This window comes from Roseovarius azorensis (assembly GCF_900109455.1).
Classification (GTDB): Bacteria; Pseudomonadota; Alphaproteobacteria; order Rhodobacterales; family Rhodobacteraceae; genus Roseovarius; species Roseovarius azorensis.
In genome coordinates this window covers 385,739-442,024 of sequence record NZ_FOAG01000002.1, presented here as the reverse complement: position 1 = coordinate 442,024, position 56,286 = coordinate 385,739, and the positions used below count along the sequence as shown (strand labels likewise).

The window sequence follows — 56,286 nt, the reverse complement described above, 5'->3', positions numbered from 1 at the left end:
CGATAAAGTTTTCAGCGCCTCGTCGAGCGTCGCGGTTCCGTCGAGAATGCGCATCAGATCGGCACCATGGTTGCACTGAAGCATCTGACTCAGCGAGGATCGGTGGAGATCGAGATCGACCAGCAGTGTTCGGGCACCCGATCGGGCGACGAGGTTTGCATAGTTGGCGGCGAGGGTTGTCTTGCCCTCACCTGCGAGCGTCGAGGACACGCCGATCACCTGTGCGCTGCCGCCGGTTGCCGCCAGCGTGACAGTGCTCTGCACATTCCGCAGGGTATCGGCCAGAAGAGAATCGGAGTCGAGCAACGACATGAAGAGGCTGAGAGCCGACGACTGCACCACACTGTCGGTATCGGTGTCGCCGCTGCTTGTCCCGCCTTTGCTTGCACCACGTGCTGAATGTCTGGACAGCGCGGCGGTGTCGAAAATCGGCATGTAACCGAGGAACGGCTTGCCGGTATCGACCCATACGTCCTCGCCCACACGAAAGCCACGCTCGCGGATCTCGCGCAGGATGGCGAACACGAACCCCGCCATGAAACCGAGGATCGTCGCGATCGCGGCAGATTGCCATAGCTTCGGAAAGGCCGGCGTTTTCGGCACCGCCGCTTCGCTCAGGATGCGTCCGTTGGTGACAGGATACGACCCCTCGATGGTTACCCTCTCATAGCGCGACGCCAGAGTCTGCTGCAGCGTTTCAAGATTGGCCGCCCGCTGGGCAAGCGCCTTCAACGCTTCCGTGTCAGGGGGAGTTTGGGCGCGCAGAACCTCTGATCGCGCCTTTATGGCTTCGCTTTCACGCTGAAGTTCGTCGATACGGGCCTGCATCCATTCGGCCATGCGCGCCGTCACTTCCATGTTGGCTGTCAGATGATCGGCGAGGTAGGCTTCGGCATAGGTGTTGACGATAGCGGTGGCAAGTTCGGGAACCGGTCCGACATAGCTGATGTCGATCGTGAAGCTCTGTCCGATACGTTCGATGCCCACGTCCCGCTGCAGAATGATGGCCGCACTCTTGATCGCCACCTCCTCCGGATTTCCGGATATGGGCGGCGGTTCCAGGATGTCGGCTCCGATCAACCCGCGCACTACGTCCATTGCCGCAGAGAGAGTGCTGCGCGCCAGCGACTCGGGCGGGTGCAGAAAAACCGGAGTCTCATGCAGGCTGAGACGCCGAGTCACTTCTTCTGCAAGCCGCAGCGAACGAAGCACCTGGATCTCGTTCAGAAGCGAGGTGTCGTTGCGAAAGAAGGGCGTGCTCGGTGTGATCTCACCACCAGACTCGCCCATCCGCACATCCACGAGGACGGTCGCAGAGCTGTAATAGAGCGGCGGCGTGGTAATGTGCTTGACAAGGCCAAGGCCGAGGCCGAGAGCCGTGCAGAGTATCAGCGGCCAGCGCTGCCGTCGGGCAGCCGCCAGAAGGTCACCAAGCGTCGTCCTGTCCTGCCCCGGGGACCGTTTCAAGGCATCCGGCCCGAAATGCGCGTCACGGATATTCATCCCAATGTCATTGAGCATCACGTCATGCCTCTTACGATCGCCTTCAACTTTTCGCCCGATGAGGCTGGCCCGCACCATAGAGTTCCAGTTCACGCATACCGGTCAGCCCCATGAGCACGCCGATATGCAGGGCTCCACGCAGCAAAGCCGCGTTGCGCCGCGTGGTATCGTACCCGCCAAGCACGGCTGCGCCGAAGCAATAGGTGGCTTTGGCCAATGCCGCCGCAAGGTTGCCCAGAAAGCGTCCGGTGCCAATCTTCCGGCGTAGCAGCCGGCCGTGGGTCTGCCCCATCCGTAACCGCCGCCGCAGCAACCAACTGTATGCGAGCCGTTCGGGTGTCACATCCTCAAGCACCAGGGCACGCTCTGAATAGCCGATCCGACCGCCCGCTTCTTGGATCTCGGTGAAGAACAGGCTATCCTCGCCGCCGGTCTTGCCGAGCGCCGGATCAAAGCGACGGCCACGCACCGCTGGCGCCTGCCGGTCGATGATGACATTGCAGGTGTATCCCGCCCGTATTATCCCCCTGACCCAGACCGGGCGCGTGGAGTGGATCGCCAGATTGCGCATCCATGACGGTGCGGTCTCGTCGTAAACGGCATCGACCGGACCCAGCACGACATCGGCGTTCGTGTGTCGCAGTTCTTCGACCAGAGCGCACAGCCAGTCCGGCGAGGCGATCTCATCATCATCAATGAAGGCAAGATATCGCGCCCGGCAATGGTCCAATGCGCCATTGCGCGCGATCGAGATGTTACCTTCGGGGCAATGCACGTGACGCAGCGGCAGTGGAAATGTCTCGGCGATGCTGTCAACCAGAGGCCGTGCGCTAGGGGTGGCATCGTTATCAATGACAAGCACCGACAGGGTAAAGCCATCCGGCGCGCGCAATGCCGCAAGCGTTTCCAGCGTTATGCGTAACTGGGGCCGACGATAGGTGCAGACGCACACTTCGATACAGTCGTTGATAGGAGGGGTCATCGAACGTCTCCCAGAGGCGCTGCTGAAGCGACGGCAAACAGACTTCCGAGAATCTGTCGCCAGAATCCGACCGACCACGCAACGTGCATCAGCATTGCCGAGACACTGGTCAGCGCAAGCCATGCGCGCCGGTGACGAACCGCCAGAATCACACCCGAAGCAATGCAGAACCCCAGCCACAGGGCTGCGGGCACCGCGAAAATCCAGTGAACGCTGGTGAGCGCGGACAAGACAACTGCGGGCAGAACCATCATGACCTTGGTCTGGCGCAACTGCGGCGGGGTGGCATGCTTGAGCATCGTACGCGCGCGCCCGCGGCCATAGTTGAAATACTGCCGCGCCAGGGCACCAAACGAGCGGCGCGGGATGTAGGTGATTACCGGGTCAGCGGCCAGCCAGATGCGATAGCCGTTCCGCCGCAGCCTGAAGTCGAGTTCGGCATCCTCGTTATGTGAGAAGCTGGGATCGTAGCCACCCACTGCCCGAAACGCATCCAACCGGATCAGCGCGTGGTGGCCGTGGTCGACAAACTGCCCTTCAGAGCGCATGCGGTGGCGCGAACCGCCGTTCCCGACCGTCGAGTTCTGCACCATGGCATTGAGGGCCTCGACGCCCCGCTTGCCTTCGGCAATCATGCTGACGGCGACGCTGTCGGCACCGCTGCGGTCCATCTCGGCCAGCAACCGGGCGCAGTAATCGTCCGGATAGCGGCAGTGCGCGTCAACGCGGATCAGGTGGCTTGAGACGCCGCGGTCCTCGGCCACTGCAAGGTTGATCGCTGCACTCTGAATGCGTCGCGGATTATCTAGCCGCGAGATGCGGGAATCGCGTTCGGCGATGGCGGAAACGATCTCCCATGTTCCATCGGTGCTGCCACCATCGACCACCACGACCCTTCCGCCGATCTGGTTTGTCATTCTTGCAAGCTGCGTCAGGAGTGGCGCGATATGTTCTGCCTCGTTCAGGCAGGGCACGACAATCAACGGTAACTGCTTCGCAACCTTCGGGATTTCTGGGATTTCTGTCCTCACAGCATGGCCTCTGTCTGGCATAAGAGATATGGCTTCGGCACCGGCTCGACCCGGTCCGATTGCCTCTCTGGCAGGGTTTGCGCGCATCAACAGTGTTGGCACCTCTGGCGCGCCCGCGCAACCAGCCCACGTGATCCAGCCACGTGACGGCTATAGTCTGCCGGTGGACGGCTGCTTTTTGCCCATAGGCCAGGCAGAGCGGCCGTTTTCGGCTTGCACCGCGTCAAAATGCTGATGCAACGGTGTTGCACGCCTTGTCGGCATATCCGTCAACCCGGGATGGGACCGTTGGCATCGCGATGTCATCGTTTTCCAGACCCGGCACGGAATGCCCGGAACCTTGAGAATGACGGATTTCCGAAAAAATCTGCTTGTCTTCGGAACAAGACCGGGGAGCCGCAGGTTGGAACGGTAACCGCAACCAAGGTTCATTGAAGGGAGAAACCGATGCTTTACTGGGCATTTATGTTCTTGGTCGTCGCGCTGATCGCTGGCGTATTCGGATTTGGTGGCATCGCCTCGGCCTCGGCGGGGATTGCTCAAATCCTGTTTTTCATTTTCCTCATCCTGTTTGTCATAGCGATCATCGCCCGCGCATTGCGAGGCCGCGCGCCCTGACCCGCGGTCACAAGCAGGCCACCAAACGAAACATCTGGATGAACAGGGTCCCACGCTTCGAGCGCGGGGCCCTTATTTCCTTGCCCTCATGCCTGTGACCGGAGCGTTTCGGTGCTTGAAAAGAACATGGCCTGGCTTACGGCCGACTGGACCTGCTCCTCGGTATAGGGTTTGGTGATCAGAAAGGCCGGTTCGGGCCGCGCTCCCGTCAAAAGCCGCTCGGGAAAGGCGGTGATGAACACGATCGGCCGGTCGCCTAGTTCTTTCAGAATATGATTGACTGCATCGATGCCCGACGATCTGTCGGCCAGCTGGATATCGGCCAGGATCATGTCGGGCGGATCACGACGCGCAAGTTTTACGGCTTCGTCACGCGTCCGGGCCATGCTGGTCACGTCATGGCCCATGTCCTCGACGATGGCGCGGATATCCATCGCGATGATCGCCTCATCCTCGATGATCATGATCCGGCCGCGGATCGAGTTCGACATCTCGCTGCGGGCAATCGACAAGAGTGCCGACGCTTCATCAGCCGTGCCGCCGATAATGCTCGCAATCTCTTCAGCCCTGAAACCTTCGATGCTGTGCAGCAAGAGTGCTTCCCGCGTATTCTGGGTCAGCCCCGAAAGCCGCCACTGAGCGCGCGCCTCGGGCGAACCGGTTTGATCCGCTTCTTCCACAGGAGAGCCTGACGACACCCATATCTGATGAAAGACCCGGAACAGAGCCGCCTTGGGCGACAGCTTTGTGTTGAACACCTCCTGATCCGCCAACAACGCCTCAAGCGTTGCCGCCGCGTAGTGATCCCCTGTCTGCTGATTGCCTGTTAGCGCGCGTGCATAGCGCCGCAGATACGGGAGTTCGTCGGCGATCTGCGTTGCGAGATCCGGCTTGTCTGTCGCTTCTGTCATGGCTGTCCTCAAAAAATGCGTCCTGCGGGGAACCAAACGCAACCGGGCGTGTTATGTTCCAGAATGGGTGCAAGAAAGTGCCTTTTCAATGATGGCAGATAAATAGGCGACATGGCAAACAACCGCAGAACGTCCAAGTTGGATCAGCAGATCGACGAGAATCTCCGGCGCGTCTATTCGGATGCGGCCAGAGAGCCGGTACCTGAACGCTTTACCAGACTGCTGGAGCAATTGCGCAGGCAGACGAAGGAAAAACAATCAGATCCGTCCGGGGATGACTCGTGAAAACCGGCATTGACTCAAGGAGCGACCCCCGGGATGAGCTGATCGGGCATCTGCCCGCGATGCGCGCCTTTGCCATGAGCCTGACGCGCAATCCGGCGGCGGCCGATGATCTCGTGCAGGATGCGGTTGTCAAGGCCTGGGGCAACTTTGACAAGTTTCAGCCCGGCACCAACCTGCGCGCCTGGCTGTTCACAATTCTGCGCAACACCTATTATTCGCTTTACAGAAAACGCTGCAGAGAGGTCGAAGACCCGGACGGCAAGATGGCCGGACAAATGTCCGAAAAACCCGCACATGACGGGCGTCTGGCGATGACGGATTTCCGCGCGGCCTTTGCTCAGTTGACCGACGAGCAGCGTGAAGTTCTGATCCTCGTGGGAGCCGAAGGATTTTCCTATGAGGATGCCGCCGAAATGTGCGGATGCGCCGTGGGAACGATCAAGAGCAGGACCAATCGCGCCCGCAAGCGACTGGCAGAACTGATGCATCTTGAAGATGAAGACGCGATGGAAATGACGGATGCCGCCACGATGGCCGTGGTGAACGGGAAACCGGCAGCATGACATCGCGGTTCGCCGTGGTGCGCAGGATTCTGAAACCTAACCTCGCGCTGCGCCTGGGATTGGCTCTGAGCATCGCGATCCTGCCATTGGGCCTGATTTCAGTCTATCAGACCTACAAGGTTCTGGAGGAACGGCAGATCCTGTCCGAAACAGCGCTTCTGGAGCAGACACAACAGGCCGTCGCCGAAAGTCGCGACATGATACGGTCAGCCGTCAGCACAGCCGAGACCCTTGCCATCACTGTGTCCGCCTTCGACGCGACTGAGGAAACCTGTGACGCGGTGATGGCCAGAGTGGTCGAGCAAAGCCCGAACTACACATTCGCCGGTTTCGTGGATGATCAATTGATTCTGGTTTGCGCCTCGAACGGTGGGCGCAGGGATCTCGGCAATCTGGATTCCATTCGATCAGATTTGACAAGCCGCGAAACCAATATCCAGACGCGCCCGCTCGAATTTGCAGGCGGGATTGCGACTGTGAGCGTCGCGGTGCCGGTCTTTGAAGGCGGTCAGTTTCGGGGAACGGTCTGGATCGCCGTACCGATCAGCGTGCTGAACGAAAAGCTGGCAACAACCGCACCCGACGTTGATCTGGTGCTGTTCCAGTCAGAGGGTGAGATCGTCGCCACGGCAGATTTCACAGATGACCGGCGATCGGTTCTACCTGCCTCAAGGGGTCTGAAAGAGTTGGCAGAAAAGGGTCGGCATACGTTCCGGGACAAGAATCGCGATGGCAACACGCGGGATTTCGCCGTGGTTCCAATCGTGAACGATGACGTTCTGGCTCTGGGCAGCTGGGAGCCGCGACACAAGAATGGTGTACTTCCGGGATATGAAGGGGCGTTCGCGCTCTATTTTCCTTTTGTCATGTGGGCCATCGCCATCGGAGTGGCCTATGTGGGGGTGCATCATCTGGTGATCCGGCATGTGCGCCGATTGCGATCCTGGATGCGGCTCTATGCGGCCGGACGCGGCGATCTCGATGGAGCCCGGCTGGACAATGCGCCCGAAGAGCTCGAGGTGGTCGCCGAAGCGTTTCGCGCAATGACAAAGCGCCTGTCCGAACAGGAGCGGCACCTCGAAGAGGACCTTCGGGAAAAGACAGTTCTTCTGCGCGAGGTGCATCACCGCGTGAAAAACAACCTCCAGCTCATATCAAGCATGTTGAACATGCAGATTCGCTCGACCGGCAGCACGGAGGCAAGAGACCTCCTGCGACGGGTTCAGGATCGGGTGATGGCGCTTTCGGCCATTCACCGTTACCTTTACATGGCGCGCAAACTGTCCCTTGTGCGTGCCGACAGGCTGCTTGATGATATCATACAGCAATTGGTGATCGTGGGAACGCTTGACGAGTCAGGCCGTCAGATCAGGGTCACCACAGGGTTCGGCCCGGTCGAGATCAGCCCCGACCAGTCCGTGCCGTTGTCGCTTCTGGCAACCGAGGCGGCAATCAATGCGGTCAAGTATTGCGGCATGACCACCGGAGCAGACGCCTGGATCAATATCGCCTTGAAGGATGTCGACGACGACAGGTTATGCCTGAGTGTGGTGAACTCCCGCATTCCGCAGACTGAAGCCGAAAACGGCGGCAACGCACCCATCGGCGGCTCCGGTCTCGGGTCCAGGCTGATCGAGTTCTTTGTATCACAACTGAACGGAACGCTCGAAATCAACGACTTGCCCGACCGCTATGAACTGCACGTCGTATTTCCGGTTACATGGCCCGCCCCGGATGAGGACGCCGACTGATTGTCTGCAAACCATTGGAACCGGAATGGCGGTTGCTGCGTTTGATTATCACACGACATCAAACGGAGATCGCAATGAGACGTTCACGAATTTCACTTATTTCCTTGCTTGTCATGGGGGCTCTTGCCGCCTGTGAAACGGTAAAGGGCGCCGGTAAGGATATCGAGCGCGCGGGGCAAGTGGTGACAGACACGGCGCAGGATGCTCAAGATTGACAGGGTGACAACAGCCTTGGGATGGCGCGTCCACCGGACCGCGCTTCAGGGCAGACACAACAGCGCATTGTCGCGCCCCCTGCGCTGAACTGATCAGAACCCTGACTATGCCGACGGGATGATCCAGAGCAGGCTGGACCTGCAAGCACTCTCACTCCGTCGCGTCAATTCTCCGTCAGGATGGAACCAAACTGCTCCGGGCACGTTCACCCTGCATATCACCTCGAAGACGGGCGCGGTACAGATCGCTGAGCAGTCACCGCACAGCGCCTTTTCGACGAGGATCAATAAAAGGAGACTGAAAATGAAACTTCTCTGGACCACGGCACTTTTGACTGGCATCGCGCTGGCTGTCGGCGGCCCGCTCGCCGCAATGGAGAAAACCCTGTCCGGCGTCGCGGTCAATGCTGACCTCAGCGCCTACGAGGACAACAATGTCCTCGAATATTGGCCGACACTGGCAGATGACATAACCAAGGCCATCGCATCGCAGGTGACGGTTGACGATACCGCCAAGGCGCCGCAGATCTCCGTAGAGATCAACAAGGTTGCCATCAACGGCAATACGGTTCTGCCGGAATCGGGCGAATTCAATCAGCTTGAGGGCACGGTGACCACTTATACAGGGCCCAACGAAGACACCGCAGCCAACTCGGAGGCAAGCACGCCAGACGACGTGATCGGCAGCTATGTCTTGCGAATGTCTGCCGTCACCGGCGAGACCGACGCCCCGGAAGGCTGGATCATCGTGCCGCCTTCGCAGGACGATTTCTACAACGCCCTCGTCAATGCCTATGCCACGGCAATTGTCGAGCGCATCGAAGAAGAATAACCGACACGACGCGCCGGTCCACCGCCTGGTGGACCGGCGTATCGCTTGATTACCGGGATGGGCAGCCGGTTCGGAATATATCACCGACACGCGCTGTGAGGGTAGGGGCGCGTGCCAGGTGGAACGACATCTGCCGTGGCGCGACCCAATGGATCCACGGTTCGGATGAGGATGCCGGGGCATTGGGCGTCAACCCGATCTTGTCGGGAGCACGAACGAGGATGAGGGGCTGTTCGTCATCCAGCACAAACAATTGTCAGAGCGCATGGTGCAGGCCATCGCCAGAGAACGCAAGACCGCATCCGACACACGGGTCGCGGCAGAGTGAGGAGGAGAGACAATGACAACCGCTACACTTGAGCGCCAGACGGACCGCCGCTGCGATCCCCGGTGCGACGCTCGCGGTGATGGAGGAACTGGGCCACTTCCCGATGAGCGAGCACCCGAAGGGATTCCGCCCGTTCTTCCTCGATGCATTGGGACGGATGCCAGGCGCGCGGCCGGAGGCCGCGTAATAGCCGAAGCAACCTCGAAATCATGCGTCAGCCGTGCGACCATCATGAGCAGCCTGCCCACGTAAGCCGATTGCTCTGCCGTTCCGATCTCGGTCACCGAACGGATCACGCCGATCCAGTTGGTGTCCGCGTCCGGTGCATCCACCTTGCCGTGCGCGGTTTCATCGATTCAACCGATGTCCTGCTGTGCCAGAAAGTCAACGAACTGCTGTGTCGGCAGGCGCAGATTGTCGGACAGCCACACCGCCTCGGTGACCATCACCTCTGAAATGTCGCTGATGGGCAACGGCACCAATCCGCCAGTCGCAAAGTCGTAGATGCTTTCGGTCAGTATGGTGATGCCCATGCCGCAGGACACAAGACCAAGGATGCCCACCGAATTGAACGCTTCCTGCACGATGCGCGGCTGAAAGCCCGCTCGGCGGCAAAGTGGAAAGAGATAGTCGTAAAAGTGTGCCCAGGCCTCCGCCGGGCCGTGGACGAAATCCTCCTCTGCCAGATCCGCGAGTGTAACAGACCTGCGCATGGCCAGATGATGCCCCTCGGGCACGATGCAGATCGGGCGGTCATTCTGCACCACCCGACTCTGAAAACCCGGATGGCGAACCGGACCCGTGATAAACCCGATGTCCAGCTTGTCATCCTGCAACTCCTCGAGCTGCGTTGCGGTAACCCCGTGATGCGGTCGGACGGTGATCCCGGGATGCTTTTGATGAAACTGCTTGAGCAGTTCCGGCAGCGCCCCGGCGATAGCGAAATCGGTATATCCGACGCGCAGCGCTCCGGCCTCTCCGATACTGACGCGGCGGGTGAGATCAATGGTGGCCTCCATACCGTTAAGTACCCGCCGCCCCCCTTCCTGAAAGGCCCGGCCCGCGTCGGTCAGGCGGACAAAGTTCTGCGAGCGCTCGAACAGCAGAACCTTCAACTCCGCTTCGAGATGCTGGATCGTGCGCGTGAGCGCCGGCTGTGAAATATGAAGATGCTCGGAGGCACGGCGAAAATTCAGGTCATCGGCAAGGACCAGAAAATAGCGGATATGGCGCAGGCCGATTTTCATGATACCTATTATGCATCAAAAACTAATCAATTGATATTATACTTGCAGATAATGTGCGGCTACCCTGATTTCACAAAAACAACAAATCCGTAATCCAACAGGGAGCAATCATGTTACATTCATCAATGCGCCTTTTCGCAGGGTCCTTTGCGACCCTTTCGCTCATCGCCGGGGCTGCATCGGCGCAGGATGTCACCATCAACCTGGGCTATGCAGCCGCCGAAACCAGCACCTATGCCGTGCTCGCCGACAAGTTCGAGGAACTGGTCGAGGAATATAGCGGCGGCAGCATCGACGTGAAGGTCCGCTGCTGCGGCCAGCTGATGGGCGAGGACGAGGCATTCAAGGCGATGCAACTGGGCACCGTCGACATGTTCGTCATCACCGGCAACAACATCTCACCGCATTTCCCGCTGATGGACGCATTCGTGCTGCCCTATATCTTCCAGAACAAGGATCACGCCTACCGCGTGCTCGAAGGCGAGGTCGGACGCGATTTCGCGGCACAGCTTCAGGCCGCCACGGGCGTACATCTGCTGACCTACGGCTTTGTGGGGGATCGCGATTTCTACAACTCCAGAAATCCGATCACCTCGGTCGAGGACATGAAGGGGTTGAAGGTCCGGGTGCCCAAGAACCAGGTGATGATCGACACCTATACGGAATTTGGTGCGGCTCCCATTCCTCTGCCCTGGGCGGATACGCCCACTGCGCTGCAAACTGGAACAGTCGAGGGGGCCGACAATGGCACCTCCTTCATCCAGTCGCAGAAATTCTATGAAATCATGCCCTATTTCACGGCGCTTGAACATTTCACCTATTTCTCGCCACTGTTTGCCAGCGATCGCGTGATGAACAAGCTGAGCGACGCGCAGCGCGATGCCGTCATGCGGGCCGCCGCAGAGGCGGGCGTGTACCACCGCGAGGAGATGGAAAAGCAGATCGACGACATCCGCGCTTTCCTGACCGGCGAGGGCGGCATGCAAACGGCCGAATTCGATCGCTCCGGGTTCATCGAGGCAGGCCTGCGGGTGCAGGACCGTTATGCCGCCGACAAGGGTGAGGACTTCATCGCTCTGGTCGAAGCAATCCGCGCAGAAGCGGAATAACATCTGAAACGGCGCATGGGGGCATTGCCCCCGCGCCCCTTGGCACCTTCCGGGCGGAGGCAGGGTTATGCTGTCCAGAATCGACAGATATTTCGAAGAGGTGATCTGCACCTTCTGCCTCGTGGTGGTGGTCGGTTCTGTCCTCCTGCAGGTCATCCTGCGCTACTTCTTTTCCACTGCGGCGGCCTGGGCCGAAGAGACCGCAGTCTACGGCATGATCTTTGCGGTCTATCTGGGGGCAACGATGGCGGTGCGCGAACGGGCGCACATCCGCATTACCCTGTTACTCAGCCGCCTGCCGCGTGCCCTGCAGGTCGGCGCGGTGATTCTGGCGGATGTTCTCTGGGCCGGGTTCGTCATCTTCATGATCGTGCAGACCACGATCTACACGCAACTGCTGTTCAACGTCACCTACATGACCCCCGGTCTGGGCATAGAGCAGCGGTGGGTTCAGATGATCATTCCCATGGCCTTTACCCTGATGCTGTTTCGCATACTGCAGGTCTATTGGCGTTGGGGCCGTGACGGCTGGAAGGATCTGCCGCTATGAACGGCCCCCTTGTCATGGCCGCCGCCTTTGTCCTTGCAATGGCAATCGGCGTGCCAATTCCCTTTGCCGCCGGTCTGGCTACGGTCGCCGGGTTGCTGATCGCCGATATTCCACTGACACTGATGGCGCAGGCGGCCTGGACGGCGTTCGAACCATTCCCGCTGGTGACGATCCCGCTGTTCATTCTGGCGGGACAGTTGATGGAACAGGGCGGCATGTCCGAAAAGCTGGTAGCCATCGCGCAACGCCTTGTCGGCACCTACAAGGGCGGGATGGGGCTTGTGACCGTGGTCGCCTGCATGTTCTTTGCCGCGCTGTCGGGTTCTGGCCCGGCTACGACAGCCGCCATCGGCTCCATCACTATCCCCGCCATGCAGCGAGAGGGCTACCGCTCGCGCTTTGCTGGGGCAATCGCGGCCTCGGCCGGGGCGTTGGGTAGCATGATCCCGCCCTCGAACCTCCTGATTATCTTTGCGCTGGTTACCGATGTCTCGATCCCGCGCCTGTTTCTGGCAGGTATCGTGCCCGGTATCCTTCTGGGGTTGATGCTGATGGTCGTGGTTTTCGTGATCTCGTGGAAGAATAATTATGGCGGTACCGGCGAGCGGTTTCACTGGGGTCCGCTGCTCTGGGCCATGTGGGACGGAAAATGGGCAATCTTTGCACCCATCCTGATCCTGGGCGGCATCTACGCAGGCATCTTCACCCCATCCGAGGCGGCAGCGGTCGCAGTGGCCTACGGCCTGTTTGTGGGTTTGTTCATCTACAAAGGGCTGACTTGGGCGAAATTACTGCAGGCGTTCAAGTTTACCGCCATTGTCATCGGCTCGGTGCTGTTCATCCTCGGATCAACCAAGGCGTTCGGTCAACTGGTGACGATCTTCGACATTCCCAGCGGGATTCTCGACCTGTTCCAGGGGCTGGTGGCCTATCCCTGGCTCATCATGCTCTTGATCGGGGTGTTCTACATCGTTGTCGGCATGTGGCTCGAAAGCATCCCGCAGATCATCATCTTTACCGCCGTATTCTTTCCGCTGGTGACAAACCTTGGCATCGACCCGGTGGTGTTCGGCATCTTCACCGTGATGACCTGCGAGATCGGCTTTCTGACGCCACCCATCGGCGTGAACCTGTTTGTTGCCGCGCGGATCAGCAAGATCACCATCGAGGATATTTCGGTCGGGGTTCTGCCCCTGCTCATCCCTTACATACTGATGCTTCTGCTTCTCGTCTTCTTCTCCGGCTGGGTGACCTGGCTGCCCGATCTCGTTTATGGTCCGCAACTGAGGTAGCCGAATGAAAGAGCCCCCCCTGACCGGCTATACCGACCGCCTGTCGGCGCGACCGGGTGAGACAATCGCCTTCAAGGTGTCGTCGACGCTTGGCGGCAGTTTCCGCGCCCGGCTGACACGGTCGATCTGCGCCGACCCGAACCCGACGGGCACGGGCATCGCCGAAGAAGACGCAAGCGCATGGTTCGCCCCGCGCGACCTGCCTGCCCGGCATCAGCCGTTCCATCCCGGCTCTTATGGGATCACGCACGAACCTCTCACGCTGGCCGCAAAAGAAGCGATCACGCTGAGCGCGACCATCCTGCCCACGCATCTCAATGGCCGTGATCAGGCGGTTTTGTCCTGCGGGCCGTTAACTCTGGGCCTGAACGCAGATGGCTGTCTTTTCGTGGCGGTCGCTGATGCAAGATTGACGATGGACAAACCGCTACCGATGCATCGCTGGACGCACATCGAAGCCGGTCTGAAAGACGACCGGGTAACCCTAGCCCAGACGACACTTGGGCACCATAGCCGCCAAACACATGACGCAGCGGGTAAGTTGCCGCGCGTCGACATCACCGCCTCCGTCAGCCTTGCGGCACGTCTGACCGGAAACGCAGTGACGGATTTCTTCAACGGCAAGATAGAGGCCCCGGCCATCACCGGAACGAACGGCGCACTTGCTGCATGGGATCTCTCGGCCTCCATCCCGCTTTGCCATGTGCCTGCTCTGACAGGACCGGCTCTGCACCTCGTCAATTTTCCCACCCGCGCCATGACCGGCTCGCTCTGGGACGCCTCCGAGATGTGCTGGCGGCACAAGCCCGCGCATTATGGCGCCATCCATTTTCATGAGGACGATATCTATGATTTCGGCTGGCAAACGGATTTTACCCTGACCGTACCCGCAGATATGCCCTCCGGCGTCTATGTCATGCATATCGAAGCGGATGACGGCAGCGATGAAATGCCGTTTTACATCTGTCCTCCCAAGGGCCTGCGGCGCGCGGATCTCTGCGTGCTGATCCCGACCTTTACCTATGTGGTCTACGGCAACCACGCCCGCCCCGATTACGATCCCTCGTGGCAGGGGCGCATGCAGGATTGGGGGGCATATCCCCATAACCCTGCGGAATATCCAGATTACGGCCTTTCCACCTATAACACCCACTCCGACGGGTCGGGTATCTGTCACGCTTCCCATCGCAGACCGCTATTCAATTTTCGACCCGGCTTTCTGACCTTCGGAGCGACCACCTGTTCCGGGTTGCGGCATTTCCCGGCCGACAGCCATCTGATCAGTTGGCTGCACGCCAAGGACATCGGTTATGATATCATCACCGATCACGAGTTGCATGCCGAAGGCGCGGGCGTGCTGGCGGGCTACAAGGCGGTCACCACCACGACCCACCCCGAATATCACACCGCCGAAACTCTGGACGCGCTGCGCGACTATCGGGATGCTGGCGGCAATCTGCTCTACCTTGGGGGCAACGGATTCTACTGGCGCATCGCACGCCATGCCGAGAACGACAGCCTGCTCGAAATTCGCCGCGCCGAGGATGGCATCCGCGCCTGGGCGGCAGAGCCGGGTGAATATTACAACGCCTTCGACGGCACCTATGGCGGCCTCTGGAGGCGCAGCGGACGGGCCCCGCAGGCCCTTGTCGGGATAGGCTTTGCCGCGCAAGGCGAATTCCACGGCGCACCCTATCAGCGCGTCTGCCACGATCCGGCATTCGACTGGCTGTTCGAGGGTGTCGCCGAGGATCTCTTTGGCAATTACGGGTTCAGCGGCAACGGCGCGGCGGGATTCGAACTGGATCACGTCGATCAGCGCATCGGCTCGCCACAGAACCATGTGCTGCTGGCACGTTCGGCCGGCGACAACAAGGATTTCATGCTGGTTCCCGAGGAACAGCTGACACACCTGACAAACCTGACAGGCGTCCCCGAGGAAGAGGCGAAACACGCGGACATGATCTGTTTCGACCTGCCGGGGGGCGGATCGGTGTTTGCGGTGGGTTCCATCACCTTTTGCGGCAGCCTGCCATGGAACGGCTTTGACAATGACATCTCGCGCCTGCTGGAGAATTACCTGTGCCGGAAACTGGGTGCATGAGGGGTGCCTGCCACTTTCGGCCTCTGCTGCTTGATGTCAGAACCATGACAGCCCCTCCGGTTACCGCATGACAAAGGGGTTGGCCATCGGTTTGTCCGACATGTTGATCCATGTGGTTCGGGTCCGCGTGTAATCCTGCACCGCGTCCAGCCCCGCCTCGCGCCCGTAGCCCGAGGCATTGAAACCGCCAAACGGCGCAATGGGCGAGATCGCCCGATATGTGTTCACCCAGCAGATTCCCGCCCTCATACGGTTCGACACGCGATGTGCGCGGGCAAGATCGCTGGTAAACACACCCGATCCCAGCCCGTATTCCGTCGAATTGGCCAATGCGATCGCCTCTTCCTCGGTATCGAAGGGCAGCAGCGACATCACCGGGCCGAACATCTCGGTCGAAAGCGTCGCGATTTCGGGCGTCGGGCAGTCGACCAGCGTGGGCATCATGAAGTTGCCTGCTCGGTTTATCGCCTTGCCGCCAAAGCGGATCCTGGCCCCTTGCTGCTCGGCACGCGCAAGGGTTTGCCTGATCCTCTCGATCTGCGCGGCGGTGCAAAGCGGTCCCAGATGACTGGCAGGATCAAGCGGATCACCCACGATGATACCTTTTGACTTTTCCTCTATCCGCCCGATGATCTCGTCGAACACCGGACGCTGCACCAGCCCGCGCGACCCCGCGACACAGCTTTGCCCGGAAGCGCCAAAGTTGCCAGCAATCAGCCCGTTGGCCGCCCCATCCAGATCGGCGTCTTCGAAGACGAGGATCGGGGACTTCCCGCCAAGCTCAAGCGTGGTGACCGCGAAATTCTCGGCCGAGTTGCGGATCACGTGCCGCGCTGTTTCGGGGCCTCCGGTAAAGGCGATGCGATCCACGTCCGGGTGCCGGGTCAGCGGGATGGCGCAGTTCGCGGCATCCCCGGTGATGATCGACACGACACCGGGAGGAAAACCAGCCTCTTCGATCAGCCGTGCAAATTCAAGCATCGGTGCCGGGGCAATCTCCGACGCCTTGAGCACGACGGCGCACCCTGCGGCCAACGCCGGGCCCAGTTTGGTCGCGGTCAGGAACATCTGCGCATTCCACGGCACCACGGCGGCGACCGCGCCGATCGGTTCACGCCTGGTAAAGACGTGCATGTCAGGCTTGTCGATGGGCAGCACTGCCCCCTCGATCTTGTCGGCCAGACCGGCATAGTAACGATAGTAATCGGCCACATAGGCGGTCTGGCTGACGGTTTCGGTCAGCAGTTTGCCACTGTCGGTGGTCTCGATCCGCCCGAGATGCTGCGCATTCTCCTCCACCAGATCGGCAAGCCGGTAGAGCAGCCTGCCCCGCTGCGTCTGGGTCAGATCCCGCCATTCCGGCGCCTCCAGCGCACGCCGGGCGGCGGCGACTGCCCGGTCCACATCTTCTGCGGCGGCACAGGCAAACGTCGCCCAGACCTCGCCCGTTGCGGGGTTTTCGGACGACATCACCTGACCCTGCGCACCTTCGCAACGCGCGCCGTCTATGTAGAGTTGATAATGCGGTGTTCCGGTCATTGGCATCCTCATGCAAAAGCAGGCATCACGTCGTCGATGAACCGCGCCAGCGAGGCGCGCTTGCGTTCCGTCGTCATACCCGTGTCGATCCAGAAGGCGAATTCGTCATACCCCATATCCTCGTAACGCCTGATGCGGTCGATGACCTCCCGGCTGGTTCCGATGGTCAGATCGCGCATCAGGTTTTCCGGGGCCATCATGCTGTTGGCGGCAATCTCTTCCTTGCTCAGAGGGGCGATCTGGCCGTTGCACACCGGGCGCTTGTTCTGGAACCATGCCCCGAAATAGCAATAGTAGCGAGAAATCTCCTTTGCCGCCTGTGCCACGTCATTGGCATCCGCGCCGACATAGGCATGATGCAGCAGCATGATCTTGGGTTTTCGGCCCGGATGCAGGTCGACCGCCGCGTCGAAACGCTGTTTCAGCGATTTGATCTCGTCGATCCCCTGCCAGAGCGGCGTCACCTGGATGTTGAACCCGTTGGCAACCCCGAATTCATGGCTGTTGGGATCACGCGCCGCGATCCAGATTGGCGGACCACCGGCCTGTACCGCCTTGGGCACCGCTGTCGAGGCCGGAAAGCTGTAGAACGTGCCCTCATGCGCACAGTCCCCACCCCAGAGTCGCGGCAGCAAGGGCGCGGATTCGCGCATTCTCTGCCCCGCCTCCCAGGCATCCATCCCGGGCATCATCCGCTCGTATTCATAGGAATATGCCCCGCGCGCGATGCCCAGTTCAAGCCGCCCGCCGGTGATCAGATCGGTCATCGCCGCCTCTCCGGCCAGACGGATGGGATGCCAGAACGGCGCGATCACCGTGCCTGTCCCAAGCCGGACATTCCGGGTGTGATGCGCCAGATCGACGATCGAGATGAACGGATTCGGAGCGATGGTGAATTCCATCCCGTGATGCTCGCCGGTCCATATGGCGCGCATCCCGCCCTCGTCCGCCATCCTGCACAGGTCGATGAAATCCGAATGCAACGTTTCATGGGGCTGATCCGGTGTCAGGCGTTCCATATGGGCGAACAGTGAAAAATCCATCTTCAACTCCCCTGATGTTGAAAGTCGTGAACCTCGCCGCTGCGCTCGTCCCCGAGATAGAGACCAAAGCGGCGATGCCGGGTTTCCCTTGCATAGCGGGCCATCATCGTGGCGATGGCGGCGCTCGTGTAGGTTTGTACGACAAGCTGATCCGCGCGGAACCGGCGAAATGCTCCCGCCCCGTGATCCAGCGCGCCGCCGGCTAGGAAATAAGCATAATCCGCCCCAGTCCGGCCATCATCGAAGATCGAATAGACCCGGTCGGGGCATACCGTCAGCCCCCGCCCGGCAAGCTTGGCGACCAGCGCCTCACGCAGCCCGACGCGGCCCGGAACCTCAACCTGTGGCGGTCGCAGCCCGTCAGGCGTCTGTTCCAGAATCACATCGCCGTCGCATTCAACGATTGCGCCCGCGATCCGTACTGTCCCCGGCCCGGTCACCGCCACCTGTTCCAGCCCGCGGCTGAAATATCGCCCCTCGGCATAGCCAAGACCACGGCCGCCATTGTCCGACATCCGCGCGACCTCGCCGATCAGAATGGAATGATCTCCCGCCAGAATGACCTGTGCCGTGCGGCAGGAAAACTGCGCCACCGCGCCGCGTATCACCGGAACCCCGTGACAATCGTCCCGGTACGCCACCCGTGCAAACCGGTCGCCCTTGAAACCGGCAAAGGTGTTGGACACATCTTCCTGCCCTTCGGCCAGGACACTGACCGCGAAATGCCGACAGGTTTCAAAGACACCGTGGCTCGACAGAAACCGGCCCGGACAAACCAGCAGCATCGGCGGATCAAGTGAAACCGAACTGAAGGAATTGGCGGTAAAACCAACCGGCGCGCCATCTTCGGCCCGTGCGGTCACCACCGTGACGCCGGTCATGAAACGCCCGAATGCCTTGCGCAGATCAATCGGATCAATCGTCGTCATTCTGGCACTCCTTCACGAACCGCAAGAGCCTCTCGGACACCCCGGCGGAATGGGTCATCGGCATCATATGTGCGGCATCCGAAACGACCTCGACCCGCCCCCGCGGGGCCAGTGCGGCCATCGCCTCGGACATGGCGGGGGTCGAATTTGGCTCCTGCCCGCCCGTCATGAACAGCGCCGGACACCGCAGCCCCCGCAGCGTCGCGTCGGAAGGGCCATCCTCGCGGGCGAACACGCCATAGGCCGCGCGATAGCCTGCCGCATCGACACCTTCCAGCCAGGTTCGGCAGATCCGCCGCGCCTCGGTATCGGCCGCGCCGAACCAGCGCCGCAGGGTCGGCTCGGGATCGGGCCGCACCGCGCCGGACAGATATTCGGCACGGGCCTGCACGGCGGTTTTCGCCTCTGGGCCACGGCGGAAGATCGCGTTCAGCGCGGCCACGCCCCGCACCCTGCCCGGAACCGTCCGCGCCAGATCCAGCGCGATCATCGCTCCCATCGAGTGACCGATCACCACGGCGGGGTGGTTCAGCGCCCGCGCCAGCCTTGCGGTATAGTCCTCCAGCGCCGCCTCTGCGCCCAGCCTGCTTTTGCCATGGCCGGGCAAATCGGCGGCAATCACACGGAAATAGCGGGACAGCGCGTCGATCTGCGGCGCCCATGCCTCTGCCCGCAACCCGACCCCGTGGATCAAGAGCACGAGTGCGCCGGATCCGGCGACGATCCCCGAAAGACCGTCACCAAGATCAAACCGCGGCCGGGTTGTCCAGGTCATGCCCCAGATCCTTCAGATCCTGATATCGGTCGCCGATCCGTTGATGCGGTCGCCCGCCCGCCGCGCCGCCCAGCGCCACCACGATCTCGTCATCGCGCGGTGCATCGGGGATCGCGAACTGAATGGTCAGGTAATGCGATCGCCGCCCGGCATCGTTCTTGTCCATCAGCGGAATCATGATCGGTGCATTCGCCCCACCGCGAGTGTTGGTGAATGCCAGATAGGATTTTGCCCCGACCGCCTCGCGGTAGTGATTGCCAAAGCGCAGCGTGTGGATCAGACCCGAGGCATGTTCGATCTCGCCGTTCAGCCCGACGACCGCCGCCTTGCCATAGGCCTCGATCGCCTCGCCACTTCCGGCCAGTGCGATCATCCGTTCGGTCAGCAACTTACCCAGCACCGGGCCATAGGCGTGTATCTCGGGCTTGAGATCCTCGATGTAACGCCCCGCCCAGGGATTTCTGACGACAGCCGCAGCCGCGAACATGCGCCACGGCGCAGCAGTGGGTCGAAACCCCTCGATACGGATCTCTTCATCATAAACTGCAATCTTGCGGATTTCGGGCTGCATTCTTGTCCTCCTGTTCGCCCTTCAGGGGCTAAACAAGCGCTGCCGCTTTGACAAATTAAAGAAAAAGGGGCTAGTGCATTAGGAAATGTAATGACTGGTGCGCCATGGCCCGTTCACTACCCCCCGTAAAATGGTTCCGGGCCTTCGAGGTCGCGGCCCGGCACCTCAGCTTTACCCGGGCCGCTGACGAGATCGGACTGACGCAATCGGCCGTGAGCCAACAGATCAAGTCGCTGGAAACCCGGCTTGGCGCCGCGCTCTTCCTGCGCAGCCCGAGCGGGCTCGCGCTCACCGACGCCGGGCGCAAACTCCTGCCGCAGGTGGGCGCTGCACTGGAACTGTTGCAGGCGTCCACGCTGGCCTTTGACGCGGCGCCCGACGAGGCGATGCTGACGATCGCGACCTCGGTCAGTGTCGCTCAATGGGTCATCGCGCCCAGGCTGCCAGAGTTTCAGGCCCTCCATCCCGATCTGCGCCTGCGGCTTGTCAGCGCCATCTGGCCGGACGATTTCATCTCGGCCGTCGCCGATGTCGAGATACGCTTCGGTTCGGAAAGGCAGGTCGGCCTGCATGCCCTCCCCCTCCGACCCAGCGATCTGATTGCGCTGAAATCGCCCGCGCTGTCCGGGTCCCTGCAGACCCTTCCCCTGATCGAAGCCGTCGGCACTTCGGTCGGCTGGGATGCCTTTGGCGCGGCGCATGGGCTGACCGGGTTGCAGCCCGTGCTGTTCGTCGACTCCTACGGCATGGCCCTGAACCTCGCAGCAAACGGTGCCGGTGTGGCGCTTGTCAGCGCGCTTCTGGGGCGTGATGCGGTAGAGCGGAGCTTGCTTATCCCGGCGCATCCCGGCAGCATCGCCGCCCGTGAAGGATACTACATCGCGATCCGCGAACAGGTCCCCGCCGCAAGACAGTTCAGCGACTGGCTTAACAGACACCTTGCCCGGCAAAGATGAGCCGGAACGCTTCCGGCGCCACGATGGGGTGCGTCGGGTTTATCGGCACACGGCCACCCCGTTGAGAAACACCTCGATGGCAAGACGGCGACGGCGGGCGAATCCTTCCGGTGTCGCCAGCCGTTCCGGATCGAGCAGTGATTCCATGGGCCATGGCCGCAACATGTCGAGCAGCAGGGCGGCGGCAGCCTCGGTGTCCGCCATGACGACCTCTTCGCGCGCGACGCCGCGCTCCAGTTCCCCGACAACGATGCGCAGGTCGCGCCGCATGAGCTTGTCCACCAGATCATGCCCGATCTCCGGCGCAGAGGGCACCTGCGCAATGAACGCACGCAGGATTTCCAGTGGCAAACCATAGCCCTGATGCCGTGGTCTGCGCGAAAACAGACCGTCGAGCCGCTCGGCGATCGGCAGGGCGGCGTCAGCGGCGGACAGTGGACGGATGAACTGATCGGCGACCGTGTCCAGATAGCCGCGCAGCAGCGCCGTGCGGCTGGGAAAGATGTCATAGAGCGTTCGCTTGGACATGCCGGCGCGCCGCGCGATCGCCTGCATCGTCGCCCTGTCCATTCCCTCCTCGGCATGAACCGATTCGAGTGCCGCAAAGATCGCCGCGCGCCGCGCCTCGGGTGAGCGCGTAACAGGCCGTCCGCGCCTGATATTGTCGCAGGCATCGGAATTTTGCATGTTATCCCGCATGGACCAATCTTGATTTCGCACGGTTGCTGTGCGCTGCTACAAGAACGCTTGCCATTTTCGAGCGTGTCATATTTACAAAACCCGTTCGTTTTATAATTCAGCGGACGCATCCGTGCCAATCCTTTATCGTGAAAGGGCTTTTGATGACTTATTTTCCAGGGTTCATCTTCTCGCTTGCGGCCTGTGTCTGTTTCTTGCCGGGCATCGCCGGGGCGCAACAGGGGCAAGAGCCCGTTCCCGTGACCGTCGTGACACTGGAGCCCGAAGACGTGACCCTGACCTCGCTCCTCCCGGGTCGCGTGGCCGCCTCGGCCGAGGCCGAGGTACGCCCGCAGGTCAACGGCATCATCACCGAGCGCCTGTTTGACGAAGGCGCGGACGTGGCCGAGGGTGACCCGCTCTTTCAGATCGACGTGGCCACCTATGAGGCCACCGTCCGGCAGGCTCGCGCCAGCGTCGCGCAGGCCCAGGCACAACTCAGCGCTGCCGAGCGCGAGGCACGACGGCTGGAAGAGTTGCAGTCGCGCAATGTGGCCAGCGAACAGGCATTGGACGAGGCGACATCGGCCCGTGATTCAGCGGCGGCAGGGCTCGAACTGGCCGAAGCACAGCTCAACTCAGCCGAGATCGAGTTGTCGCGCACCACGATTCGGGCGCGGCTCTCGGGCCGCATTGGTCTCTCGCAGACCTCGCAGGGCGCGCTCGTGACCGCCAGTCAGGCACAACCATTGGCGGTGATCCGCAACATCGACCCGGTCTATGTCGATGTCACCCAATCTGCCGCCGACCTTCTGCGCTGGCGGCGGGGCGAGACAGAGCGCGAACTGGAGGGCGCGGATGCTACGGTGCGGCTCAAACTCGCGGACGGCACGGATTACAGCGAGACCGGACACCTCAAAGCTGCAGAACCCAATGTCGATCCGCAGACCGGCGTGGTGACCCTTCGCATGGAATTCGACAACCCTGATCTGCTGCTCCTGCCAGGCATGTATGTGCAGGTGGAACTGCCCGTCGAGGTGGCCGAGGCAGTCTATCTCGTACCGCAAGAGGGGGTGATCCGCGACCGTCGCGGGCGGCCCCTGGCCTGGGTGGTCAACGGCGAGGATGTGATCGAGGAACGCACGCTCAGTATCCTTCAGGATCGGGAAAATGCCTGGGTTGTGGATGACGGACTTGAACCCGGTGACAGGATCGTCGTGGCCGGGTTTCAGAAAACCGCCCCGGGCGCCACGGTCAAACCCGAAGAACGCAGCCCCGGCGCACAACAATAACCGGGCAGAGGATATACCGCATGGCACGTTTCTTCATCGACCGCCCGGTTTTTGCCTGGGTCATCTCGATTCTCATCATGGGAATCGGCGCACTGGCAATCCAGATCCTTCCCGTCGCGCAATACCCGCAGATCGCGCCGCCCTCGGTCACGGTTTCGGCCAGCTATCCGGGGGCCTCTGCCGATACGGTCGCCAATACGGTGACACAGGTGATCGAACAGCAGATGACCGGGCTCGACGGCCTGCGCTATTTCTCGTCACGCTCGACCTCGGCGGGCAGCGCCGAGGTCACGCTGACCTTCGAGACCGGCACTGATGCCGATATCGCGCAGGTGCAGGTGCAGAACAAGCTGGGTCAGGCCACGCCCCTCCTACCCGAGATCGTGCAGCGACAGGGCATCACGGTGGAAAAATCCTCTGCCGGGTTCCTGATGGTCGTCGGCATGATCTCGACCGATGGCAGCCTCGACCAAGTGGATCTGTCAGATTACATGGTCACCAATCTTGTGGATGAGCTGAGCCGGATCGAAGGTGTCGGTTCGGTCAGCGTCTTCGGCGCGCAATATGCCATGCGCATCTGGCTTGACCCGTCCAAGCTGGCGGCGTTCGGCCTTGCGCCTTCGGATGTGGTGGCCGCCGTTTCGGCGCAGAACGCGCAGATCTCTGCCGGTGCCTTTGGCGCCCGCCCCGCCGTCGACGGCCAGCAGCTCAACGCCACGATCACCGCGCAATCGCTGCTCCGCACCCCCGAGGATTTCCGCCAGATCGTGCTGCGCGCCGAAACCGATGGGGGTCTGGTGCTGCTCGATGACGTGGCGCGGGTCGAGATCGGGGCGGAGAACTATGCCACCACGGCGCGGTTCAACACCGATCCGGCGGCGGGCATGGCGATCACGCTGGCCCCCGGCGCCAACGCGCTCGACACCGCCCGCGCGGTCAAGGACCGCATGGCGGAATTCGCCCGCTTCTTCCCTGACGGCGTAGATTACGTGATCCCCTATGACACCACGCCTTTTGTCGAAATCTCGATCAAGGAAGTGGTCAAGACGCTGTTCGAGGCAATTGGCCTCGTGTTTCTCGTGATGTTCCTGTTTCTACAAAACCTGCGCGCCACGCTCATTCCCACGCTTGCCGTGCCGATCGTGCTTCTGGGCACGTTCGGCGTGCTGGCGGCAGCCGGGTTCTCGATCAACACGCTGACGATGCTGGCGATGGTGCTGGCCATCGGCTTGCTGGTGGATGACGCCATCGTCGTGGTGGAAAACGTCGAACGGATCATGGAGGAAGAGGGCCTGCCGCCGCGCGAAGCGACGCATAAATCCATGGGCCAGATCACCGGCGCGCTGGTTGGTATCGCCATGGTGCTCTCGGCAGTGTTCGTGCCGATGGCATTCTTTCCCGGCTCTACCGGCGTGATCTATCAGCAGTTCGCGATCACCATCGTCTCGGCCATGGCGCTGTCGGTGGTGGTGGCGATCACGCTGACGCCCGCGCTCTGCGCCTCGCTGCTCAGGGCCAAGGACCACGAGGCGGTGCGGGGACCGTTCGCCTGGTTCAACAAAGGCTTCAACGGGCTGACCAACGGCTACAGCGGCACGGTGCGCTGGTCGGTGCGCCGACCCGTGCGGGTATTCGTGATCTACCTGGCATTGGCGGTCGGCATGGCGCTGATGTTCCTGCGCACGCCAACCGGGTTCCTGCCCGAAGAGGATCAGGGCATCCTCTTTACCCTCATCCAGACGCCCACCGGCTCCAGTGCCGAACGAACGCTGGAGGTCGTCAAACAGGTCGAGGATTACTACCTCAATCAGGAAACCGAGGTGGTGAATTCCATGTTTGGCGTCGTCGGCTTCAGCTTTTCGGGCAATGGTCAGAACATGGGCCTGGCCTTTGTCCAGCTCAAGGATTGGGATGAACGCAAGGCACCGGACCAGAGCGTGCAGGCGTTGGCGGGCCGTGCCTTTGGTGCCTTCAGCCAGATCCGCGATGCGATGGTATTCCCGGTCGTGCCGCCTTCGGTTATTGAACTGGGCAACGTCTCTGGTTTCGATTTCTACCTTCAGGCGCGCGGCGGGCAGAGCCATGCCGATCTGATGGCGGCCCGCAATCAACTTCTGGGCATGGCGGCGCAAAGCCCGCTCATTGCATCCGCCCGCCCCAACGGGCTTGAGGATGCGGCACAGTTCAACCTCGATATCGACTGGCGCAAGGCCGGGGCGATGGGGCTGACGCCCACCGATGTGGGGCAACTGCTCCAGGTCGCCTGGGCAGGCACCTATGTGAACGATTTTCTCGATCAGGGCCGGATCAAGCGCGTCTATGTCCAGGGCGAGGCCGAGGCGCGGGCAACCCCGTCGGATATCGAGAAATGGCGGGTGCGCAATGCCAGCGGCGGGCTGGTGCCGTTCTCGAATTTTTCCGAAGGTAGCTGGAATTACGGCGCGCAGGGCCTTTATCGCTACAACGGCATCCCCTCGGTGCAGTTGCAGGGCTCACCCGCAGCGGACGTCTCGACCGGCGAGGCGATGGCCGAGATGGAGCGGCTGGTGGCACAGCTTGGTCCCGATTACGAACTGGCCTGGACCGGTCTCTCGCTCGAGGAGCGCGAATCCGGCAATCAGGCGCCATTGCTTTATGCACTTTCGCTCGCCGCCGTGTTTCTGTCGCTCGCTGCCCTTTACGAGAGCTGGTCGATTCCCTTTGCCGTCATGCTGGCCATGCCCATCGGCATTGTCGGCGCGCTCACTGGCGCATGGCTGGGCGGATTCGAGAACGGCGTGTTCTTTCAGGTGGGCCTGCTGACGGTGATCGGCCTCACCGGCAAGAACGCGATCCTGATCGTGGAATTCGCCCGCGAACGGCACGTCGCGGGCGAGCGCGTCATCGACGCCGTGGCCGAAGCCGCCCGCCAGCGTTTCCGTCCGATCATCATGACCTCGATGGCCTTTTCCCTGGGTGTGCTACCACTGGTGCTCAGTTCCGGCGCTGGCTCCGGCGGACGCAACGCCATCGGTTCGGGCGTGCTCAGCGGAACGATCTCGGGTACGGTGCTCGGGGTAGTCTTTGTGCCGCTCTTCTTCGTGATCGTGACGCGCGTGTTCCGACGAGTCGTCAGCAAGCAGTGAGACCCTATCCCGCCTTCAGCACGGGGCGACGGTTGCGACCGTGGCGTTCGACCAGCTTCTTCTGCTGACGGCCCAATGGTATCGGGCGGGCCGGACTGGGAACGTATTCCGCCTCGGCGATCCGGGGAAAGAGCGCGCGGATCTCGGCGCGCGCGGCGGCGCCGACGTTGCGCAGCGCCTCGGGGCCGGTCAGCAGGCTCTCGCTTGGCGCGCCTTCGGCAAAGATCACCTCGTGATCGTCCAGCAGGACGTGGAAATACTCCACCTCCGTCACGCTCCTGTCGATGAAAACCCCCGGCAGTCCGATCAGCTTGATCGCCGGGATCAGCACCTCGGCGGTGCCGAACATCCGCTCCGCGATGCGTGAGCTGACCAGCATCCGGTGCTGCGGCGAGACCTTCAGGTCGCGCAGCGGCAGACCGTTGCCCAGCGCTCCCGCCAGAATATACACCGGGCGGATCGCGGGACGCAGTTGCAGGTCAATCGCATCGCAGGTGGTGTGACAGACCAGCCGCACGGGCTGAAACCCGTGGTCGAGGGTACGCAGCATGTCGCCCACCGCCAGCCGCTCCACCGGCACCGGGCCATTTTCGGTCTCGATCAGCGTGCCGCGAGTGAAGCAGACGGGGCTTTCCAGAATCTGTGCGCCGCTCGCACCGGAAACATTGCTGACCGTGACAATTGTGGCCTGACCCGGATCCCGGGTCATCCCGACCGGCCGGTTCAGGATAACCATGTAGTTGACGCCATTCGCCCGAAAGAAGGCAACCCCGACGGTGAATGACTGGTTCGGCCCTGAAAAGGCAAAGGTCGCCGTGCCGCTCCCCCGATATGTCACCGCGCGGCCATTGAACATGGCGGCGCCGTTATCCGCCGTTTCCAGAAACCCGTCATTATCTCTGAGCGTTCCGGTCTGGGGCGGGTCAAATACATTCCGGGGGTTGGCGGTGGACCAGCTGCCAGTCACGTTGGCACGGCTCACCCTGAACACCGTAATCTGACCTTCAACCATTACTGTATCCTTTAATCACCTGACGCTCCGGGCGTCAGGTATATCAAGTATTCGATCAGTCGGATTTGTCCTGCATGGCCGCCGACAGCGCGTGCCCTACCCCACCTATAGCACGGGGCGACGGTTGCGGCTGTGGCGTTCGACCAGCTTTTTCTGCTGACGGCCCAGTGGGACCGGGCGGGCCGGAATGGGGGCGTATTCCGCCTCGGCAATCTGTGGAAAGAGCGCGCGGATTTCTTCACGCGCCGCGGCGCCGACCGCCCGCAACGCCTGTGGGCCGGTCAGCAGGCTCTCGCTTGGCGCGCCTTCGGCGAAGATCACCTGATGCTCGTCGAGGAGGACGTGGAAATACTCGACCTCCGTCACGCTCTCGTCAATGAAAACCCCCGGCAGCGCGGTCAGCCTGATCGCCGGGATCAGCACCTCGGTGGTGCCGAACATCCGCTCCGCGATGCGTGAGCTGACCAGCATCCGGTGCTGCGGCGAGACCAGCAGATCGCGCTGCGGCAGCCCGTTGCCCAGCGCCCCCGCCGTGATCCGCACCGGGCGGATCGCGGGGCGCAGCCGCAGGTCGATGCTGTCGCAGGCGGTGCGGCAGACCAGCCGCACGGGTCGGAACCCGTGATCGAGGGTGCGCAGCATATCCCCCGCCGCCAGCCGCTCCACCGGAACCGGGCCACTTGCAGTCTCGATCAGGGTGCCGCGGGTGAAGCAGACGGGCTCGCCCAGCGCGTTGAAGCGGTTGATGAAGATGTCACGTCGCTGACCGTCCAGGGTGCCCCCCTCCCAGACCACTAGGTAGCCGCCGCCGGGCAGCGGGATGATGTCCGGCCTCGTGTCTACCACGGCGCCAAAGGCCGCCAGGCGGTTTTCGGCGACCAGCGTGCCGTCGGCATCGTATTGCCGCGTGAAGATGTCGAAACCCTCTCCATCATCCGTATCTCCCTGCCAGACAACCACGTAACCGCCGTCAACCAGCGCCGCAATCTGCGCACGCTGATCATTGAAGCTATCAGGATCACCCGGCACACCCTGCAGCCGTTCGCTGACGACCACATTTCCGGCGGCATCGAACTGCCGCAGGTAGATGTCGTTCCTGATCGGACCCGTCTGGTTCGAATCCCTGCCCTCCCAGACCACGGCATAGCCGCCATCGGCCAGTGCGGTGATCTTCGGTGCGGTATCCGTGAAATTCCCCGGCTGCCCCTGCAAAGTGGTGCGGGACAGCTGATTACCGGCGGCATCGAACCGCTGCAGGAACACGTCATTGGACTGACTGGTCGTCTGCCCCTGCCAGGCCACGACATAGCCGCCATCGGCCAGAACCGCGATCTGCGACTGGGTATCCACAAAATTTCCGGACTCTCCCCGCAACATGGTATTGGTAATCTGGTTTCCGGCGGCGTCGAACTGCCGCACCATGATGTCGCCGCCTTGATTGAGCGATCCCGTGCCACCGGTCCAGATCACCACATAGCCGCCATCGGGCAGCGCGGTGATCTGCGGGCTGTTATCAGGCACGTTCCCAAGCCCGGTGTTCAGACGGGTGTTGGCGGCGTTCACTGGGTTTCCGTCGGCATCGAACTGCCGTATGAATATCTCGCTGCCCGCGCCACTCGTGCCGCTGCCGGACCATGTTATGACATAGCCGCCATCGGCGAGCGTCGTGATCTGCGGCGTGACGTCGTTCTGGTTGCCCCCCACGCCCTGCATGCGGAAGTCGGAAACCTGATTGCCCGCGGCGTCAAACTGCTGCACGAAGATGTCGACGCCCTGGTTGTCCGCGGTCGCGCCCTGCCAGGTCACGACATAGCCGCCATCGGGCAGCGCGGTGACCTGGGGAACGGTATCGTCGAGCGCGCCGGTCGCCCCTTGCAGGGTCTGCATGGGCGCGACTTCCTTGCCGAAGGCGTCGAAGTGCTGGACGAACACGTCCCAGCCCTGATCGGGCGTCTGCCCCTGCCAGACCACGACATATCCGCCATCGGGCAGAACGGTGATCTGCGGCTCCAGATCCTCGAAGAAACCCGTCACCCCGGAAAGCCTGATCAGCATCTCGTCATCCTTTACCCTGCCTCAGCGAAGAACGCCGACCCCGACCGAATTCCCCGATCGTAAATTTTAGTAGGCCCGCCAACCAAAGCGATCCAGCATAACCATTTCACTTTTGCGTGAATTGGGGACAGGAGGGGGCGCTGCCTTCTTCATTCCCGCAAGGAACAGGCCGGGCAAAAGCCGTAGGGTTCAGCGCCTGAACCGTACGGAAATGCAGCAGTCGCCGCATCGGGAGGATGCACCGCAAGCGTGGCGAAAGACCCCTGTTTGTGCGGGGCTAACGGGTGAGGGGATCAGACCACCACCTCAACTTCCTCCTGCTCGCCCACCCCGAAAACCCGTTTATACCGGGCGATTTCGTCTCTCGGCCCCATTGCCTTGCGGGGATTGTCCGAGAGTTTGACAGTAGGCCGGCCATTGGCCGCCACGGCCTTGCAAACAAGGGAAAACGGCGCCAGGGCATCATCCGGCGTCAATCCCCTGAAATCATTGGTCAGCAACGTGCCCCAACCAAATGAGGTACGAACACGGCCCGAAAAGCGCTTATGTAGCGAGACGATGCGATCCACGTCCAACCCGTCGGAAAAGATCACCATCTTCTGCCGGGGATCCTCGCCACGCGATGTCCACCAGTCGATCGCAATCTCCGCCCCCTCCTCAGGCAGGCCCGAGTCGATGCGGATGCCGGTCCAGCCCGCCAGCCAGTCGGGGGCGTTCTCGAGAAATCCCTTGGTGCCATAAGTGTCTGGCAGGATGATGCGCAGGTTGCCATCATGTTCCTCGTGCCAGTCCGAGAGCACGTCATAGGGGGCGCGGGCGAGGGCCTCGTCATTTTCGGCCAGAGCGGCGTAGACCATGGGCAGTTCATGGGCGTTAGTGCCGATGGCCTCGAGATCGCGGTTCTTGGCGATCAGGCAGTTCGAGGTGCCGACAAACCGGTCGCCCAGACCCTCGCGCATGGCCTGCACGCACCAGTCCTGCCAGAGAAAGGAATGGCGGCGACGGGTGCCGAAATCGGCGATCCGCAGGGCGCCGATGGGGCGCAGGCGTTCGACCTTTTCCCAGAGTTTCGTCATGGCGCGGGCATAGAGCACCTGAAGCTCGAATTTCTTCATGCTGCCCAACGCGGCGCGGGCGCGCAATTCCATCAGAACGGCGAGGGCGGGGATTTCCCACATCATCACCTCGGGCCATTTTCCCTCGAATGTCAGCTCATACTGGCCATCGCGCGTTTCGAGATGATAGGGCGGCAGGCGCAGGGCCTCGAACCATTCCATGAATTCCGGGGTGAACATCTGGCGCTTGCCGTAGAACATGTTGCCGCGCAGCCAGGTGCTCTCGCCGCGTGACAGCGAGAGGGTTCGGATATGGTCGAGCTGTTCGCGCAATTCGCCCTCGTCGATCAGGTCGGCGATGCGGATGGATCTACTGCGGTTGATGAGCGAAAAGGTGACCGTCGTGTCGGGGCGTTTGCGAAACACCGACTGGCACATCAGCAGCTTGTAGAAATCGGTGTCGATGAGTGAGCGGACGATCGGATCCATCTTCCAGCGGTGATTGTAGACACGGGTGGCGATATCGACCATGGCGCGGCCTCCGGCAAGGGCATCGAAGCGGTTAAATCAAAGGGGAACCGGGCGCGCAAGGCGGAAGGCTCAGCCGGGCCGGGCGAGCGCCGCGACCAGCCGCGACCAGTCATGCGCCCAGCTGTCATCAGCGCGATCCGAGAGGCGGATCATCCACAGATCCATATCAAGACCGGGAAGCGTGGATTCGAGACTGATCAGGCGGGATTCGTCCAGATCGGCACGGACCATCGCCGCAGGCAGCCAGGCCACGCCGATGCCGCGACGGGCATACTCATGCGCTGCGAGGGTCAGCGCGGTTTCGGCGCGGCGGCGCAGGTGACGGGCGGGCGAAATCCGGGGCAGGATCGCGCGCGCCATGACCTGACCTAGAAAGACATCGCCCGGATAGCCTATGTAAGGCAGGTCCGGACCCTGGGCGAGGCGCGAGGTGGCGACGGGGATCAGCCGCTCGCGGCCCAGCGGAACGCGGTCAAAGGCGCGACTGAGGGTGAGCGGCGCAACCTCGGGAGCGGCGTAGACCACCGCGAGATCAGCCTCGCCGGACAGGAGGCGCAGCAGACATTCCTCGCGATTGTCAGATCGCACGCGGACCGCGCGACCGCCCTGCGCGGTCAGGATGCTGACGATGGCGGGCGAATGAGTGGTGGTAATGGCGTGCTGACAGGCCAGCGTCAGGCCGCGCGCTCCGGTGGTCTGGGTCAGACTGTCGCGCAGGTGACGCAGTTGCGTGGCGAGATTGCGCATTTCAGGCAATTGCGTTTCGACCTCAGGCAAGAGGGTGACCGGTTTGCGACGGCGATCAAGAAGCGGGGCGCCAAGCGCATCCTCGATGGCGCGCAGGCGGCGGGTAAAGGCAGATTGGCTGACATGCCGCGCCTCGGCGGCACGCGCGAGGGATCCGCCATCGGACACCGCGAGAATGTCATCCAGCCATTCGAGGCGCATATTGCAATCCTTGCATAATAAATAGCGATAATAGCATTAGACTGTCACATTGTCGCGCCATATCCTGCGTGAAACGCATGTTAAAGGAGGATTCCAATGCACCTGGCCCGCTATCCCCGCCGCTTTCTCGCACATCTGCCTACCCCGCTGGAGCGGCTGGACCGTCTGAGCAAGGAGTTGAACGGCCCCGAAATCTGGATCAAGCGCGACGATTGCACGGGCCTCAGCACCGGCGGCAACAAGACACGCAAGCTGGAATTCCTGATGGCAGAGGCGGAATTGCAGGGCGCAGACCTGGTGATGACCCAGGGCGCCACGCAATCCAACCACGCCCGTCAGACCGCCGCCTTTGCCGCCAAGCTGGGGATGGATTGCCATATCCTGCTGGAAGATCGGACGGGATCGAACAATGCCAATTACAACAACAACGGCAATGTTCTGCTGGATCATCTGCACGGCGCCACGACCGAGAAACGGCCCGGCGGCGGGGACATGAACGCCGAGATGGAAAAGGTGGCCGACAGATTTCGCGCCGAGGGACGCAATGTCTATACCATTCCCGGCGGCGGATCGAACCCCACCGGCGCGCTGGGTTATGTCAACTGTGCCTTTGAAATGCTGGCGCAGTTCAATGACCGCGGACTCAAGGTGGATCACATCGTCCATGCCACCGGCAGCGCAGGCACGCAGGCGGGGCTGATCACTGGGCTGAAGGCGATGAATGCGCAGATCCCGCTGCTGGGCATCGGGGTGCGCGCACCCAAACCCAAGCAGGAAGAGAACGTCTACAACCTTGCCTGCGCCACGGCGGAAAAGCTGGGCTGTGCCGGTGTGGTCCGGCGCGAGGACGTGGTGGCCAATACAGACTATGTCGGCGAAGGCTATGGCATCCCGACCGAGAGCGGCATCGAGGCCATACGGATGTTTGCGGAACTGGAGGCGATTCTGCTTGATCCAGTCTATTCGGCCAAGGGCGCGGCGGGGTTCGTCGACCTGATCCGCAAGGGACATTTCAAGAAGGGCGAGCGCGTCGTGTTCCTGCACACCGGGGGTGCCGTCGCACTCTTTGGTTATGACAGCGCGTTCGATTTCTCGGGGCGCTGGACGGCCTGAACAGCCTCAGTTCCTCAACAAGGCGAAGCCCCGCGGCGATGCGGGGTTTTCCATGCACGACTTATCCGCTAAAGCGCGGAGTGATCCAAGATTTGCAGGCGGATGAGTAGGCATGAAATTCACATTGTCCTGGCTGAAAGAGCACCTCGAAACCACGGCCTCGGTTGACGAGATAGCCGAGACGCTGACCGACCTGGGGCTGGAAGTCGAAAGCATTTCCGACCCGGCGGCGCGGCTGAAAGAGTTTACCATCGGCAAGGTGTTGAAGGCGGAGCCGCATCCCGATGCCGACCGGCTGCGTGTCTGTCAGGTGGCGACGGCGGATGGCGAGACGCAGATCGTCTGCGGCGCACCCAATGCGCGCGAGGGGATCACGGTGGTGATCGCCAAACCGGGGGTCTATGTGCCAGGCATCGACACGACGATCGGCGTGGGCAAGATCCGTGGTGTCGAGAGCCACGGCATGATGTGCTCTGAGCGCGAGATGGAGTTATCGGAGGAGCATGACGGGATCATCGAACTGCCCTCGGGTGAGGTGGGCGAGCGGTTCACCGACTGGTTGGCGGTGAATGATCCGGCCAGGGTGGATCCGGTGATCGAGATTGCAATTACCCCCAACCGTCCCGATGCCTTGGGCGTGCGCGGCATTGCGATGGATCTGGCGGCGCGGGGGGTGGGCACAATGAAGCCCGCAAAAACCGTGGATATCGAAGGGCAGTTCACCTGCCCCATCGGCGTGACAATTGATCCGGACACGTCGACGGGCGGCTGCGAGATCTTTGCCGGGCGACTGGTGCGCGGGGTGACGAATGGCCCCTCGCCGGACTGGTTGCAGAATCGGCTGCGCGCCATCGGCCTGCGGCCGATTTCCGCGCTGGTGGATATCACCAATTTCTTTACCTATGACCGCAATCGCCCGCTGCATGTGTTCGACGCGGACAAGGTGCAGGGTAATCTGCGGATACATCGCACCAAGGGCGGCGAGATGTTGATGGGCCTCGACGAGAAGGAATACACGTTCGGCCCCGGTCAGGTGGTGATCTCGGACGACGGCGGCATCGAGAGCATCGGCGGCATCATGGGCGGGCTGCATACTGGCTGTACCGGGGAAACCGTCAACGTTTTCCTTGAAGCCGCTGTATGGGATCATATCCAGATTGCCACGACCGGACGCGCGCTGCGGATCAATTCCGACGCGCGCTATCGCAATGAACGCGGTATCGACCCGGCCTTCAACATGGAGGCGCTGGATCTGGCGACGCAGATGATCCTCGATCTCTGCGGCGGCGTGCCGTCGAACCGGGTGGTTGCAGGCAAGGTGCCGGATGTGAGCCGCGCCTATCGGTTGGATCCGGCACGGGTGCAGTCGCTGGTCGGCATGGATATTCCCGAGAGCGAACAGCGCCAGACGCTGACGGCGCTGGGTTTTCGGCTGGAGGGCAACATGGCGCAGGTTCCCAGCTGGCGGCCCGATATTCTGGGCGAGGCCGATCTGGTGGAAGAAGTGGCGCGGATTGCATCCCTGACCAGGCTACAGGGCCGTCCGATGGCGCGCGTTTCGGCGGGCGTGCCCAAGCCGATCCTGAGCCCGCTGCAAAGGCGCGAGCAGATCGCGCGACGCACCGCTGCGGCGCTTGGGTATAACGAATGTGTCACCTACAGCTTTATCGACCATGCCGCAGCCACGCTCTTTGGCGGCGGTGATGACGGCACGATGCTGGCCAATCCGATCAGTTCGGACATGAGCCACATGCGGCCCGACCTGCTGCCGGGTCTGTTGCAGGCGGCGGCACGCAATCAGGCGCGGGGGATCATGGATCTGGCGCTCTGCGAGGTCGGGCATGCGTTTTTCGGCGGCGAACCGGGTGAACAGCGGTTGCAGGTGAGCGGTATCCTTGTGGGGCGGACCGGGCCCAAGGACGTGCAGAGCACATCGCGGGCGGTGGATGTCTTTGATGCCAAGGCCGATGCCGAGACCATCCTGGCCGCCATAGGCGCACCCGCCAAGGTGCAGATCCTGCGCGACGGGCCGGACTGGTTCCATCCCGGTCGGCACGGGCGGATCTGCCTGGGGCCGAGCAAGGTGCTGGGCGTGTTCGGCGAACTGCATCCCCGCATCCTGCGGACGCTGGATGTGAAAGGGCCCGCCGTGGCGTTCACGCTCTATCCCGAAGAGATCCCGATGCCGCGCAAGAGCGGCGCCACGCGCGGGGCGCCGGAAATCAGCGGCCTGCAGGCGGTAGAGCGCGATTTCGCCTTTGTCGTGGATGAGCGCGTGGAGGCGCTGAGCCTCGTCAACGCCGCTGCCGGAGCCGACAAGACGCTTATCGAGGATGTGCGCATCTTTGACGAGTTCGTCGGTGGTGGTCTGGGCGAGGGCAAGAAATCGCTCGCCATGACGGTCCGTCTGCAACCCCGGGAAAAGACGCTCACGGACAGCGATATAGAGACTGTTTCGGCGAAAATCATCGAAAAGGTGACCAAAGCCACCGGCGGGGTGTTGCGCGGACAGGGGCCGGGCTGAAGCTCGGCCTACGCCGACGGCACAGTTTGCGGTATCCTGTTCACGGGGAGGCCGCGATGTATCAGGACCGCACAGAGGCCGGGGTGCGACTGGCGCAGGAATTGCAGAGCATGGCGCTGGAGCATCCGGTCGTGCTGGCATTACCGCGCGGCGGGGTGCCGGTGGCCCTGCCGATTGCCCATGCCCTGAATGCGCCGCTGGACCTGATCCTCGTGCGCAAGATCGGGGTGCCGGGCCAGCCGGAGCTGGCGGCGGGGGCGATTGTCGATGGCCCGCCGGAACATATCCACTTCAATGCGCGGATTCTGGAGGCGTTTGGCCTGGGCCATGACGACCTTGCTGACGCCGTTTCCGCAAAGCGGGCGGAACTGGCGGAGCGGCGGACGCGTTGGCTGGGAGAGCGTGTGCCGGTGTCTGTGGCCGGGCGCGATGCGGTGGTGGTGGATGACGGAATCGCCACCGGGGCCACGATGCGCGCCGCGTTGATGGCGCTGCGGGACCGGCGTCCGCGGCGGATCGTGCTGGCGGTGCCGGTGGCGGCGGAGGACACGCTGGAGGCGCTGCGCGATCTGGTGGATGCGGTTGTCTGTCCGCATGTGCCGCGCTATTTCCGGGCGGTGGGGCTGCATTACCGGCAGTTCGATCAGGTGCCGGACGATGCCGTGACCCGGATGATGGCCGGGGCCCCGCGCGACACCGAGGAATGAGAAAGGAGCCAGCCATGCCGCTGAATGTCTATCTGTCCGGGGAAATCCACACCGACTGGCGCGAGAAAATTATTGAAGGAGCAAAAGGACTTGACGTTACCTTTGCCAGCCCGGTGACGGATCACGCGGCGAGTGATGATTGCGGCGTTGCGATCCTCGGGGCGGAGCCGGACAAGTACTGGCACGACCACAAGGGGGCGATGGTCAATGCGATCCGCACCCGCAAGGGGATCGCCGGGGCCGATATCGTGGTGGTGCGGTTCGGCGAGAAATACCGGCAGTGGAATGCGGCCTTTGATGCGGGTTATGCCGCCGCACTGGGCAAATCGCTGATCATCCTGCAACAGCCCGAGCACGATCACGCGCTCAAGGAGGTGGATGCCGCCGCCCTTGCCGTGGCGCGGGAACCGGCGCAGGTTGTGGATATTCTGAGGTATGTCCTGACGGGATCCCTGCCGGGCTGATCCGGCACCGGGCCGCGTGCAACATGTGCGGCGCGGACGCGGGTTGTATACGCAGGCCTCAGGGTGACGGAACGGGCGCGCACGGGGCGGCAAGGCGGCGTTAACCGGGATGGGGCAGGGTCAGGTCAGCCCGCAGATGCCCCGGAGAATGTGCCCCATGTTTCACAACGTCAACAGCCGCGAGATCCGCGCCAATTTCCGCACCTATCTGGACCATGTGATGAAGACCGGCGACCGGGTGCTGATCTACCGGCACGGGAAAGAGGTGGCCGCACTGGTCTGCCGCGAGGACTTCAACGCGCTGGAAGAAGTGGCGGCGCGCAGCCCGTGGGAGCTGGAGCGGCGGCACAGGGAGGCGATGGAGCGGATGCGGGTGATGAAGGAGAAGATGCGGTGAGGGGGCTACGAGCAGGTTGGTGCGAGCAGATGCCCGTCCTATATCAAATCAAAGCAACCGCGCTTGCAGCCGAATGCTCGCATAAGTTGATTCGATCAAAATGCTGATACGAAGAAGACGGCCCAAGGTCAAACCATTGAGCGGGAATCGTTTTATCTTGTTGAATCGGAATGTATTTTTTGATTCAATGGTAAGGTCTTACGGGAAGTTGTTGCAATCCTGATCTTAGCCGCCGGGAGGGCTAATTGCGCTACAAGAAGGCGCCCATTTTAGAGGCCGTGCTTGAGTTTCGGTGGACGTCCAAAAAATCTCTGGACGAGCTCAAAGCCGTGCTGGGGCTTTCAATTTTTGAGGGCTTTCAGGCACCAAAGCCACGTATCCAGTTCGAAACAGCCTTCAAACCTGACGAAAACGCTATTTCGCATAACCAGAGGCAACTCGGCTTTGAAGTCACGCTACGTGACGGATCGGAAATCGTCTTCCTCGAGGAACAGAAGTTTGTCTTCGTGCAACGCGCGCCATATGACCGATGGGAGAGTTTCTCTGAAAAGGCATTGGCTTTACTCACTCCGACAGTTACCGCCCTCGATGTCACCGAGTTTTCCAGGGTAGGACTACGGTTCGTCAACCGCATCGACATACCCGAGCCGAAAATCGACACTGATGAGTATCTGACGGTCAAGTTCGACGGTCCCCGCCTTGATCGAGGAATCATTGAAGAATTCCAGATGAGAGTGGTGAAACCGTCTGATACAGAGGGGCTTCATTACGCGCTCGTCCTTGCGACAACGGCATCCCCTTTGCCTGAACATTCGGCCATATTGCTGGATATCGACGTTTTCACGCGAGAACCCATACCGGCCACGGGTGAAAAATTGATGCACATGCTGGGTGAAATGCGGATCGAGAAGAACGATATATTCCAGAAGTGCATCACCGAGAAAACGAGACAACTGTTTGGAGGTGTGGAGGAATGACATACGTCGATACCGGAATTCTCCCTCGCGGAACGCTGGAACCCGGAAGGGCTTATGACAACATCAATCACTTCTTTGGACAGCTTGGACAGGTGGTCGGCGCAAGCCGAGGCGAAGCGCAGGACTCCCGGTCTTCCCCAGATCTGACCCCGTTGGAGAAGCATCTCAGATTTGTTCAGGATGCCATCTCCAAGGTATCAATGCACCTGCCTCGGGGGTTTGCCGTCGGCTTGAACCGGCAGTTTGCAAACATGATGGACGAGGACGCGTGGGAAGACGACGATGACCTCGTGAGCCCGGATGCACTGACCGCGTTCATTGACACGCTTAGGCATACCCGCACGAAACGGCGTCCGGGCATTGGCACCAACGGGCGTGGCTCGGTAACGGCATCGTGGAGCGTCGGAGACAATCGACTCATAATTGAATGTCTTCCAAGCGGGAAAGTCAGCATGGTCCTGTCGCGACGATTGGACGATGGAGAAATCGAGCGTGCTGCTTTCGACCCGACCCGTCCCGAGCGTGTCCGCGATGTCCTTGCGCCTTTCAATCCAGAGGTCTGGTTTGACGGCTGACGGCGACGATATTCCGATGCCCAGCCGCGTGGTGCGCTACGTACCGTTCGGCAGGATGGATAAGGACGAGCATGACAACTTCCTGCGTCCTTATCCGAATGCCTTCGCGCAGCGGGAGAGCGAAGACTACCTTTCTGTTACTTGGTGCGAGTACTTCAACGGCTCTGCCAACGAGCAAATCCGCTGTTCTGTTGAGGCAATTCGCGCCAGCAACATCAACGTAAAACCGAAAGCATGCTTCTGCGTGGCGAACACACCCGAGGTGCTGGCCGCGATCGAAGACAGGGGCCGTCGCGGTCGCGCAATCTATCTCCCCGAAGATGACAATGCGGCGCATGCCGGTATCTATGGCATTGCACCTGAAGACGCGCTGCTGCTTGAGCGTCTCTCGAATGAGGTGTGGTGCGAATACCTCACGAAAGCGACCGCTGACGCGCTGCCCATGAGCGAATGTGCGAAGTCAGCAGATGTCGAGTAGCGACTACAACTAAGGCTTGCGGGCATCCCCCCTTCAATGCGCCTCCGCCCAGTTCGCGCCTTGTCCGGCGTCGACCACCAGCGGCACGTCGAGGTGGATGGCGGGGTGGGCGGCGCCTTGCATGACCTCTCGCGCCGCGTCGATCACGCGGTCTACCGCGTCCTCGGCCACCTCGAAGATCAGTTCATCGTGGACCTGTAGCAGCATCCTGGCTGGCAGCCCCTCGATCGCCGCCGGCATGCGGATCATGGCGCGGCGGATGATGTCGGCGGCGGTGCCCTGGATGGGGGCGTTGATCGCGGCGCGGCGGGCGAAACCGGCGCGGGGGCCCTTGGCGGCGATCTCTGGGGTGTGGATTTTCCGCCCGAACAGGGTCTGCACGAACCCGTGTTCTTTGGCAAAGGCGATGGTGTCGTCCATATAGCCCCTGATGCCGGGGAAGCGTTCGAAATAGCGGTCGATGAAGCCCTGCGCCTCTGCCCGGGGAATACGCAGGTTGCGCGCGAGGCCAAAGCCCGAGATGCCGTAGATCACCCCGAAATTGATCGCCTTGGCCTGGCGGCGGATTTCGGGGGTCATCTGGTCCATCGGCACGCTGAACATCTCGCTTGCTGTCATGGCGTGGATGTCGTGACCGTCGCGGAATGCCTGTTTGAGCGCGTCGATGCCCGCCACATGGGCGAGGATGCGCAGCTCGATCTGGCTATAATCGAGACTGACAAGGCGGTTGCCGGGTTCGGCGATGAACGCCTCGCGGATGCGGCGGCCCTCTTCGGTGCGCACGGGGATGTTCTGAAGGTTGGGATCGGTCGAGGCGAGGCGGCCGGTGTTGGCGCCGGTCTGCACATAGGATGTATGCACGCGGCCCGTATCCGGGTCGATATGGTCCTGCAAGGCATCCGTGTAGGTGGATTTGAGTTTGCTGAGTTGTCGCCAGTCAAGCACGCGGGCGGGCAGTTCGTGCTCTGTCGCGAGATCCTCCAGCACGTCGGCGCCGGTGGCATAGGCGCCGGTCTTGCCCTTTTCGCCGCCCGCGAGAGCCATTTCGTCAAACAGGATCTCGCCCAGCTGCTTGGGGCTGCCCACGTTGAAGGTGCGGCCCGCGAGGTGGTGGATCTCGGATTCCAACGCCGCCATTTTCTGCGCGAACTTGCCCGACATGGCGCGCAGCGTGTCACGGTCCACCTTGACGCCGTGGCGTTCCATCTGCGCCAGAACCGGGACGAGGGGACGCTCCAGCGTTTCATAGACGGTGGTGACGCGGGCGCGGTGCAGTTGCGGGCGAAAGGTGAGCCAGAGGCGCAGGGTGATGTCGGCGTCTTCGGCGGCGTATTTCACCGCGTCGTCAATGGCGACACGGTCAAAGGTGATGGCGGATTTGCCGGAACCCAGCAGCGACTTGATCGGGATCGGGCTGTGGTTCAGGTAGCGTTCCGAGAGCGTGTCCATGCCGTGCCCGTGCAGGCCGGAATGCAGTGCGTAGGACATCAGCATCGTGTCGTCGATAGGGGTGATGTTGAGGCCGTGGCGGGCAAGGATCTTGGCGTCGTATTTCATGTTCTGGCCGATCTTGAGGATGGCGTCATCCTCAAGGATCGGTTTCAGGGTGGCGAGGGCGTCGTTGAGCGGCAACTGCCCCTCGGCCAGCGTGTCGGAACCAAAGAGATCGTCGGCGGCGCCGTCCTTGTGTGCGAGCGGGATATAGCAGGCCCGACCGGGGGCGGTGGCGAGAGAGATCCCCACCAGATCGGCCTGCATTTCATTGAGCGAGGTGGTTTCGGTATCGAGTGCAACATAGCCCTGCGCGCGGATGCGGGCGATCCATGTCTCAAGCGCGGTCATGTCGCGGATGTGTTCGTAGGATTCAGGGTCTATTGCGGGCCAATCCGGGGATTTTTCCGTGGTGTCCCCGGCTGACGGCGCTGACGGCTCCGGGATGACGGGCGGTTCCTTGCCCAGCGCATCGGCGATGCGTTTCGACAGGGTGCGGAATTCCATTCGGGCGAGGAAATCGAGCAGCGTGTCGGGGTCGGGATCACGCACTTCGAGGTCGTCGAGGGTGAAGTCCAGAGGCGTGTTGCAATCGAGTTGCACCAGACGCCTGGACATCTCGATCTGGTCGCGCTTTTCGATCAGCGTGTCGCGGCGTTTGGGCTGCTTGATCTCATCGGCGCGGTCGAGCAGTTCCTCGAGCGAGCCGAATTCGTTGATCAGCAGCGCGGCGGTTTTCACACCGATCCCCGGTGCGCCGGGGATATTGTCAACACTGTCGCCGGCGAGCGCCTGCACATCGACGACGCGGGACGGGTCCACGCCGAATTTCTCGCGCACCCCGTCCGCGTCGATGCGGCGGTTCTTCATCGCGTCGAACATCTCGACCCCGCCGCCCACGAGCTGCATCAGATCCTTGTCCGACGAGATGATCGTGACCCGCCCGCCCAGATCGCGCGCCTGACAGGCGAGCGTGGCGATGATGTCGTCTGCCTCGAACCCCTCGATTTCCTCGCAGGCGATGTTGAAGGCGCGGGTCGCCTCGCGGGTCAGCGGAATCTGCGGGCGCAGATCCTCCGGCATCGCCTCTCGGTTGGCTTTGTAGGCGTCGTAGAGATCGTTGCGAAAGGTGTGGCTGCCCTTGTCAAAGATCACCGCCACATGGGTCGGCGCGTCGTGGCCGTTGTTGCCCTCGACATAACGTTGCAGCATGTTGCAGAAGCCCGACACCGCGCCGATGGGCAGGCCGTCGGATTTGCGGGTGAGCGGCGGCAGGGCGTGATAGGCGCGAAAGATGAAAGACGAACCGTCGATCAGGTGCAGGTGACAACCCTTGCCAAAACTCATTTTCTGGAACCTTTCCTTGCCGAGTATCGCATGAGTTCGGGCAGCGCTCGCAGCATGAAACGGTCAAAGAGTGGAACCGTGAAAGCCGTCTCGCCATGCCGCTGCGAGTATATCATACCTGCCTTGATCAGTTTGCTGCGCGTTGCGGCGACCTGACTGCTGTTTGTGCCAAGCGCATTCGCAATATCGCCTGTGCGATGTGGACCAGACCCAAGTTCGGCCATGGCACGCAGGTATTGCTGCTCCAGTTCGGAACATCTGTCAAAACGGACACGAAAAAAGTTCATGTCGAGATGGTTGAGAATGGCGGGCGATGCGTTGCGCAGGTCGTCTTCGGTTATCCCGTCGTGCCCGGCTTCGTCCCAGGCGAACTTGCCCCAGGTCTGAAGGAAATAGGCATAGCCTTGTGTCTCGCGTATGATCAGGTCAAGCGCGCCGGTGTCGATCCGCACTCCGGCGCGTTCCACTGGTTCGCGCAGCGCGCGGCGCGCGGCTTTGTCATCGAGTGGCCCGACCTCGGGAAACAGCAAGAGCCTTTCGGCATATGATTTCGCCTCGCCCACCAGCGCCGCGATCTGTGGCAATCCCGCTCCGATCACGATCAACCGGAAGCCCGATTGCGCCGCTTCGTGCAAGGCGCGCGCCAGCGCGGACAACTCTGGCCTCGAAAGATACTGGATCTCATCAATAAATATGCCGATGGCGCTGCCTCGCGCTGCCGCTGCGTCGGCTACCAGCCGAAGCAACTCGGGCAGATCGGCTTCGAGATCACCGCTACCGGCGTCGGGTGTTGCCGGGGTAGCCCCCATTGAAATACCATCGTACTCAACCCTGAAGATGGCTGCGAAATTTCGTAGTGCCGCTGCCGCAAGTCCCAGTTTCTGCTCCATATTCGCCATGCGATCGAGGCGGCGCAAGACAACCGACAAACCGGGCACAAGGCGTTGCGCCAGATGTCCGCCCGAGTCATCGGGAACCTCCAGCTTGATTGTTTCAAACCCTGTCGCCTTGGCTTTCTCGTGTAGCGCGTTGAGCAAGACCGTCTTGCCCACGCCGCGCAGACCCAGAAGGAACATTGAATTTGCATGGAGCCCGGCCTTGATCCTGTCAAAGGCGATGGAGGCCTGCTCGACCAAGTCTTCCCGTCCCGCGAATTCAGGCGGGCGCACGCCGGCACTTGGGACAAAGGGATTGAGTCTGGGATCCATGTTTATCCATTTTATCAGGATTTATCGTTTTCTGATAATATTGGATAACTTAGATAAAGCAAGGTGGTTTGGATCAGACCCTGCCCTCGAAATCCTTGTGGATCAGTTTCGCATCGCAATAGGGACATTCGACATAGCCCGCATTGCGCGGAATCTGTAGCCAGACGCGGGGATGGCCCAATGCGCCCTCGCCGCCGTCGCAGGCCACGCGATAGCTGTCAACGATACGGATTTCGGGGGCCTGAGTGACCATCGGGGCGTTTCCTTTTGCCGGGCTTTCCACTAGGTGCGACTATGAGTGAATGAGACGCGAGGGGCAAGAGCAGCATGGCGGCAAATGCCATTGAAATCCGGGGCCTGACCAAGATCTATGGCGGCGGGCGCAACAGCCCGGAGAAACGGGCGTTGCAGGGCATCGACCTGGATATCCCGCAGGGATCGGTTTTCGGCCTGCTGGGGCCGAACGGAGCGGGTAAATCGACGCTGATCAACATTCTGGCGGGGCTGGTGATCAAGACGGCGGGCCGCGTGACGATCTGGGGATTCGATCAGGATCACAATCCGCGGCAGAGCCGGGCGTCGATCGGGGTGATGCCGCAGGAACTGAACCTCGACCCGTTCTTTACACCGCGCGAGGCGCTGGAGGTGCAGGCGGGGCTATACGGCGTGCCGCGCCGTCAGCGCCGCAGCGACGAAATCCTGCGGATGGTCGGGCTGGAAGACAAGGCCGGGGCCTATGCGCGCACTTTGTCGGGAGGGATGCGGCGCAGGCTGCTGCTGGGCAAGGCGCTGGTGCATCATCCGCATGTCCTGGTACTGGATGAGCCGACGGCAGGTGTCGATATCGAGTTGCGCCAGATGCTGTGGGAGAACGTCCGCAAACTCAACCAGCAGGGGATGACGATCATCCTGACCACGCATTACCTGGAAGAGGCCGAGGAGATGTGCGACGAGATCGCAATCATCAACCTGGGGCAACTGGTGGCCCGTGACAGCACCGTCAACCTGTTGAGGCGGCTCGATTCAAGGACGATGATCCTGCATCCCGATGGCCCGGTGGGACGGTTGCCCGAGGGGGAGGGATTGGACGTGACGCAGCGTGGCGATGGCGCGCTGGTGATCCGCTATCGTTCCGCCGAGACCCCGGCCGAGGCGGTTCTGGCCGCCGTGCGCGCGGCGGGAATCTGCATCCGGGATGTAAAGACCGAGCAGGCGGATTTGCAGGATGTGTTTCTGGAACTGACGCGCAGGCGTTAAGTCGCCTCGCCCCAGCCGTCGGACTGCATTTCGCGCAGCCTGCTGGCGGTGCGTTCGAATTCGAACGATCCTTCGCCTTCGAGATAGAGATATTCGGGCTCTGCCGCCGCCGAGCAGATCAGCCGCACGCGCGCCTCGTAGAGCGCATCAATGAGCGTGACAAAGCGCCTGGCCTCGTTGAAATTGCTGCGCCCAAGCTGCGGGATGTTCTCAACGATCAGCACGCGCGCCGCCTGCGCCAGCGCGAGATAGTCGGCGGGCCCCAGCGGTTTGCCGCAGAGGTCGTAGAACGTGGCGCGCGCCACACCGTTGTGAAAGGCCGGAATCTCGACCACGCGCTTGTTGACGATGATGCTGTGCGGCCCGCCCTGCCCGCCGGTCAGATCCTGCCATATAGTCTCTATTCTTGCGCGATTTTCGGTATTCAACGGGGTGAAATAGCTTGGGTTTCCGGCCAGCCGGTCCTGCCGGTAATCTGTCGGGCTGGTCATTTCATGGATCACCATGCGTTCCTTGACCAGGGCGATGAAGGGCAGGAAGAGCTGGCGATTGAGGCCGTTCTTGTAGAGATCGTCGGGCACACGGTTCGAGGTGGTGACCACCACCACGCCCGCCGCGAACAGCGCCTCGAACAGGCGACCGACGATCATCGCGTCGGTGATGTCGGTGATCTGCATTTCGTCAAAGGCCAGAAGGCGGACGGATTTCGCCACCTCTGCCGCGACGGGCGCGAGGGCGTCTGCCTCATTGCGGGCGCGCGCGGCATGCAATCCGGCGTGCATTTCCTGCATGAAGGCATGGAAATGCACCCGGCGGTTGGGCACGTTCAGGGTCTGGGCAAAGAGATCCATCAGCATGGATTTGCCGCGCCCCACCCCACCCCAGAGATAGAGCCCCCTGGGTGGCTCTGGTGCGCGACGGAACCAGCCGCGGGGTTGCGCATCGCTCAGCCCCGCGCGGATGCGCTCGAACTCCGGCAGCACCGCCTCTTGTGCGGGGTCGCGGGTCAGGTCGCCCGCGGTCACGAGGCGGTTGTAGAGATCGGCAAGCGTTTCCATGCGCCCCGGCATATCGCGCCGCGGCGCAGGGGAAAAGTGCGAATGCGCCGTTCAGTATGTGGTGGCGAGTTTCTTCATCACCCGGACCAGATCGGCGCTGATGCCCGGTTCCGACAGGGCGTGACCGGCGACGGGAATGATCCGCAGGTCGCATCCGGGCCAGGCATCGGCGATCCGGTGCGCGGTCGCGGGGGGACAGATCATGTCATAGCGCCCCTGCACGATGGTGCCGGGGACATGCGCGATGTCGCCCATCCGGTCGAGGATCTGCCCGTCATGGTCGAGAAAGCCGCGATGGGTGAAATAGTGGTTCTCGAGCCGCGCGAAGGCACGGGCGTAATCCGCCGGGCTGTCGCCGCCGACGCCGGTGGATTGCACGGTCGCAAGCGCGTTTTCCCAGGCGGACCAGGTTCTGGCATAGGTGATTTCCTCGTTCAGCCGGCCGGAGAACAGCCGCTTGTGATAGGCGTCGATCAGGTCGCCGCGCTCTCGTTCGGGGATGGGCGCGCAAAAGCGTGCCCAGGTTTCGGGCCAGAACGCCCCTGCCCCGCCGCCATAGAACCAGCGAAGCTCTGCCTCGGTCATGGTAAAGACGCCGCGCAGCACCAGGTGCATCGCGCGGTCGGGATGGGTCTGGGCATAGATCAGCGCCAGCGTGGCGCCCCAGCTGCCGCCAAAGACGATCCATTGCGAAATGCCGAAGGTTTCGCGGATGCGCTCGATATCCGCCACGAGATGCCATGTGGTATTCGCCTCGACGCTGGCATGCGGACGCGAGCGGCCACAGCCGCGCTGATCGAAAAGGATGATCCGGTAGATCGCGGGATCGAAATAGCGCCGCATCGCCGGGCTGCATCCGCCGCCGGGACCGCCATGCAGCACCACCACCGGCAGGCCATCGGGGTGACCCGACTGCTCGACATAGACGGAATGGCCGTCGCCCACGTCCAACATGCGCCGGTCAAAGGGTTCGACCGGGGGATAGAGATACTGGACTGCGCTTTTATGGCCCGAGACTTTGTCCATGAAGATCCTATATAACGCCCATGACCCATTGAGCCATATGGAGACCGGAATGCAAGCCGCCCAGAGCACGATTGACCCCGCCGAGGTTGCAAAATTCGAGGCGATGGCCGCCGAGTGGTGGGATCCGAACGGCAAGTTCAAGCCGCTGCATATGCTCAACCCCTGTCGTCTGGATTATATCACGGCGCAGATCGCGGCGGAATTCGATCGGGAACCGGGGCAGGCGGCGCCTTTCGCCGGGTTGCGCATCCTCGACATCGGCTGTGGCGGCGGATTGCTGAGCGAGCCGATGGCGCGGCTGGGGGCGGATGTGGTGGGCGCGGATGCGGCAGAGCGCAACATTCCCGTGGCGCAGGTACATGCCGCGCAATCGGGGCTGAAGATCGACTATCGCCACACCAGTGCCGAGGCGCTGGCGGCGGCGGGCGAGGCGTTCGACGTGGTGCTGAACATGGAGGTGGTCGAACATGTGGCCGAGCCGCTGGCCTATCTGACCGCCTGCCAGCAGTTGCTGAAGCCCGGCGGACTGATGATCTGTTCCACCATCAACCGCAATCCCAAGAGCTATGCCATGGCGATCGTGGGGGCGGAATACATCATGCGCTGGCTGCCGAAGGGCACGCATGACTGGGCAAGGTTCATCACGCCGGACGAGCTGTATGAACTGATCCGTCAGGCGGGCCTCGATCCGGTGGATCGCAAGGGGTTCGTGTTCAACCCGGTGACATGGCAATGGCGGCTGTCGGATCGGGATCTGAGCGTGAATTACGTGACGGCGAGCGTCAGGCGGGGCTGAGCGTCAATTCTCCAGCCGGACCCGCAGTTCGCGCAGCACCGGCAGGCTGGCGCGCACGCGGTCCTCGCCGAGATCGCGGATGAGGTCCGATACCATCGGCGTGATCGCGGAAATCGCGGCATCGCGGGCGGCGCGACCGGAGGGGCTGATCGCGACCATCTTGCGGCGGGCGTCGTCCCAGTCGGGGCGGATATGCACGTAGCCGGCCCATTCCAGCTTGCTCAGGGTGTTGGTCATTGCCCCGCGCGTGACGTGAAAACTCTTGGCGAGTTGCGCCGGGCTGCGTTCGTCACCGATCCGGGCGAGGTGATTGAGAACCGAGAAATGCGAAATCTCCATTCCCTTGGGCAGAACCCGGCTGAGCCGGTTGCGGATCAACTGTTCGTTGGTGAGAATCTCACTGAACAGCGCCACCGCGAGGGAATTGCTGGATGTATCGGTCATTCAGGGTCCGTCAAACTCTCGGTCATGGCGCAGGGAAGGGACGCGGTTGCGTGCTTGTGCCACTTTCGAGGGGTCGAGATCAACCATCACAATGCCGTGATCGGTGCCGCCATCGGCCAGAATCTCGCCCCAGGGGGCGATGACCATGCTGTGACCGTGGGTCTTGCGGCTGCGTCCGGTGCTGGCGGCATGGGTGCCGGTCTGCGCCGGGGCGAGCACGAAGCAGCCGTTTTCGATGGCGCGGGCGCGCAGCAGGGTTTCCCAATGCGCGGCCCCGGTGACATGCGAGAACGCCGCCGGAACCGTCAGAAGGGTCGCGCCCGCCTGCGCCAGGCGGCGGTAGAGATGCGGAAAGCGGACATCGTAACAGACCGTCATGCCCAGCCTGCCCCAAGGGGTTTCTGCCAGCACGGCGCGGGTGCCGGGGCGAAAGCCGTCGGATTCGCGATAGGTCTCTTCCGGCGTCACATCGACATCGAACATGTGGATCTTGTCATACTGCGCGCGGATCGCCCCGTCGGGGCCGATGAGGAACGAGCGGTTGGCAAATCGCCCGTCCGGGTCATCGGTTTTCAGCGCCAGTGAGCCGATCAGCAACCAGACGCCTGATTCAGCGGCGCGGGCGGCGAGTTGGGCAAGAACAGGGTCGTTTTCCTGTGTTTTCAGCACTGTACGCTGATGTTCCCGGCTGCCGGAGACACAGTTCGTGACCTCTGGTGTCAGGACGAATTCCGCCCCCTGCCCCACGGCCCGATCCATCAGGTCGAGGGTGACGGCGAGGTTCGCTGCCGGATCGTCGCTACTGCTCAGTTGCAGGAGAGCAGCGCGCATACCGGTCACTTGCCGAGCAGCGCGTTGAGCTTGCCCGTCTGCTCCAGCGCGTAGAGGTCATCGCAACCCCCCACATGGGTTTCGTCAACAAAGATCTGCGGCACGGTATGGCGGCCCTTGGCGCGCTTCATCATCTCGGATTTGCGCGCCGGTTGCGCCAGCACGTTGATCTCGGAGTAGTTCACGCCCTTTTGCTGCAACAGGCGTTTGGCCGCGTGGCAGTAGCCGCAGAGAGGGGACGTGTAGATTTCGACTTTTTTCATGTGAGTGGTTCCCGATTCACGTTCGGCGGGAATTTAGGCATCCTTTGCGGCGCGCGCCAGAGTGAGAATGCACACATTCTGCGCGCCGGCCGAGAAACAGGCCTGCGCCGCCGCCGACAACGTGGCGCCCGAGGTCATCACGTCATCGACAAGCAGGATATTGCGCCCGATCAGTTCGGCCCGCCGCCGGGGGTTGACGCGGATGGCATCGTCCAGCATCGCATGGCGCGCCGCGACGCCCATGCCCTTGAGCGGGCGGGTGCGGCGGATGCGGATCAGCAGGTCGGGGCAGACGGGCAGGCGCGTTTCACGCGCCACGCCCTGCGCCAGAAGCGCGGATTGGTTGAACCGGCGCGACAGCATCCGCATCCAGTGTAGCGGCACCGGGGCGATCAGCATGTTGGGGGTGATCAGCGGCTGCGCCGCGCGCGCCATCCATTTCGCCGCCGGGCGCACCACATCGTGCCGGTCGCCATGTTTCAGCGCCAGCACCAGCCTGCGCCCGTTATCGTGATAGCGCAGCGCGGCGCGTCCGCGCGACCATGGCCGGGCGATGGTCAGGCAATCGTCGCAATATTCGGTCAAATCCGGGTCATCGCCCGGCAGGGGCACGCCGCAGGCGTCACATGCAAGACCCGAGATGAAAGGCGTATCGCGCCAGCAGGGGCCGCAGAGGCCGAAATCACTATCGACCGTGGCACCGCAGAGCAGGCAGCGCGGCGGATAGACCAGCTGAACCGCCGTTTGAAAAGCCGTGCCGCGCATTCTATTCTCCTGTCCATGAGCCAGACACCGCTGACCGACCGCCCCGCCCTCATCCGCAACCGGCATCGCGCCCTGCGCGCCCCGGCCCTGTTCCTGCAGGACATCGCCGCCGGTGAGATCGAGGATCGCCTCGGTCTGGTTAACAAGTCCTTTACCGCGCCTGCCGTGGTGACGGGTTTTCCCGATTTCTGGCAGGCGCGGATGCCGGGGGCGCTGGTGGTGGCGGATGATGATATGCTGGCGCTGGAGGCGGGGGCGCATGACCTGATCGTTCACGCGCTCTGTCTGCATTGGGCGAATGATCCTGTAGGTCAGCTGATCCAGATGCGCCGGGCGCTGAAACCGGACGGACTGATGCTGGCGGCGCTGTTCGGCGGCAGCACGCTGTGGGAATTGCGCACCGCGCTGGCGCAGGCAGAGGCGGATGTGACCGGGGGTCTCTCGCCCCGCATCCTGCCGATGGGCGAAATCCGCGATCTGGGGGCGCTCTTGCAGCGGGCGGGCTATGCGTTGCCGGTCGCGGACAGCCTGCCGTTGGCGGTCAGCTATGCCGACACCCGCGCGCTGATGCATGAGTTGCGCGCCATGGGCGAGGTCAATGCGATGGCCCACCGCGAGCGGCGGTTTGCGCGGCGCGGCGTGCTGGAGCGGGCCTGCGGCATATATTCGCGCGAGTTCGGTCAGGCCGACGGGCGTATTCCGGCAACGTTCGAGATGATTTTCCTGACAGGCTGGGCCCCGGACGCCAGCCAGCCGCAGCCGCTGCGTCCCGGATCGGCCAGCGCGCGGCTGGCGGATGCGCTGGGCGCGGTGGAAAACCCGCTCAGAGATTGACCTTTGGGGCACAACCTATATGTCACCCCTGACCCCAGACTGACAGGACCGTCCGAACCATGCCCGATGCCAGCCGACCCGCCCATGCGCCCGCCGATCACCCGCCCGTGCCACGTGGGAAAACCGGCGTTCTGCTGGCCAATCTGGGGACGCCGGACAATTACGACTATTGGTCGATGCGGCGCTATCTCAACGAATTCCTGTCGGATCGCCGGGTAATCGACTATTCCCCGTGGAAATGGCAGCCGCTGTTGCAGTTGATCATCCTGAGCAAGCGGCCCTTTACCAGCGGGCAGGCCTATAAATCCATCTGGAACGAGGCAAAGGGCGAAAGCCCGCTGATGACGATCACCCGCGACCAGACCGCCAAGATGGCAGCGGCGATGACGGCGCGCTATGGCGATCGGGTGATGGTCGATTTCTGCATGCGCTATGGCAATCCCTCGACCAAATCCAGGGTGCGGGCGATGGTCGAGGCGGGTTGCACGCGGATCCTGTTCTTTCCGCTCTATCCGCATTATGCCGGCGCCACGTCGGCCACCGCGAACGATCAGTTCTTTCGCGCGCTGATGCAGGAAACATGGCAGCCCGTCGTGCGGGTGGTCGAGCCCTATTTCGACAACCCGCTCTATATCGAGGCTCTGGCCGAGTCGGTTGAGCGCGCCTATGCCGGTGTCGTGAATCGTCCCGAGATCCTGGTGGTTTCCTATCACGGGATGCCGAAACGTTATCTGATGCAAGGCGATCCCTATCATTGCCAGTGCCAGAAGACGACGCGCCTGTTGCGCGAGCGGTTGGGCTGGCAGGAGACCGAGATCACCACCACGTTCCAGTCGGTGTTCGGCCCCGAGGAATGGCTGAAGCCCTATACGGTGGACGAGGTGGCGCGGCTGGCGCGCGACGAGGGCAAGAAGCGCATCGCGGTGATGGCCCCGGCCTTTTCCGCCGATTGCATCGAGACGCTGGAAGAAATCAACGAGGAGATCCGCGAGAGTTTCGAGGAAGCGGGCGGTGAGGAATTCACCTACATTCCCTGCCTGAATGACGATGACGCCCATATCCGGGCGCTGGCCGAGATTGTCGAGAGCAATCTGGGCGGCTGGCTGGACTGATCGCGCCAGCAAAAAGGGCAGCGGTCGCTCGCTGCCCTTTTCGTTTTACTGCAATACCAATCAGTCAGCGATGACGACGGCTGCAACGATGGCCAGCAGGACCAGCGGCACCCAGATGGCTGCCGAGGACGAGCTTGCATTGGTTTCCTCAACCACGACCGGCGCTTCGATGACGGGTTCGGACAGGTTGCCTGCGAATGCGGTCGATGCAGCGACGCTCAGAGCGGCGGCGAGAACGAGTTTCTTCATAATTATCCTCCAGATACTTGCCTTCAACTACACTTTGCAGTTGCAGACACCCAAGACTTACCTCGTAACTCTGTTCTAAGCAGCAAAATTGCGTGATTGCAAACGCATCTTGCCGCTAACACCGCAAATACCGCTGTTTTTTCGTCAAATTAGCAACACTTGGGTTCCCACTCTGACCATGTCGAAGAGTTCGGCGATATGCTCGTTATAGAGACCGATACAGCCATTGGACGACCGCCGCCCGATCTTGCGCGTGTCGTGCGTGCCGTGGATGCGGTAATAGGTCCAGCTGAGATAGAGCGCGTGGGTGCCCAGCGGGTTGTCGGGTCCCGGCCCGACATAGGGCGGCCACTCCGGGTTGCGCCTGAGCATGGCCGGGGTTGGGCGCCAGCTGGGTCCTTCGACCTTGCGCACGACCGATGTACGGCCCCGGCGTGTCAGGTCCTCGGATTGCGGCACGGAGGACGGGTAGAGCTTGTAGACGCTGCTGTCCTCGCTCCAGTAATGCACGGCGCGCGAATCGATATCGACCAGGATGGCGCCGTTTTTCAGGCTGGAGAAATAGGGCTGCCAGTCGAGCATGCGAAAGCTGGAAATGTTCCGGCGCACGGCTTCGGTCACGTCACGCTCAAGCTCGACTGTGTCGTCACCGTCAACCGTTTGCGCGAAAGGCGGCGTGCCGATCAGGGCAGCCGACCCAGCGAGAAAAGCGCGCCTGTTCCACGGTTCAAAAAGATCAGATGCCATTTTGAAATCTCCACTCGGAGTGCATAATATCGAAACATTATATGGCGCGAAGGACGCAGTCGCAATTCAAACGGCCCCATTGTGGCAAAGATATGCGCATGCGGGTTTGTCACGGATCGAAAGCCGGGCTAAAGCGGGAGCCGCAACAATATCGGATGAGTTGGCATTATGGCGCGTCTATTTGGATTTCTGTTCCCTGTTATGCTGGTTGTGGCGGCCTGTGCTGCGCCACCACCACCGCCGCAACTGGGCGCGGACGGCAGACCGCTACCGCGGGTCTACCGTATCGGTCCGGGACAGACCTCGGAAATCCGGTTCCGCATGCTGGATTCGGTAAACACCCTGCGTCAGGCCGCCGGTCAGGCGCCGGTCGAGCTGGATTCGCAGCTGACCGCCGCCGCGGCCACCCATGCGCGGGACATGTCGGCGCAGAACCGGCCTTGGCATTTCGGCTCTGACGGTTCTTCGCCGCTGGACCGGGTGCGCCGGGTTGGCTATCCCGGCACGCTGGTGGGCGAGACGATTTCGGAAACCTACGAGACCGAACTGGAAACGCTGGCCGCCTGGATGGAAGATCCGGGCACGCGGCGCGTGATCCTGTCGCCCGAGGCGCGCAGAATGGGCTTTGCCTGGGAGCAGGATCCGAACGGCAAGATCTGGTGGACGATGGTTGTGGGCGGCTGATCACGCATTGAGCGTGATCGGCGTGCCGTCGCGCACCATGGCGTAGATATCCTCCATCTCACGGTTGGTGACGGAAATGCAGCCCGCCGTCCAGTCGGGGCTGAGAAAGGCGAGCACGTTCGGCTCGCCATGGATGAAGATGTCGCCGCCGGGTTCCATGCCCATCGCCTGAGCATAGGCGATATCCGCCTCATTCGGATAGGATATCCCCAGCGAGAGATGAAAAGAGCTGTTCGGATTGCGCCTGTCGATAAAATATTCGCCCTCGGGCGTCTTGCCATCGCCCTCGAACTGCTTGTGTCCCTCGGGGGCAAAGCCAAGCTCGACCCGGTAGGATTTCAGCGGACGGTCGTGGTGCATCAGGTGCATTTCGCGCGCGCCCTTGTTGACGATGATGCGCGTCACCTCGGGGCCTCTGTAGGTGCGGAACTTCGAATTGGTATCGCAGCCCGCAAGCGCGGAAATTCCCGCCAGAAGCATGAAGCGTCGTGTCAGTATCATGTGGTTTGCCGTTTCACTGCCCAGAATTCTTTTGCGATGATTCTACACCGGATCGCGCCTGTCCCGGTAGCGTTTTTTTGGCGGATCACGCAGGCGTCAACGCAAAGCCCGTCACCAGTTCTACATGCGCCGACCAGCGGAACTGATCGACGACACGCACCGGACCCATCGCATAGCCATGCGACAGCAGGGTTTTCGCATCGCGCGCGAAGGTCGCCGGGTTGCAGGAGACATAGGCGATCCGGGGCAGGCGGGCGCGGGCAAGGGTGGCGATCTGCGCCTCTGCCCCGGCGCGCGGCGGGTCGATGACGGCGGCGTCAAAGCGTGACAGTTCATCGGACAGAAGCGGGCGGCGGAAGAGATCGCGCACCTCGGTGGTGACGGTCTTGAGTCCCTGGGCCTTGCGCCAGCCACGGTCGAGCGCATCCGTCATCGCGGCGTCACCCTCGACCGCGTGAACCTCTGCGCCGCGCGCCAGCGGCAGGGCAAAGGTGCCGCAGCCGGCGAACAGATCCACGATCCGCCTTGCTCCGGCCAGAATAGTCTCTGTTTCGGCCAAAAGCGCGGATTCGCCCTCGGCCGTCGCCTGCAGGAAGGCACCCGGCGGTGGGGTCACGCGGGCGCTGCCGAACAGTTGTTCCGGCGCGCGCAGGGTGACGACCACCTCGTCATCCCAGGCAAGTCGCGCCAGATCGTGCCGCTGCGCCAGCCCGGCCAGCGAGATGCGCAGCGGGCAGTCAAGCGGCTTGCCTCCGGTCACCGCGATATCGAGCCCGGCGACCGAGAGCGTCGCCGTCGCGGAGATCCCGCTCTTGCGGCTGGCCCCCGCCAGCGCCAGATCGCAGGCCACGGGCAGGGCGCGCATCAGGTCGGGATGCAGCAGTCTGCAATCCGGGATCTCGATGATCGTATCGGAGGTGCGCACGTGAAATCCCGCCATCGCGCCCTTTTTCGTGCGGCGGACAGCCAGGGTGGCGCGGCGACGCGATTGCGGTGGAGACGTGTGGATCGGGTGAAAATCGGCGCTGATCCCGTGCGCGGCGAGCGCAGTTCTGACAACCTCCTGCTTCCAGGCGGCGAGAAATCCGTCCGAGGCATGTTGCAACTGGCAGCCGCCGCAGGATCTGAAATGACGGCAGGGCGGGGTAACGCGATCAGGCGAGGGGGTCAGGATGCGGATATCGGTCAGCGTCTGGCCGGTGCGCGTGCCGGTCACCACCTCGCCGGGCAGCGTCAGCGGCGCAAAGAGCGGCCCATCGGCGATGCCGTCGCCCTGATGACCGAGGCGGGTGATGACGTGATCGCTCAGAGCAGATCCTCGCGGGTGAGGGAAAAGCCCGAAGCGATCCAGCGGCGTTCCAGGTCCGCCAGCCGCTGCCCCAGCGCCGGGCCGCTGAGACCGGGCATCAGATCGGCGGCAGCAACGGGAAAACGGGCAGCGGCGCCGCGCGCCAGATCGTCCTGCATATCGGGCGCGAGCGGGGTTTCCAGCAGCGCCGCACGCAGCAGGAGGATGTCCGCCCCGTCGGTCGTGCCATGGCGATAACCCAGTTCCGGGGCCAGCATCGTGCCTGTCGGCATCTCGCGCAGGAGCGCCAGGCGTCTGGCCTGCGGTTTCGAGAGGCGCAGGCGGTCTGCAACATCCCGACCGCCCAGCGAGGCAAGGCGGCGAAGCGGCTCCGGGGCCGTGTTCGTCTCTGATTCCAGGTGAACAAGGGGGGCCAGCGCGCGCACATCGGCCCCCGGCAGAACAGCGTGCAGCACGCCCGCCGCCTGCATCGCCGCGACCGAAGGGGCCGGATCGGGGGCATCAAGCAGCTTGAGCATCTCGCCGCCCACGCGCTCGCGCGACAGCGTGGCCAGCCCGTCGAGATTGGTGGCACAGGCGGCAAGCCCCTCGGCGTCGAGGCCATTTCCGGCATCGCCATACCAGGCATGAAAGCGGAAAAAGCGCAGGATGCGCAGGTAATCCTCGCGGATGCGCTGTGCCGGATCCTCGATGAAGCGCACGCGGCGGGCGTGCAGGTCGTCGAGACCGCCCAGCGGGTCGATGAGCGTGCCGTCGGGCTGTGCGTAGAGCGCGTTCATGGTGAAATCGCGGCGGCGGGCATCGGCGGGCAGGTCGTCGGCAAAGGCCACGACCGCGTGGCGGCCAAAGGTCTGCACATCCTTGCGGAACGTCGTTACCTCGTGTGGGATGTGATCCGAAACCACGGTGATCGTGCCATGTTCCAGCCCGGTCGGCACAGGTTTCAGCCCCGCCGCCCCGGCAAGTTCGATCACCCGTTCGGGCCGCGCGTCGGTGGCGATGTCGATGTCGCCCACCGGCGCGCCCAGCACCGCATTGCGCACGCAGCCGCCGACAAAGAGCGCCTGGTGCCCCGCGCCGGTCAGCATGGCGCAAACACTCTGGGTGGGCCGGGCCGTGATCCAGTCGCCGGTGATCTTCATCGCGGGCCCGCCAGATCCGCCATGCTGCGCAGGATGCGCGCGGTGGCGCCCCAGATGTAGTAGGGGCCGAAAGGCACGGTGTAATAATGCCGCCAGTTCCCGCGCCAGAGACGTTTTTCGACCCTGAACCGGCCCGGATCGAGCAGATGCGCCAGCG

At 62.3% G+C, this 56,286-nt stretch carries 56 protein-coding genes and 1 pseudogene (2 of these 57 only partly in view); 27 read left to right on the top strand and 30 right to left on the bottom strand.

Going from position 1 to position 56,286, the window contains the following annotated elements; genetic code table 11:
* The 3 genes in view from BSG08_RS05435 to BSG08_RS05425 are tightly spaced (at most 25 nt apart) and all read right to left on the bottom strand, a layout consistent with a single transcriptional unit that may run on beyond the window.
* Positions 1-1,521, bottom strand: the 5' portion of a protein-coding gene (locus BSG08_RS05435; protein WP_175544698.1) for an AAA family ATPase. It extends 372 nt beyond the left edge of the window; only the first 1,521 of its 1,893 coding nucleotides appear in the window; the start codon lies at positions 1,519-1,521; its stop codon lies beyond the left edge, outside the window.
* A 25-nt stretch (positions 1,522-1,546) separates the two neighbouring features.
* Complete coding sequence (locus BSG08_RS05430; protein ID WP_093033208.1) at positions 1,547-2,485, bottom strand: glycosyltransferase family 2 protein; 939 nt, start codon at positions 2,483-2,485, stop codon at positions 1,547-1,549.
* Entirely contained in the window at positions 2,482-3,516 is a 1,035-nt protein-coding gene (locus BSG08_RS05425; RefSeq protein ID WP_245770596.1) for a glycosyltransferase family 2 protein, read from the bottom strand. Before BSG08_RS05425 ends, BSG08_RS05430 begins: the two co-directional genes overlap by 4 nt.
* 447 nt (positions 3,517-3,963) lie before the next feature.
* Here BSG08_RS05425 and BSG08_RS05420 point away from each other — a divergent pair, with 447 nt between their 5' ends.
* Positions 3,964-4,134 carry a DUF1328 domain-containing protein gene (locus BSG08_RS05420; RefSeq protein WP_093033202.1) on the top strand — a complete coding sequence of 57 codons (171 nt, stop codon included), beginning with the start codon at positions 3,964-3,966 and terminating at the stop codon, positions 4,132-4,134.
* Between the two features lie 86 nt (positions 4,135-4,220).
* On the opposite strand, the gene BSG08_RS05415 is transcribed toward BSG08_RS05420, so the two are convergent.
* Positions 4,221-5,045, bottom strand: a complete 825-nt coding sequence (locus BSG08_RS05415; RefSeq protein WP_093033198.1) for a response regulator — start codon at positions 5,043-5,045, stop codon at positions 4,221-4,223.
* A gap of 111 nt (positions 5,046-5,156) precedes the next feature.
* Between BSG08_RS05415 and BSG08_RS05410 the strand changes: the two genes are divergently transcribed.
* The 6 genes and pseudogenes from BSG08_RS05410 to BSG08_RS19640 all read left to right on the top strand — a co-directional run.
* Entirely contained in the window at positions 5,157-5,330 is a 174-nt protein-coding gene (locus BSG08_RS05410) for a NepR family anti-sigma factor (RefSeq protein ID WP_093033195.1), read from the top strand.
* Positions 5,327-5,893 carry an RNA polymerase sigma factor gene (locus BSG08_RS05405; protein WP_281248257.1) on the top strand — a complete coding sequence of 189 codons (567 nt, stop codon included), beginning with the start codon at positions 5,327-5,329 and terminating at the stop codon, positions 5,891-5,893. The genes BSG08_RS05410 and BSG08_RS05405 overlap by 4 nt, the downstream gene beginning before the upstream one ends.
* Positions 5,890-7,644 carry a sensor histidine kinase gene (locus BSG08_RS05400; protein WP_093033192.1) on the top strand — a complete coding sequence of 585 codons (1,755 nt, stop codon included), beginning with the start codon at positions 5,890-5,892 and terminating at the stop codon, positions 7,642-7,644. The genes BSG08_RS05405 and BSG08_RS05400 overlap by 4 nt, the downstream gene beginning before the upstream one ends.
* Before the next feature lie 74 nt (positions 7,645-7,718).
* Positions 7,719-7,859: an entericidin A/B family lipoprotein gene (locus tag BSG08_RS05395; protein ID WP_093033189.1), complete on the top strand. Its 141-nt coding sequence runs from the start codon at positions 7,719-7,721 to the stop codon at positions 7,857-7,859.
* A gap of 304 nt (positions 7,860-8,163) precedes the next feature.
* Entirely contained in the window at positions 8,164-8,691 is a 528-nt protein-coding gene (locus BSG08_RS05390) for a hypothetical protein (protein ID WP_093033186.1), read from the top strand.
* A 362-nt stretch (positions 8,692-9,053) separates the two neighbouring features.
* Positions 9,054-9,206, top strand: a pseudogene (locus BSG08_RS19640) (alpha/beta fold hydrolase); the annotation flags it as partial.
* Positions 9,207-9,375: 169 nt separating this feature from the next.
* Here BSG08_RS19640 and BSG08_RS05380 read toward each other — a convergent pair.
* A complete protein-coding gene (locus BSG08_RS05380) occupies positions 9,376-10,266 on the bottom strand; it encodes a LysR family transcriptional regulator (protein ID WP_093033183.1) in 891 nt (296 codons plus the stop codon).
* Positions 10,267-10,376: 110 nt separating this feature from the next.
* Here BSG08_RS05380 and BSG08_RS05375 point away from each other — a divergent pair, with 110 nt between their 5' ends.
* From BSG08_RS05375 to BSG08_RS05360, 4 genes are all read left to right on the top strand, one after another.
* A complete protein-coding gene (locus BSG08_RS05375; RefSeq protein ID WP_245770595.1) occupies positions 10,377-11,375 on the top strand; it encodes a TRAP transporter substrate-binding protein in 999 nt (332 codons plus the stop codon).
* A gap of 67 nt (positions 11,376-11,442) precedes the next feature.
* Positions 11,443-11,925, top strand: a complete 483-nt coding sequence (locus BSG08_RS05370) for a TRAP transporter small permease (protein WP_093033178.1) — start codon at positions 11,443-11,445, stop codon at positions 11,923-11,925.
* Complete coding sequence (locus BSG08_RS05365; protein WP_093033175.1) at positions 11,922-13,217, top strand: TRAP transporter large permease; 1,296 nt, start codon at positions 11,922-11,924, stop codon at positions 13,215-13,217. Before BSG08_RS05370 ends, BSG08_RS05365 begins: the two co-directional genes overlap by 4 nt.
* 4 nt (positions 13,218-13,221) lie before the next feature.
* Positions 13,222-15,321 carry a N,N-dimethylformamidase beta subunit family domain-containing protein gene (locus BSG08_RS05360; RefSeq protein WP_093033172.1) on the top strand — a complete coding sequence of 700 codons (2,100 nt, stop codon included), beginning with the start codon at positions 13,222-13,224 and terminating at the stop codon, positions 15,319-15,321.
* Between the two features lie 60 nt (positions 15,322-15,381).
* On the opposite strand, the gene BSG08_RS05355 is transcribed toward BSG08_RS05360, so the two are convergent.
* From BSG08_RS05355 to BSG08_RS05335, 5 genes are read right to left on the bottom strand one after another with little or no spacing between them, the layout of a single operon-like run.
* A complete protein-coding gene (locus tag BSG08_RS05355; protein ID WP_093033169.1) occupies positions 15,382-16,860 on the bottom strand; it encodes an aldehyde dehydrogenase in 1,479 nt (492 codons plus the stop codon).
* Positions 16,861-16,868: 8 nt separating this feature from the next.
* The gene (locus BSG08_RS05350) at positions 16,869-17,903 is read right to left on the bottom strand and encodes an LLM class flavin-dependent oxidoreductase (protein ID WP_093033166.1); all 1,035 of its coding nucleotides are present in this window, start codon (positions 17,901-17,903) and stop codon (positions 16,869-16,871) included.
* Between the two features lie 2 nt (positions 17,904-17,905).
* Positions 17,906-18,832: a flavin reductase family protein gene (locus BSG08_RS05345; protein WP_093033163.1), complete on the bottom strand. Its 927-nt coding sequence runs from the start codon at positions 18,830-18,832 to the stop codon at positions 17,906-17,908.
* Entirely contained in the window at positions 18,819-19,607 is a 789-nt protein-coding gene (locus tag BSG08_RS05340; protein WP_093033160.1) for an alpha/beta fold hydrolase, read from the bottom strand. The genes BSG08_RS05345 and BSG08_RS05340 overlap by 14 nt, the downstream gene beginning before the upstream one ends.
* A complete protein-coding gene (locus tag BSG08_RS05335; protein WP_093033157.1) occupies positions 19,579-20,178 on the bottom strand; it encodes an amino acid synthesis family protein in 600 nt (199 codons plus the stop codon). The genes BSG08_RS05340 and BSG08_RS05335 overlap by 29 nt, the downstream gene beginning before the upstream one ends.
* Positions 20,179-20,282: 104 nt before the next feature.
* On the opposite strand from BSG08_RS05335, the gene BSG08_RS05330 reads away from it, so the two are divergent.
* Complete coding sequence (locus tag BSG08_RS05330; protein WP_093033154.1) at positions 20,283-21,134, top strand: LysR family transcriptional regulator; 852 nt, start codon at positions 20,283-20,285, stop codon at positions 21,132-21,134.
* 39 nt (positions 21,135-21,173) lie between these two features.
* Here the strand turns inward: BSG08_RS05330 and BSG08_RS05325 are convergent, their stop codons facing one another.
* Entirely contained in the window at positions 21,174-21,833 is a 660-nt protein-coding gene (locus BSG08_RS05325) for a TetR/AcrR family transcriptional regulator (RefSeq protein WP_093033151.1), read from the bottom strand.
* A 143-nt stretch (positions 21,834-21,976) separates the two neighbouring features.
* On the opposite strand from BSG08_RS05325, the gene BSG08_RS05320 reads away from it, so the two are divergent.
* Both BSG08_RS05320 and BSG08_RS05315 read left to right on the top strand, forming a co-directional pair.
* The gene (locus tag BSG08_RS05320) at positions 21,977-23,104 is read left to right on the top strand and encodes an efflux RND transporter periplasmic adaptor subunit (RefSeq protein ID WP_093033148.1); all 1,128 of its coding nucleotides are present in this window, start codon (positions 21,977-21,979) and stop codon (positions 23,102-23,104) included.
* Positions 23,105-23,124: 20 nt separating this feature from the next.
* Positions 23,125-26,229, top strand: coding sequence for an efflux RND transporter permease subunit (locus BSG08_RS05315; protein ID WP_093033145.1), 3,105 nt, complete (start codon positions 23,125-23,127; stop codon positions 26,227-26,229).
* A 4-nt stretch (positions 26,230-26,233) separates the two neighbouring features.
* On the opposite strand, the gene BSG08_RS05310 is transcribed toward BSG08_RS05315, so the two are convergent.
* The 4 genes from BSG08_RS05310 to BSG08_RS05295 all read right to left on the bottom strand — a co-directional run bounded on the left by BSG08_RS05310 (position 26,234) and on the right by BSG08_RS05295 (position 31,830).
* Positions 26,234-27,241 (bottom strand): Hint domain-containing protein, encoded by a 1,008-nt coding sequence (locus tag BSG08_RS05310; RefSeq protein WP_093033142.1) that lies wholly within the window; start codon positions 27,239-27,241, stop codon positions 26,234-26,236.
* 105 nt (positions 27,242-27,346) lie between these two features.
* Complete coding sequence (locus BSG08_RS05305; RefSeq protein ID WP_093033139.1) at positions 27,347-29,296, bottom strand: Hint domain-containing protein; 1,950 nt, start codon at positions 29,294-29,296, stop codon at positions 27,347-27,349.
* 293 nt (positions 29,297-29,589) lie between these two features.
* Positions 29,590-30,882 (bottom strand): nicotinate phosphoribosyltransferase, encoded by a 1,293-nt coding sequence (gene pncB / locus BSG08_RS05300; protein ID WP_093033136.1) that lies wholly within the window; start codon positions 30,880-30,882, stop codon positions 29,590-29,592.
* Positions 30,883-30,951: 69 nt separating this feature from the next.
* Positions 30,952-31,830: a LysR family transcriptional regulator gene (locus BSG08_RS05295; RefSeq protein WP_093033133.1), complete on the bottom strand. Its 879-nt coding sequence runs from the start codon at positions 31,828-31,830 to the stop codon at positions 30,952-30,954.
* Between the two features lie 96 nt (positions 31,831-31,926).
* Here BSG08_RS05295 and cuyA point away from each other — a divergent pair, with 96 nt between their 5' ends.
* From cuyA to BSG08_RS05255, 8 genes are all read left to right on the top strand, one after another.
* Complete coding sequence (gene cuyA / locus BSG08_RS05290) at positions 31,927-32,943, top strand: D-cysteate sulfo-lyase (protein ID WP_093033130.1); 1,017 nt, start codon at positions 31,927-31,929, stop codon at positions 32,941-32,943.
* Between the two features lie 112 nt (positions 32,944-33,055).
* A complete protein-coding gene (gene pheT, locus BSG08_RS05285) occupies positions 33,056-35,467 on the top strand; it encodes a phenylalanine--tRNA ligase subunit beta (RefSeq protein ID WP_093033127.1) in 2,412 nt (803 codons plus the stop codon).
* Between the two features lie 56 nt (positions 35,468-35,523).
* Entirely contained in the window at positions 35,524-36,174 is a 651-nt protein-coding gene (locus tag BSG08_RS05280; protein WP_093033124.1) for a phosphoribosyltransferase, read from the top strand.
* Positions 36,175-36,188: 14 nt separating this feature from the next.
* Complete coding sequence (locus BSG08_RS05275; RefSeq protein ID WP_093033121.1) at positions 36,189-36,638, top strand: YtoQ family protein; 450 nt, start codon at positions 36,189-36,191, stop codon at positions 36,636-36,638.
* A 157-nt stretch (positions 36,639-36,795) separates the two neighbouring features.
* Positions 36,796-37,035: a type II toxin-antitoxin system Phd/YefM family antitoxin gene (locus BSG08_RS05270; protein WP_175544696.1), complete on the top strand. Its 240-nt coding sequence runs from the start codon at positions 36,796-36,798 to the stop codon at positions 37,033-37,035.
* Positions 37,036-37,280: 245 nt separating this feature from the next.
* The gene (locus BSG08_RS05265) at positions 37,281-38,012 is read left to right on the top strand and encodes a TIGR04255 family protein (protein ID WP_093033115.1); all 732 of its coding nucleotides are present in this window, start codon (positions 37,281-37,283) and stop codon (positions 38,010-38,012) included.
* On the top strand, positions 38,009-38,587 hold the full coding sequence (locus tag BSG08_RS05260; RefSeq protein ID WP_093033112.1) for a hypothetical protein: 579 nt from the start codon (positions 38,009-38,011) through the stop codon (positions 38,585-38,587). Before BSG08_RS05265 ends, BSG08_RS05260 begins: the two co-directional genes overlap by 4 nt.
* A complete protein-coding gene (locus BSG08_RS05255) occupies positions 38,577-39,065 on the top strand; it encodes a hypothetical protein (RefSeq protein WP_139274536.1) in 489 nt (162 codons plus the stop codon). Before BSG08_RS05260 ends, BSG08_RS05255 begins: the two co-directional genes overlap by 11 nt.
* Before the next feature lie 33 nt (positions 39,066-39,098).
* On the opposite strand, the gene polA is transcribed toward BSG08_RS05255, so the two are convergent.
* The 3 genes from polA to BSG08_RS05240 form a co-directional block, all read right to left on the bottom strand.
* Complete coding sequence (gene polA, locus BSG08_RS05250; RefSeq protein ID WP_093033106.1) at positions 39,099-41,903, bottom strand: DNA polymerase I; 2,805 nt, start codon at positions 41,901-41,903, stop codon at positions 39,099-39,101.
* Positions 41,900-43,111: an AAA family ATPase gene (locus tag BSG08_RS05245; RefSeq protein ID WP_093033103.1), complete on the bottom strand. Its 1,212-nt coding sequence runs from the start codon at positions 43,109-43,111 to the stop codon at positions 41,900-41,902. The genes polA and BSG08_RS05245 overlap by 4 nt, the downstream gene beginning before the upstream one ends.
* 73 nt (positions 43,112-43,184) lie before the next feature.
* On the bottom strand, positions 43,185-43,364 hold the full coding sequence (locus BSG08_RS05240; protein ID WP_093033100.1) for a zinc-finger domain-containing protein: 180 nt from the start codon (positions 43,362-43,364) through the stop codon (positions 43,185-43,187).
* A gap of 74 nt (positions 43,365-43,438) precedes the next feature.
* Here BSG08_RS05240 and BSG08_RS05235 point away from each other — a divergent pair, with 74 nt between their 5' ends.
* Positions 43,439-44,368 carry an ABC transporter ATP-binding protein gene (locus BSG08_RS05235; protein ID WP_093033097.1) on the top strand — a complete coding sequence of 310 codons (930 nt, stop codon included), beginning with the start codon at positions 43,439-43,441 and terminating at the stop codon, positions 44,366-44,368.
* Here BSG08_RS05235 and zapE read toward each other — a convergent pair.
* Together zapE and pip are read right to left on the bottom strand one after the other, a co-directional pair.
* Positions 44,365-45,426, bottom strand: a complete 1,062-nt coding sequence (gene zapE, locus BSG08_RS05230) for a cell division protein ZapE (protein ID WP_093033094.1) — start codon at positions 45,424-45,426, stop codon at positions 44,365-44,367. The genes BSG08_RS05235 and zapE overlap by 4 nt on opposite strands.
* A gap of 51 nt (positions 45,427-45,477) precedes the next feature.
* Positions 45,478-46,452: a prolyl aminopeptidase gene (pip, locus tag BSG08_RS05225; protein ID WP_093033091.1), complete on the bottom strand. Its 975-nt coding sequence runs from the start codon at positions 46,450-46,452 to the stop codon at positions 45,478-45,480.
* Positions 46,453-46,501: 49 nt separating this feature from the next.
* Between pip and ubiG the strand changes: the two genes are divergently transcribed.
* A complete protein-coding gene (gene ubiG, locus BSG08_RS05220) occupies positions 46,502-47,248 on the top strand; it encodes a bifunctional 2-polyprenyl-6-hydroxyphenol methylase/3-demethylubiquinol 3-O-methyltransferase UbiG (RefSeq protein ID WP_093033353.1) in 747 nt (248 codons plus the stop codon).
* A 3-nt stretch (positions 47,249-47,251) separates the two neighbouring features.
* Here ubiG and BSG08_RS05215 read toward each other — a convergent pair whose 3' ends face one another.
* From BSG08_RS05215 to BSG08_RS05200, 4 genes are read right to left on the bottom strand one after another with little or no spacing between them, the layout of a single operon-like run.
* Positions 47,252-47,692 carry a MarR family winged helix-turn-helix transcriptional regulator gene (locus tag BSG08_RS05215; RefSeq protein ID WP_093033088.1) on the bottom strand — a complete coding sequence of 147 codons (441 nt, stop codon included), beginning with the start codon at positions 47,690-47,692 and terminating at the stop codon, positions 47,252-47,254.
* A complete protein-coding gene (locus BSG08_RS05210) occupies positions 47,693-48,523 on the bottom strand; it encodes a carbon-nitrogen hydrolase family protein (RefSeq protein ID WP_093033085.1) in 831 nt (276 codons plus the stop codon).
* Between the two features lie 5 nt (positions 48,524-48,528).
* Entirely contained in the window at positions 48,529-48,786 is a 258-nt protein-coding gene (grxC, locus tag BSG08_RS05205; RefSeq protein ID WP_093033082.1) for a glutaredoxin 3, read from the bottom strand.
* A gap of 33 nt (positions 48,787-48,819) precedes the next feature.
* A complete protein-coding gene (locus tag BSG08_RS05200; protein WP_175544695.1) occupies positions 48,820-49,551 on the bottom strand; it encodes a ComF family protein in 732 nt (243 codons plus the stop codon).
* Positions 49,552-49,566: 15 nt separating this feature from the next.
* Between BSG08_RS05200 and BSG08_RS05195 the strand changes: the two genes are divergently transcribed.
* Together BSG08_RS05195 and hemH are read left to right on the top strand one after the other, a co-directional pair.
* Entirely contained in the window at positions 49,567-50,385 is an 819-nt protein-coding gene (locus BSG08_RS05195; RefSeq protein WP_093033079.1) for a methyltransferase domain-containing protein, read from the top strand.
* Between the two features lie 59 nt (positions 50,386-50,444).
* On the top strand, positions 50,445-51,497 hold the full coding sequence (gene hemH / locus BSG08_RS05190) for a ferrochelatase (protein ID WP_093033076.1): 1,053 nt from the start codon (positions 50,445-50,447) through the stop codon (positions 51,495-51,497).
* A 60-nt stretch (positions 51,498-51,557) separates the two neighbouring features.
* Here hemH and BSG08_RS05185 read toward each other — a convergent pair whose 3' ends face one another.
* Both BSG08_RS05185 and BSG08_RS05180 read right to left on the bottom strand, forming a co-directional pair.
* On the bottom strand, positions 51,558-51,746 hold the full coding sequence (locus tag BSG08_RS05185) for a hypothetical protein (RefSeq protein WP_093033073.1): 189 nt from the start codon (positions 51,744-51,746) through the stop codon (positions 51,558-51,560).
* 144 nt (positions 51,747-51,890) lie between these two features.
* Positions 51,891-52,493 carry a L,D-transpeptidase gene (locus BSG08_RS05180; RefSeq protein ID WP_093033070.1) on the bottom strand — a complete coding sequence of 201 codons (603 nt, stop codon included), beginning with the start codon at positions 52,491-52,493 and terminating at the stop codon, positions 51,891-51,893.
* A gap of 168 nt (positions 52,494-52,661) precedes the next feature.
* Between BSG08_RS05180 and dalA the strand changes: the two genes are divergently transcribed.
* Positions 52,662-53,177 (top strand): divisome-associated lipoprotein DalA, encoded by a 516-nt coding sequence (gene dalA / locus BSG08_RS05175; protein WP_093033067.1) that lies wholly within the window; start codon positions 52,662-52,664, stop codon positions 53,175-53,177.
* Here dalA and BSG08_RS05170 read toward each other — a convergent pair whose 3' ends face one another.
* The 4 genes from BSG08_RS05170 to BSG08_RS05155 all read right to left on the bottom strand — a co-directional run.
* Positions 53,178-53,678: a L,D-transpeptidase family protein gene (locus tag BSG08_RS05170; RefSeq protein WP_093033064.1), complete on the bottom strand. Its 501-nt coding sequence runs from the start codon at positions 53,676-53,678 to the stop codon at positions 53,178-53,180.
* A gap of 85 nt (positions 53,679-53,763) precedes the next feature.
* The gene (locus BSG08_RS05165; RefSeq protein WP_093033061.1) at positions 53,764-54,987 is read right to left on the bottom strand and encodes a class I SAM-dependent RNA methyltransferase; all 1,224 of its coding nucleotides are present in this window, start codon (positions 54,985-54,987) and stop codon (positions 53,764-53,766) included.
* Positions 54,984-56,129 carry a CCA tRNA nucleotidyltransferase gene (locus BSG08_RS05160; RefSeq protein WP_093033058.1) on the bottom strand — a complete coding sequence of 382 codons (1,146 nt, stop codon included), beginning with the start codon at positions 56,127-56,129 and terminating at the stop codon, positions 54,984-54,986. Before BSG08_RS05160 ends, BSG08_RS05165 begins: the two co-directional genes overlap by 4 nt.
* Positions 56,126-56,286 carry the end of a CoA pyrophosphatase gene (locus tag BSG08_RS05155; protein ID WP_093033055.1) on the bottom strand. 442 nt of this gene lie beyond the right edge of the window, so only the last 161 of its 603 coding nucleotides appear in the window; its start codon lies off the right edge, out of view — the gene reads right to left on this strand; the stop codon is at positions 56,126-56,128. Before BSG08_RS05155 ends, BSG08_RS05160 begins: the two co-directional genes overlap by 4 nt.

Coding starts and splice junctions, on each gene's coding strand:
- BSG08_RS05430 (WP_093033208.1), bottom strand. CDS start 2,485: ATGACCCCTCCTATCAACGACTGTATCGAAGTGTGCGTCTGCACCTAT.
- BSG08_RS05420 (WP_093033202.1), top strand. CDS start 3,964: ATGCTTTACTGGGCATTTATGTTCTTGGTCGTCGCGCTGATCGCTGGC.
- BSG08_RS05415 (WP_093033198.1), bottom strand. CDS start 5,045: ATGACAGAAGCGACAGACAAGCCGGATCTCGCAACGCAGATCGCCGAC.
- BSG08_RS05410 (WP_093033195.1), top strand. CDS start 5,157: ATGGCAAACAACCGCAGAACGTCCAAGTTGGATCAGCAGATCGACGAG.
- BSG08_RS05400 (WP_093033192.1), top strand. CDS start 5,890: ATGACATCGCGGTTCGCCGTGGTGCGCAGGATTCTGAAACCTAACCTC.
- BSG08_RS05395 (WP_093033189.1), top strand. CDS start 7,719: ATGAGACGTTCACGAATTTCACTTATTTCCTTGCTTGTCATGGGGGCT.
- BSG08_RS05390 (WP_093033186.1), top strand. CDS start 8,164: ATGAAACTTCTCTGGACCACGGCACTTTTGACTGGCATCGCGCTGGCT.
- BSG08_RS05380 (WP_093033183.1), bottom strand. CDS start 10,266: ATGAAAATCGGCCTGCGCCATATCCGCTATTTTCTGGTCCTTGCCGAT.
- BSG08_RS05375 (WP_245770595.1), top strand. CDS start 10,377: ATGTTACATTCATCAATGCGCCTTTTCGCAGGGTCCTTTGCGACCCTT.
- BSG08_RS05370 (WP_093033178.1), top strand. CDS start 11,443: ATGCTGTCCAGAATCGACAGATATTTCGAAGAGGTGATCTGCACCTTC.
- BSG08_RS05365 (WP_093033175.1), top strand. CDS start 11,922: ATGAACGGCCCCCTTGTCATGGCCGCCGCCTTTGTCCTTGCAATGGCA.
- BSG08_RS05360 (WP_093033172.1), top strand. CDS start 13,222: ATGAAAGAGCCCCCCCTGACCGGCTATACCGACCGCCTGTCGGCGCGA.
- BSG08_RS05355 (WP_093033169.1), bottom strand. CDS start 16,860: ATGACCGGAACACCGCATTATCAACTCTACATAGACGGCGCGCGTTGC.
- BSG08_RS05350 (WP_093033166.1), bottom strand. CDS start 17,903: ATGGATTTTTCACTGTTCGCCCATATGGAACGCCTGACACCGGATCAG.
- BSG08_RS05345 (WP_093033163.1), bottom strand. CDS start 18,832: ATGACGACGATTGATCCGATTGATCTGCGCAAGGCATTCGGGCGTTTC.
- BSG08_RS05340 (WP_093033160.1), bottom strand. CDS start 19,607: ATGACCTGGACAACCCGGCCGCGGTTTGATCTTGGTGACGGTCTTTCG.
- BSG08_RS05335 (WP_093033157.1), bottom strand. CDS start 20,178: ATGCAGCCCGAAATCCGCAAGATTGCAGTTTATGATGAAGAGATCCGT.
- BSG08_RS05330 (WP_093033154.1), top strand. CDS start 20,283: ATGGCCCGTTCACTACCCCCCGTAAAATGGTTCCGGGCCTTCGAGGTC.
- BSG08_RS05325 (WP_093033151.1), bottom strand. CDS start 21,833: ATGCGGGATAACATGCAAAATTCCGATGCCTGCGACAATATCAGGCGC.
- BSG08_RS05320 (WP_093033148.1), top strand. CDS start 21,977: ATGACTTATTTTCCAGGGTTCATCTTCTCGCTTGCGGCCTGTGTCTGT.
- BSG08_RS05315 (WP_093033145.1), top strand. CDS start 23,125: ATGGCACGTTTCTTCATCGACCGCCCGGTTTTTGCCTGGGTCATCTCG.
- BSG08_RS05310 (WP_093033142.1), bottom strand. CDS start 27,241: ATGGTTGAAGGTCAGATTACGGTGTTCAGGGTGAGCCGTGCCAACGTG.
- BSG08_RS05305 (WP_093033139.1), bottom strand. CDS start 29,296: ATGCTGATCAGGCTTTCCGGGGTGACGGGTTTCTTCGAGGATCTGGAG.
- pncB (WP_093033136.1), bottom strand. CDS start 30,882: ATGGTCGATATCGCCACCCGTGTCTACAATCACCGCTGGAAGATGGAT.
- BSG08_RS05295 (WP_093033133.1), bottom strand. CDS start 31,830: ATGCGCCTCGAATGGCTGGATGACATTCTCGCGGTGTCCGATGGCGGA.
- cuyA (WP_093033130.1), top strand. CDS start 31,927: ATGCACCTGGCCCGCTATCCCCGCCGCTTTCTCGCACATCTGCCTACC.
- pheT (WP_093033127.1), top strand. CDS start 33,056: ATGAAATTCACATTGTCCTGGCTGAAAGAGCACCTCGAAACCACGGCC.
- BSG08_RS05280 (WP_093033124.1), top strand. CDS start 35,524: ATGTATCAGGACCGCACAGAGGCCGGGGTGCGACTGGCGCAGGAATTG.
- BSG08_RS05275 (WP_093033121.1), top strand. CDS start 36,189: ATGCCGCTGAATGTCTATCTGTCCGGGGAAATCCACACCGACTGGCGC.
- BSG08_RS05270 (WP_175544696.1), top strand. CDS start 36,796: ATGTTTCACAACGTCAACAGCCGCGAGATCCGCGCCAATTTCCGCACC.
- BSG08_RS05260 (WP_093033112.1), top strand. CDS start 38,009: ATGACATACGTCGATACCGGAATTCTCCCTCGCGGAACGCTGGAACCC.
- polA (WP_093033106.1), bottom strand. CDS start 41,903: ATGAGTTTTGGCAAGGGTTGTCACCTGCACCTGATCGACGGTTCGTCT.
- BSG08_RS05245 (WP_093033103.1), bottom strand. CDS start 43,111: ATGGATCCCAGACTCAATCCCTTTGTCCCAAGTGCCGGCGTGCGCCCG.
- BSG08_RS05240 (WP_093033100.1), bottom strand. CDS start 43,364: ATGGTCACTCAGGCCCCCGAAATCCGTATCGTTGACAGCTATCGCGTG.
- BSG08_RS05235 (WP_093033097.1), top strand. CDS start 43,439: ATGGCGGCAAATGCCATTGAAATCCGGGGCCTGACCAAGATCTATGGC.
- zapE (WP_093033094.1), bottom strand. CDS start 45,426: ATGGAAACGCTTGCCGATCTCTACAACCGCCTCGTGACCGCGGGCGAC.
- pip (WP_093033091.1), bottom strand. CDS start 46,452: ATGGACAAAGTCTCGGGCCATAAAAGCGCAGTCCAGTATCTCTATCCC.
- ubiG (WP_093033353.1), top strand. CDS start 46,502: ATGCAAGCCGCCCAGAGCACGATTGACCCCGCCGAGGTTGCAAAATTC.
- BSG08_RS05215 (WP_093033088.1), bottom strand. CDS start 47,692: ATGACCGATACATCCAGCAATTCCCTCGCGGTGGCGCTGTTCAGTGAG.
- BSG08_RS05210 (WP_093033085.1), bottom strand. CDS start 48,523: ATGCGCGCTGCTCTCCTGCAACTGAGCAGTAGCGACGATCCGGCAGCG.
- grxC (WP_093033082.1), bottom strand. CDS start 48,786: ATGAAAAAAGTCGAAATCTACACGTCCCCTCTCTGCGGCTACTGCCAC.
- BSG08_RS05200 (WP_175544695.1), bottom strand. CDS start 49,551: ATGCGCGGCACGGCTTTTCAAACGGCGGTTCAGCTGGTCTATCCGCCG.
- BSG08_RS05195 (WP_093033079.1), top strand. CDS start 49,567: ATGAGCCAGACACCGCTGACCGACCGCCCCGCCCTCATCCGCAACCGG.
- hemH (WP_093033076.1), top strand. CDS start 50,445: ATGCCCGATGCCAGCCGACCCGCCCATGCGCCCGCCGATCACCCGCCC.
- BSG08_RS05185 (WP_093033073.1), bottom strand. CDS start 51,746: ATGAAGAAACTCGTTCTCGCCGCCGCTCTGAGCGTCGCTGCATCGACC.
- BSG08_RS05180 (WP_093033070.1), bottom strand. CDS start 52,493: ATGGCATCTGATCTTTTTGAACCGTGGAACAGGCGCGCTTTTCTCGCT.
- dalA (WP_093033067.1), top strand. CDS start 52,662: ATGGCGCGTCTATTTGGATTTCTGTTCCCTGTTATGCTGGTTGTGGCG.
- BSG08_RS05170 (WP_093033064.1), bottom strand. CDS start 53,678: ATGATACTGACACGACGCTTCATGCTTCTGGCGGGAATTTCCGCGCTT.
- BSG08_RS05160 (WP_093033058.1), bottom strand. CDS start 56,129: ATGAAGATCACCGGCGACTGGATCACGGCCCGGCCCACCCAGAGTGTT.